The following is a 57,671-nucleotide window of genomic DNA, read 5'->3' on the forward strand; positions in this document are numbered from 1 at the left end:
CCCGGGAAAACAGACACACAATTTGACCGACCCCAAAGTTCAGCCAAACCAACTTTCAACCCGACTTTAAGGCTCTACAACAACAAAAATCCCGGATAAAAAACACACAATTTGTCCTTTAACCCGCCGTTCTGGACGAACTGCGGCGGGCCGAGGACGGGGCTGGCGTGGACGATGAACTGCTGGACACCATTCAGATGATCGCCGCTATCATGGGCGGCATGAAGGAGGATTGATAGATTGATGGATTCCAGAGAAACGAAAAGGACTGTCCCGGTTCCGTCTGTTGGCGCAGACGGGGAACAGCCCATTTCACAAACACCTACCGCAAGTATAACAGAGGAAACGACAGAAAACAATCCCCCTGAAAAAAATTATGCGGAACTGCTGCGGAAAATGCAGCGCATGAACGACCCGGCGTATCTCCCCACGATTTCCATGAACGAGTTGTACGAGAACGTCTATCAGAGCAGACCGCCCGTCATTGACGGTCTGCTCTATCCGGGGACGTACCTCTTTGCGGGAGCGCCCAAGGTAGGCAAGTCGTTTCTGATGGCCCAGCTTGCCTACCACGTCAGCATGGGCCTCCCCCTGTGGGACTATCCCGTTCACAAGGGGACTGTCCTCTATCTGGCGCTGGAGGACGATCACCGTCGCTTGCAGGAGCGGCTTTACCGGATGTTCGGCATGGACGGCACCAACGACCTCCTCTTTTCCATCTGCGCAAAGCAGGTCGGCAACGGGCTGGAGGAACAGCTAAAGCGATTCGTGCAGGAACACCCAGACACCAAACTGATTATCATTGACACCCTTCAGAAGATTCGGGAGGCTGGCGGGGATAAGTACAGCTACGCCAACGATTATGAGGTGGTAGGAAAGCTGAAACGCCTTGCTGACGCTTGCGGCGTCTGCCTCCTACTGGTACATCACACTCGGAAGCAGCAGGCCGACGACAAGTTTGATATGATCTCCGGCACCAACGGCCTGTCGGGGGCAGCAGACGGGGCCTTTCTTCTTCAGAAGGAGAAGCGGACGGACGGCACCGCCACCTTGGATGTGGTAGGACGTGACCAGCAAGACCAGCGGCTCTATCTCATTAAGGACAAGGAACACCTGACATGGACACTGGAGCGGATGGAAACGGAGTTGTGGGTAGAACCCCCCGACCCGGTGCTGGAGGCCGTAGCCGCCTTTATCACGGCGGAGAGGCCGTCCTGGGGCGGTACGGCCACGGAGTTGGCGGCAGCCCTGCAAGTGGATATGAAGCCCAATGCCTTGGCGATGCGGCTGAACGTCCGGGCCGGGAAACTGGCAACGGACTATCATATCCGCTATGAGAACACCCGCACCCACGCCGGGAGAAGTATCAGCCTGACCCTGGATCCTCCCCAAGCGTGACGACCGTGACGGCTGTGACGGCTTTTTTGAGAGCGGGGGCGGTGTCCAAAACATCGTCACGGTCGTCACGGCTGTCACGGGGAGCGGGGTCAAATGTCAAGGGGGCATACCTGTGGGTGGAGATTGCCGCAAGGCAATACAACCCGAACCCCTTGATATTTGGCCCACGGAGGACACTTGCCGGGTGGTGGAAAGGCTGTGCCTTTCCACCTGCCCAACGGCGAGTGGAAAAGTTTAGGCGGGGTGCAGGGCGCCCTTTTCAAAGGGCGGCCCTGCTGGGGGAGGCAACCGCAGTTGCCGGGGGCAAAGCCCCCGCACCCCCTCGGAGAGCCCACGGCACTTTCGCACCAACGGGGCGAAAGTGTCATAGTGGGTTATTACACTTCCCGCAGGAAGTGCCTTCCCCGAACCCCCGTCCATTTTCAACAACCAAACATCTGAAATGGGAGGATTTTTGCCTATGGCGAGAGGCGACGGCATTGACCGCACCAACGCAAGAAATATGAGGATGACCGCTGCTAAAATCGGCAACACCCAGCAGCACAACGAACGCGAGAAGGATTCCTATGTCAACCAGGACATTGTACCAGAGCGGACGTCGCTCAATGTCCATTTCAAGGTCCCATCCGCAGGGTATCAGGAGATGTTCTCCCAAATGGAGGCCGATGGTGTGATCTCCACCCGTGGCATTAAGGCGGACGCATTTCGATACGGTGAGTTGGTCTTTGATGTGAACTCCGCCTACTTCTACAATCACGGCGGCTATGACTTCGCAAAACAATTTTACACCGACGCATACAAATCCGCAATCAAAATCGTAGGTGGAGAGCAGTATATTTTGTCGGCGGTCATGCACGCCGACGAACGCAACCGGGCTATGTCCGAGGCGCTGGGAGAGGACGTGTACCACTACCACCTCCATGTGGTCTATATCCCGGTGGTGGAGAAGGAGATACGATGGACAAAGCGGTGCAAGGACAAATCCCTGGTGGGCAAGGTCAAAGAAACCGTTATGCAGGTCAGCATGAGCAAAAAGTGGGCATCCCAGCCCGCAGTAGACGAGGCCACCGGGGAGCCATTACGAACAGCAAAGGGCAAGCCTGTGCTGAGAAAGTCGTACAGCGTCTTGCAGGATGATTTCTTTCAGCAGATGCGCTCCGCTGGCTACACGGACTTGGAGCGTGGAGAGCGTGGCAGTTCCGAGGAACATCTGACGGTCACGCAGTTCAAGGTGAAGTGTGAACAGGAGCGGCTTGCACAGCTTCAGGAGGCGGCTGTGCTGGCCCAGGCCGAGGTTGACCGAAGGAACAGGGAGGCGGCAGCTGCCGAAAAGGAAGCGGCCCAGGCCAAGGCCAAACTAAACGATGTGGCCCACATGCTGAAAGGCATGGAGAAGCTGGCGGAGGAATTTTCCAGCGACCCGGAACAGGTCTTGCCAGAAGCGGGACCGCTGGAATCGGCCAGGGCCTACCGGGAGAAAAAGGCCAAGCCCTTATGGGCGAAGATCGTCAAGGTGCTGCGGTCTGTCTACCGGGCCTACTGCGACCTCAAATCCAAATTTGAGCGGCTGCAAGCGGACTATGGCCGGGAGGTCAGCAAAAATAGTTCCTTATCAGAAAGGATTTACGAGGTCTGCGCCGAGAGGGACAGTCTAAAGGGAAAGGTCAGGGACTATGAGCGGGTCAGGCGGGCCATTGGCCCGGAACAGGCGGACAGAATATTAGAGGCCGCTTACCAGCAGGAACAGGCTGAAAAGGAACGGAAACGGGACGCAAGGCAAAAAGCAAGATTAGGCGCACGATAATCACCAAAAACGGAGGGTGTTCCAGTGAATGCCCTCCTGATTTATTTGGGGAATCGGGTAAAATAATTTCTTGTTTTTTAGAGTGTACTATGATATACTGCTATTATCCTGATTTGAGGAGTCTACCAAATATGCGGCAAGGTATTCTTAAATAAAATTTGATAATGGGCGCAAAAATGATTGCCCCTTGCAGGGGCTTAGTTTTTGTACCCAATTTAAGAATACTTTTGCCTTTTTAGTAAATATCGTGACGGACAGCGGCTCATGTAAGCCGTCATACTTCTGTTTGTCCGAAGTCATGATCCCCAGCGGTAAAAGTATTAGCCGCTGGGGATTTTTGCGCCCATTTGGGCCTTGTATGGAGGATAGACATGAACATTATCAATATCGGGATTCTTGCCCATGTAGACGCTGGAAAGACAACCTTGACGGAGAGCCTGCTATATGCCAGCGGAGCCATTTCAGAACCGGGGAGCGTCGAAAAAGGGACAACGAGGACGGACACCATGCTTTTGGAGCGGCAGCGTGGGATTACCATTCAAGCGGCAGTCACTTCCTTCCAGTGGCACAGATGTAAAGTCAACATTGTGGATACGCCCGGCCACATGGATTTTTTGGCGGAGGTGTACCGCTCTTTGGCTGTTTTAGATGGGGCCATCTTGGTGATCTCCGCTAAAGATGGTGTGCAGGCCCAGACCCGTATTCTGTTCCATGCCCTGCGGAAAATGGACATTCCCACCGTTATCTTTATCAATAAGATCGACCAGGCTGGCGTTGATTTGCAGGGCGTGTATCAGTCTGTTCGGGATAAGCTCTCCGCTGATATTATCATCAAGCAGACAGTGTCGCTGTCCTCGAAAATAACTCTGACAGAAAACACTAGTGCAGAGGTGTGGGATTCGGTCATCGAAAATAACGATGAGTTATTGGCAAAGTATATCGCAGGAGAACCAATCAGCCGGGAAGAACTTGCGCAGGAGGAACAGCGGCGGGTTCAAGACGCCTCCCTGTTCCCGGTCTATCATGGCAGCGCCAAAAAGGGCCTTGGCATTCAACCGTTGATGGATGCGGTGACAGGGCTGTTCCAACCGATTGGGGAACAGGGGAGCGACGCCCTATGCGGCAGCGTTTTCAAGGTGGAGTATACAGATTGTGGCCAGCGGCTCATCTATTTGCGGCTATACAGCGGAACGCTGCGCCTGCGGGATACGGTGGCTCTGGCCGGGAGAGAAAAGCTGAAAATCACAGAGATGCGTATTCCATCCAAAGGGGAGATTGTTCGGACAGACACCGCCCACAAGGGCGAAATTGTCATTCTTCCCAGCGACAGCGTGAGGTTAAACGATGTATTAGGGGACCCAACCCGGCTCCCTCGTAAAAGGTGGCGTGAGGACCCCCTCCCCATGCTGCGGACGTCGATTGCGCCGAAAACGGCAGCGCAAAGAGAACGGCTGCTGGACGCTCTTACGCAACTTGCGGATACTGACCCGCTTTTGCGCTGCGAGGTGGATTCCATCACCCATGAGATCATTCTTTCTTTTTTGGGCCGGGTGCAGTTGGAGGTTGTTTCCGCTTTGCTGTCGGAAAAATACAAGCTTGAAACAGTGGTAAAGGAACCCACCGTCATTTATATGGAGCGGCCGCTCAAAGCAGCCAGCCACACCATCCATATCGAGGTGCCGCCCAACCCGTTTTGGGCATCCATCGGACTGTCTGTTACACCACTCCCGCTTGGCTCCGGTGTACAATACGAGAGCCGGGTTTCGCTGGGATACTTGAACCAGAGTTTTCAAAACGCTGTCAGGGATGGTATCCGTTACGGGCTGGAGCAGGGCTTGTTCGGCTGGAACGTAACGGACTGTAAGATTTGCTTTGAATACGGGCTTTATTACAGTCCGGTCAGCACGCCGGCGGACTTCCGCTCATTGGCCCCGATTGTATTGGAACAGGCATTGAAGGAATCAGGGACGCAGTTGCTGGAACCTTATCTCTCCTTCACCCTCTATGCACCCCAGGAATACCTTTCCAGGGCTTATCATGATGCGCCGAAATACTGTGCCACCATTGAAACGGCCCAGGTAAAAAAGGATGAAGTTGTCTTTACTGGCGAGATTCCCGCCCGTTGCATACAGGCATACCGTACTGATTTGGCCTTTTACACCAACGGGCGGAGTGTGTGCCTGACGGAACTGAAAGGGTATCAGGCCACTGTCGGCGAGCCAATCATCCAGCCCCGTCGTCCAAACAGCCGTTTGGATAAGGTGCGCCATATGTTCAGTAAGATTCCTTGATACGCCACAGCAAGGATGGTTATTGCATTTCCCTGCCTTTCGTGGTAAAATGTAGTTGTAAACCACCAGAGAAAACAACAACCCTGCTACCCCCCGTTATCACCACCGATAACAATTTGATAACAGCCCATCGTATAGGGCTGGATAATATGGACACATCAAATAATCAAAAAAATGAGGTATCAAATTTATGAAGCAAAATCCGTTAAATATGATGCCCAACAACGAGTGGGAGTAGATGGCTGTTAATCGGCTACGCCGTTTGGGTCAGACCCTTTCTGCTACACTCGCTGCGCTCATTACGCCGAAGAGGTCTGACCCGCTGGCTACGCCGGTGAGGCTCCTGACCCGCCGGCTAGGTTGATGCCGTTTAGTCTTCGACCATCTTGTGAAGAGAACGGGCCGCTTCAGTGATGGTGCCGGAGATTGACGGGTAAATCGTGAAAGTGCCGGCGAACTGGTCGACGGTCAGGCGGTTTTTCACGGCGAGAGTAAGCGGGAAAATGAATTCGCCCGCATATTGAATACAGATAACCGCTCCCGCAATCGTCCGAGTGCGCCGCCTCGCAAAGAGCTTCACAAAGCCTTCATCAATGCCCCGCATCCGCGCCCGCGCGTTGCGGGCAATCGGCAAAATAACGCTGACGCAATCTACCTCTCCGGAATCTACCTGGGCCTGGGTGACCCCGACCGCGGCAATCTCGGGGTTTGTGAAAATGTTGGAGGAAACCTGTGAGAGTTCGAGGGGCTCCACTGCATCACCAAGGGCGTGCGCAATCGCGAGACGCCCTTGCGCCGAGGCCACCGAAGCCAGCAAGAAGACGCCGGTACAGTCCCCTGCGGCATAGATGCGGTTTGCGGTCGTGCGCGAAACCCGATCCGTCTTGATGAACCCGCGCTCGTCGAGCTCCACCCCGGCCTCTTCCAATCCCATCTTGTCCGTGTTCGGAATCGCACCCACAGCCATCAAGACGTGGGATCCCTCGATTTCGCGGCCGTCGTGGAGCGTCACAATAACTTTGTCATCCTCCACGCGAGCCGCTTCCGCGCGGGAATTGGGGAAGATATTGACGCCATTCTTCTTGAAGACTTCCTCAATGAGACGCGCCGCATCGGGGTCGTCATTGGGAAGAACGCGGTCTCGAGAACTCACGAGCGTAACCTTTACGCCCACAGAATTGAAAGCCGAAGCAAATTCGGCGCCGGTCACACCAGAACCGACCACAATGAGGTGTTCCGGGACTTCTTTCAGAGAATAGATTTGTTTCCAAGTCAGGATGCGCTTTCCGTCCGGCATGGCGCGGTCGAGCTTGCGGGGGCGGGCGCCAGTGGCAATGATGACCGCGTTCGCTTCGAAGCGACGCTCGCCCACCTTCACAATCCGCATCCCATTTTCGCCAGTTTCGGGACAGACCTCACCGCGACCGTGAATGATCTCCACCCCATCTTCCGTTAGCCGGTGAGTGATTTCCTCGCTTTGAGCTGCGGCCATTCTTCCTACCCTTTGGAAGATGCCCAAGACATCGGCGGTATAGGAACTGCCTTCTTCGATGATGTTGAGCTCGCCGGCACGCCGGACATTGTCCATCCAGACGGAGGAGGCGATCAGGGTTTTTGAGGGGATAACATCGGTCAAAACAGCAGAGCCACCGGGACCCTGCTCTTCGATCAGAATCGTGCGCGCCCCGTGAACTCGGGCTTGAGCTGCCGCTTCGTAGCCGCCTGGGCCACCGCCAATAATAACCACCGTGATTTCGTTTTTTGCCATGACTCTATTTTGTCAGAGCTTCGGGGTGGGGGTGACGTTTTGGAGTTATTAGAGGAGCCGGTTGGGGAGAGCCGGAACAAAACCCAACCACTTAGTGAATGGACTTTTCAACTTAAAATACTCTCAACCATCCCTGGGGTGGCTGACGGGATTAGCGCCTGGGGTGAGCCTGAACCTTACGCGGTACACGACGGTGCCGTCTCGGTGCGTGATGGGGGTGATGCCTTGCATGATTTTCCCCCTCTGCGTCACGCCCGTGTCACGCTTGGAGCGGCGCAAGACTGGTTTTCGTTGCGGTTCCGCGATTTTAGTGGGGTGGCTGACGGGATTTGAACCCGCGACATCCTGAACCACAATCAGGTGCTCTACCGCTGAACTACAGCCACCATTTATTGCAAAATAAGCAACCAGACTATTTTACAAGATTTTCCGCTGTAGCGAAACTCGGAACCTAACTCTTGAAAGCGGAAGTCTCGGTGACCTGTTTCGCGGTGGCGCTCAACTCGTCAGCACTCGGGCCGTCACCGTTCGGGAACAAGGCCGCACGGTAATAGCGCAGCTCGTTGATGGAATCCTGAATATCCCCAAGCGCCCGATGGTTCCCGAATTTTTCCGGAGCCATACCGTAGACTCGCGGGAACCATCGCGAAGCCAGCTCCTTAATCGACGACACATCCACAATCCGGTAGTGCAACCAGCCCACGAGATCCGGCATCTGCTTTTGCAAAAATGTCTTGTCTGTCCCGACCGAGTTCCCCGCCAGCGGCGCTTTTCCGGCCTCAGGAACGAAACGTTTTACATAGTCAAGCACTTGCTGAGAGGCTTCTTCAATCGACAAACCACTGTCGAGCTCAGCGAGAAGACCCGACTTGGTGTGCATTTCGCGAACGAACTCACCCATGTGGTTCAGCGCCGATTCGCTAGGTTTAATCAACAAATCAATGCCCGAATCAAGTGGTTGTAAATCGAAATCCGTCACAATAACTGCAATTTCAATCAACTCGTCCTTTTCCAAGTCCAGGCCGGTCATCTCGCAATCGACCCACACCAGCGGATCAGTTTTCGCTTTAGTCATCTACCTCACTAGCTTCCTTTATCAGAGTTCTTATTCAAGCCTAACCTGCAAACGCGACTCCCGAAACTCTAGGCATCTTCCAAGAGGAACTTTTGGAGAATCGCGTCGAGATTAGCCATGCTGACGGCTTTCGTCATGGCTCCGCGCAAGGGACCCGCAGATCCGAGTTTGCTCAAGCGAAGCTCCATGTCAGAGGCGCAGTCGGGTAGCGCCACTTCGTTGATGGTTTCCCGAACCTGGTTCAGGTAGAGGCTGCCGGCGTTGGAGAGCACCCCGCCGATGACGATCATCTTTGGATTCAGGATATTGCAGGTCTGGGCCAAAACATATCCCATTGCGGTTGCGGCCTTTTGAACCCGACGGATAACGCGAACATCGCCTTCATCAATCAAGCGGAAAAGATCGGAAAGTGAATGAACCGAAAGACCGATTTCTTGGAGCGAAGAGAGAATCGCGCTTACGGAGGCTACTGTTTCCAGACAACCGGTTCCCCCGCACTTGCACAAAGTGGTGTATCCAGGAACGGGAAGATGACCGATTTCGCCGGAAATGCCACCAGTGCCGTAAAGGATTTGGCCGTTGTTCATGATACCCGCGCCGATACCGAAAGAAGCCTCCACATAGATAAAGTCATCAATATCTCGAGCCTCGCCCCACATGTGTTCCGCCAGCGCCCCGGCATTGGCGTCGTTTTCGGTCAGGATGGGGAAAGGGGCAATAGCCTGGGCTTTTTCTTCGAGATTTACCCCGTTCCATCCCGGAATCATCGAAGTTGAATAAGACAGGGTGCCATCGGAGCGGACCGCATTCGCCACTACCACACAACCAGCGACGACCTGAGAATTCTTTAGTCCGCGCTGAGCCATCATGGCGTCGAAGAGGTCAACCGCCTTTTCTTGGCCTTCCTCTGCGGAAAAACCGCGGGCCATGGGGAGGATTTGGGTGTCCACAATCGTGTGGTCCAGGGTCACGATACCGACCCGAACCTGTTCGCGTTCGATGGAAACCCCCATGGCGTAGCCGATGTCGGGAGCGAAAGCGATGGTATTACCGCGACGTCCCGAAGCAGCTTCTGCCAGTCTCAAAATACCGACATCCGTCAGCTCTCGAACAATATTGGAAACTGTTGCGGGTGCTAGACCCGTACGGCGAGAAATTTCCGCCTGAGAGATGCCGCCAGCGTCAATGATGGCAGCTAATACGCGTTTTTGGTTCGCCATACGCAGTGAAGACGGCGAACCTGGACCGGAGAGATTTTCGATTGCCACTCGGTCATTTTAACAAAAAAGTAGAGATTTGTGTGTTTTTTGTTCGAGGAATGAAGAGGAATTTAGCTAAGTGTGCCAGCCTGTGACTCCCAGTTGGTGGGTTCGCCGATGCTTTGACGGATTCGGTCTATGACTTTGGCGGCGGATAAGTTGTTGGCAGTGAACCGTTGGTGTCCGGCTTCGAGCGCTGGCAGTGTGTCGGTTATCATGCGGGCTTCGGGCAGGGTGAGTTTTCGCTCGAAGCTTTGAATAAATGCTTGCACCGCGCCATCATTTGGGATCCCGTTGTAAAGTAGCTCGCCTTGACGATTGGTGATAGTGACTTCGTCCATAAGGGAATGGCCGTTTTCAGGGGTGAGAATCAGGCGCACCGTATTTACAAGATTCTTTATTGTCTCGTCGTGGGCATTGGGAGGCGTTCACCGCGCGGGCGGTCACGTCTGGCATCCTCAGCGGGTCAGTCTCCATTAGGTACTTGAAATCGGGATGAAATCGACGAAAGTCATCACCAACTATAGAGACAAGGTAGTTATCTCCAAATTGCTGTTGAGCAATTTTGGTAGCTTGCGTTTTACCCGCGCCAGGTTGCCCACCAAGAAAAACAGTCACAGGGTTATGACTTGTCGTAACATCGGCGAATACAAGCGGCTTAACTCTGTTCTCCCAGCGGGAGATAATGGCCTCATCTTCCATTACACGGCAACCGGAATCTTGTTAACGTCAAGTTCGGCTCGGCTAGCTTCCCATTTCTTTATCTTGGCGATTTGCGTGCCCTATCGCGAGCGTAAACCAAATCCCGCTCGCGGACGAGTTCAAGCTGCTCCTGGAACAGCGCAACGGCCAATGATTTATCTCCTTGTGCTTCCGCTCTGTCCTGCGCTTCAGTGAGCCACCCGCCTAGCATTGTTCCCGCCTCGTAGAACACGTCGTAAAGTACCGTGTCTGAATAGTCCTCGTAGTCGTTGCGAATCATATTGACCCCTTCCCTCCGAGCTGGTTTTACCAGTATTGAGCCGGTTCTCAGAGGTTGAGAAACCAGAAGATAAGGTCACTAATGAGGACTCAGACCCGTTGCAGACACGTCTATCCACACTTAGAAAAAATAAAACCCACAGGTCAGACCCTGTTTAATGGCGCCCCCGACAGGACTCGAACCTGCAACCGTCGGATTAGAAGGCCGGTGCTCTATCCATTGAGCTACGGAGGCTAAAACGGCTTGATTTAAAACCGTTAACTAGGCCAGCTTAACGTATTTTCAACGTTTAATCCCCCTGTGGAAAACCCGTTTTCCACATGGTAAAAAATTTCCGCTTGGGGAAGCTCGAAAAATCTTGAAAACTGGGCTCGATACCAACCGGGATCAACCTCAGTTACTGGCGCAAAATGCGCCGAAAGGAGACAATCATGAGTTCGATGAATGTGACCGTCAACGGTCGCCTGGGAAATACCCCACTGTTGCGCGAAGGAGCGAGCGGGACAAAGTGGGTGAAATTTAGCCTCGCCACTTCCTCCAATTACCGAGACCAGGACGGAAAATGGCGAGAAAGTGAAACCATCTGGTTCAACTGCAAAGCATGGGGAGCGCTCGCGCTCAATATTGCTAAGTCGCTGCACAAGGGCGATCCGGTAGTGGCGCAGGGGCGGATCGTGGTAGGGACCTACGACCACACCGATAAAAACACCGGAGTGGTGAGTGAACGCGCCGATATCGCCTTGCACCTGACCCATATCGGCATTGACCTTGTCCACGCTGCGACCTTGAACGTCAAGTATGCCGAGGAGAAGAAACCTGAAGAAACCACCAGTTTCGATCTGGAACCGGGAGAAGCCACCTCCCCAGCCCTCACCGAAGTCACGGAGGTTCCTGATGAACTCGTCGAAGAAATTGACGAAGTCGAAGAATCTTCCCTCGTGGGAGCCGCCGCAGGCGTGCCTTTCTAATTTCAGATAGCATGGGGGGTGGGGCTACTCTATTGCCCCACCCCCGCTTGCTACTCTGGCATCGGGGGAGTCCGCCACGGCTAAAGCCGTCAAGCTGCAAAAGGAAAGCATGAGCGAATACATCTACCAGATGGTCAAAGCCCGTAAGAAAGTTGGCGACAAGCTGATTCTTGATGACGTCACCATGGCCTTTTTGCCGGGAGCAAAAATCGGCATGGTCGGCCCCAACGGCGCCGGAAAGTCCACAATCTTGAAGATTATGGCGGGAATGGATGAGCCCAGTAACGGCGAGGCCATTCTTTCGCCAGGGTATTCAGTCGGCATTTTGCTCCAGGAACCTCCCCTGAACGAAGACAAAGACGTGCTGGGGAATGTGGAAGAAGGCGTGGCGGAAATTAAGGCCAAGCTCGATCGCTTCAACGAGATTTCGGCCCAGATGGCTGATCCGGATGCTGATTTCGACAAACTCATGGAGGAAATGGGCAAACTTCAGGAAGAAATCGATGCTGCTGATGCCTGGGATCTTGATAACCAGTTGGAACAAGCGATGGACGCGTTGCGCTGCCCGCCGGGAGACGCGGATGTGAAGACTCTCTCCGGAGGGGAGCGTCGCCGCGTGGCGCTGTGTAAGCTCTTGTTGCAAGCTCCAGACTTGCTCCTGCTGGACGAACCCACCAACCACCTTGACGCTGAGTCGGTGCTGTGGCTTGAACAGCACCTCAAACAGTATCAAGGCGCGGTAATTGCTGTCACCCACGACCGTTACTTCCTGGATCACGTGGCTGGCTGGATTGCTGAAGTCGATCGGGGACACCTCTATCCCTACGAGGGTAACTACTCGACTTATCTCGAGAAGAAGGAGGAACGTCTCGAGGTCCAGGGACGAAAGGATGCCAAACTGGCGAAGCGCTTGAAAGACGAGCTGGAATGGGTGCGTTCTTCGGCGAAGGGACGTCAGGCCAAGTCAAAGGCGCGTCTGGCAGCGTATGAAGCCATGGCGGCGGAAGCGGAAAAGACTAGGAAACTCGACTTTGAGGAAATCCAGATTCCGCCGGGGCCGCGCTTGGGAACCACCGTGATTGAAGCGAAGAACCTCAAGAAAGGATTCGGGGATCGGGTTCTTATTGAAGACCTGTCCTTTAGTCTTCCACGAAATGGCATTGTCGGGATTATCGGCCCGAACGGGGTTGGCAAAACGACATTGTTCAAGACGATTGTGGGGCTCGAGCCGCTTGACGCTGGGGAGCTGAAAATCGGAGAAACTGTTCAGATTTCTTATGTCGATCAAAACCGTGCGGGAATCGACCCTAATAAGACCTTGTGGGAGGTGGTTTCTGACGGAGCTGACTTTATTGAAGTCGGCAAGGTCCAGATGCCGTCTCGAGCCTATGTTTCCGCCTTCGGGTTCAAGGGAGCCGATCAGCAAAAGCCGGCTGGGGTTCTCTCCGGCGGGGAGAGGAACCGCTTGAACCTGGCTCTGACCTTGAAAGAGGGCGGGAACCTGCTGCTGCTTGACGAGCCGACCAACGACTTGGATGTTGAGACTTTGGGCTCGCTCGAAAATGCCTTGCTGCAATTCCCGGGATGCGCGGTGGTTATCACCCACGACCGCTGGTTCCTGGATCGCGTGGCTACCCATATTTTGGCGTATGAAGGCACCGAGGAGAATCCGGCGAACTGGTATTGGTTTGAAGGCAACTTTGAGGGGTATGAGGCTAACAAGATTAAGCGGCTGGGGGAGGAAGCAGCGAGACCGCACCGGGTGACTTACCGGAAGCTGACGCGGGGGTAGACTCACTAGGCAGCTATGCCACTACGTCGCCGGGTCATACCTTTTTGGCCACACTTCGTTACGTAAAAGAGGTAAGGCCTTGTCGGCTGGGCTCTGAGTAGTCGGCGGCGGAAACCTCGAATGTGAGTTAAGCGTGATACAACGAGCGCTTTTACGGCTAAACTGAATGCAGTAAAAGCCGTCCAAAGGTGTACCTGGATTTTACGAAGGTTCAGGCGCGCCTTGAAGGGACTCAAGAGAAAGACTGTTTGAGGGTCGAACGCAGTGAACGAGACTACGCATTACCTGGAGGGCTATTTTCCCCAGGTTCAAGAGTTGGCCAGGCGCCTGGGAGTGGACACAGACTGGTGGGATTTTGCTGGAAAATACCACCAAGTCACCCAACTGACTTTGATGAAAGTGCTTGATGCGCTCGGATTTTCGCTGCAAGAACCCGGAGACATCGACCGCGCTTTTACGAGGCTGGAAGAAGAATATTGGTTGGCAACCCTGCAGCCCGGCTGGGTGGTCCGCCAATCGACAGGTGCCGAGATACCGGTTCACGTTCCCGACGGTACCGACCTGGAGGTTTTGGTGGAGACAGAAGCCGGTGAAACCATTACTCTGCAACAAATCGACAAGTGGGTTAGCCCTCGGGATTTTGCGGACAAGCGAATCGGGGAAGCCACTTTCTTTCTCCCTCCCGAAATGCCTCTCGGATACCACCGCTTGAAGGCAAAAACGGTCGAAGGAGAATTCGACACGGAAATCGCGGTCGTTCCGGACCGCTTGTCGTTGGGATACCTGGAGAATCAGCGCTCTTGGGGAATGATGACCCAACTCTATTCCCTCACCTCGCGGGGCTCTTGGGGAATGGGCGATTTCTCGGATTTATCAAGTCTCGGGCGAATCTTTGGAAAGTTTGGCGCGGATTTCATCTTGACCAATCCCCTGCACGCGGGGGAGCCGAGCCTGCCGATTACGCCTTCGCCGTACCTGCCGGTTTCGCGCCGGTTCTTGAACCCGCTTTATATTCGTCCCAACGATATTCCCGAGTTCAATGTCTTGGACTCGGAAGGAACCGCCAAAGTCAAGGTGGCCTTTGCACAAGCCGCCAATGACTTGTTTTTCCCCGACCGCGAGAAACAAATCGACCGAGACCGCTCCTGGAAAGCCAAACGCGAGGCGTTGGAACTGATCTTCAAGCTCCCTCGCTCCCGTTCGAGAGAGCTCATCTTCCAAGAGTTCAAGAAAAACCGCGGACAATCCTTGGAAGACTTTGCGCTGTGGTGCGCCATCTATGACAAGCTCGGTAGTGGGCCTTGGCCGGGGGAACTAGCCGATATCGATAGTCCCGAGGTTGCTAAACTCCGCGAAGAGCTCAAAGTGGAAATCGAGTTTTACTGCTGGCTACAGTGGGTTTCTTCCACCCAGCTCCACGAAGCCCAACAAACCGCGCTCCTGGCGGGAATGAAGATAGGGATTATGAATGACCTCGCGGTGGGAGTCCATAAATATGGGGCGGATGCCTGGTCTCTCCCGAGAGCCTATGTTACCTCCATGTCAGTTGGCGCCCCGCCGGATATGTACAACCAACTCGGCCAAGACTGGTCCCAGCCGCCTCTCAACCCGCGTTTCATGCGGCATCACAACTGGGAGCCCCTGCGTAGTATCATCCGCGCCGCCCTTGATGACTGCGGCGCCTTACGCATCGACCACTTGATGGGGCTATTGCGGCTGTGGTGGATTCCCCAAGGGGCGAAACCGAATGAGGGAACCTATGTGCGATACAACCATGAAGCCACGGTGGGAATTCTGCTTCTGGAGGCCTCACGCGCAGGAGCGCTAGTAGTCGGTGAAGACCTCGGCACGGTGGAGGACTGGGTGCGAGACTATATGGAGGAACGAGGGATTTTTGGGACATCCGTGTTGTGGTTTGAAAAGAATCCCGACAATTCTTTCCGACTGCCGGATCAATATCGCGAGATGTGCATGGCCGCAGTGAATACCCACGATCTTCCTCCCACCTTGGGGTATTTGCGAGCCCAACACCTCATTGTTCAAGACCGACTGGAGATTCTTCCCACATCTTTGGAGGAGGCCAAGCGCGGCCTCGCGGAAGATATTGGTGAAGTGGTTGGGGTACTTTACAGTTTGGGCTTTATTGACAACGAGGATCCTACCGAGTGGGAGTTGATTCTCGGGTTGCATCGCTTTATTGGAACCAGTCCCGCGAAATTGGCGGTAGTGTCGTTGGTGGATGCGGTGGGGGACATGCGGATGCAAAACCAGCCGGGAACCAATAACGAATACCCCAATTGGCGGATTCCCCTTGCTGACTCCCTCGGACACCCCCTGAAGGTCGAGGAACTGGAGTATTACGTCGGGGTTACCGAGATTTGCCAGTGCATGAACGAAACGATTCATCCGGGCGCCTCGGAAGAGGAATACGCCTTTGAATAGAAGGATTCAGCAAGGGCTAGCCTGATATTGGGAGCTGGTTGAACCAATTCGGGGACTTTTCGGAAGGGATATTTCTGACGTTTCCACGAAAAATAGTAAAAAAGTCCGTGTTTTGGGGCAAAATAGTATCTAACAATACCTGCCGTAACTGTGAATGAGGGAAGGAAGCGTCAGCGTGCCTTTGAAAAAGAATCCTGCGGGAAAGCCTGGGAAGAACCCGACTAGTGAGGCCACTCCCGCGAAGTTGCGCGCGGAAGCCACTTCATCCGGGGATTCAGCTCTAAAATCAGGCAGCACCGCGAAGAAAGTCTCGGGTGGGAAGACCCGCCCGAGCGCGAAAAACTTGAAACCTCGCCGCGGAGACTCCCATCCTCAGGAGAAGACGGGGGAAAAGCCTCCACGCTCTCGTCTTTTCGACAGGTTTTTTGCTGATGACTGGTACCGGCATTTTTTGGAATATTTCTTCGTGGGAACCTTGATTCTCTGCGTTGGGGTTTTGACGAAGCGGCTCGGACAAGCCGACATTATCGGAGACCAGGGTCTCGGCAGCTCTCTGAAATCTGTGCTCCCGATTGCCGATATCCTCTATTACGTCGGGGCGGCGATGGAGTCCTATTTCCCGCTGATGGTCGCGTTCATGCTGGCTTTTGCTGCCGCCAAACGACCCAATGCTGCGGTCGCTTTAGCGGTTCTGTCCGGGTGGTCGGGATACATCGGGGCAACTACCGCGCTTTCCCAGTATTCCACAGGGGCAACTTCAGGAGCCATTGCCGGAATCGACCTGGGGCTATTCGGTGGAGTTCTAGTCGGTTTCCTTTCGGCAGCTTGCTGGTCCACCTTCAGGTTCCGCCGCGTCACGACTTGGGCGCGCATGGTCAGCGGCATTCCCTTGGTGATTATTATCACCGCCACTGCCGGCGTTATCCTCGGGATCCTCACCGGCGTGGTCTATCAGCTTCTCTACCTAGTTGTGGTGCTGGGATTGGGTGCCCTGTTCAAAACGGCGCCGGAGCCGGTTGCCGCTGCCATCTACGGCTTCCTGCATCCACTGGCGGAAGTGACCGGTTGGGGTAGTTTGCTCGATATTACGCCGTTCAAGCTCTACGGATCTTGCCAAACTCCGAGCGGGGACACTCTAAACGGCTCCTACACTTGTTTCATCTACGGGGGGTCTCAAATCGAAGGCCAGCAGGCTCTGTTCCTGGCCGGTGGATATCCGGTGGTGGGCTTCGGGCTAACCGCGCTGTTCCTGGTGTTGTGGTTCCAACTCAGAGGTGAGAACCGGCAGTACTGGAAGATTCTCTACTGGCTCGTCATCCTGTCGACTTTCTTGGCGGGAGCCGAAAAGGTGGGGATTTTCATGCTGGTCTTCTCTGCGCCCGTGTTGCTCCTGGCTCACATGGTGGCCTCCGCGCTTTCCTACGCGATTACCGCGGTTTTAGCCATTACTGTTGGCTGGGCGGGAGGCCCGGGACTGATCGATTTGCTCCGGTGGCAAAAATCTGGAACTGGCGCGATTCTACTCGTTATTTTGGGGATTTTCTTCGCCGCCATCTACGTCATCATGGGGATGCTGATTATGGGGCGGCGCGGCAAAAAAATCAGCCTACCTGGTTTCGGGGTTCCCTATATCACCAAGCCCTTTATGGGAATTCCCACTCCCGTTGGCAAACACGGGAAGAATGCAGGAAGCGAGGGCGAGAAACCCGCGAAAGATGCCGCGATACATGCTGCGGACAATGAGTCCGATGCGCGCGGAAAGGGATCAGCGGATCTGGACAATGCGGGACCCAACAATGTCTCTAAAGAAATCAGAGGGAGCTATCGGGACGAAATCAAAGCGGAAGAAACTGGTAAAGACGCCGTAGGTGACAAGACCAGTCCGGAGGTCGCCAACGTCTCAGCAGAGCCGGAGCCTAGCGCGGATATACCGGCGCAGCCTGCCACCACAACGGCGACAGAGCAGGAATTCGCTAGTCAGCTGGCGGACGCGCCGCAGATGCCGACTGGGGGCGAGCCTGAGCCAAGCGAGCCTGTGCCTAGCGAGCCCCAGCTGAGCGAGCCTGTCTCTAGCGAGCCCAATCCGGTTTATCCCGAAGTTACCTACCCGGATTATCAGGGAGGATTTGCGGGAGAACCTGCTGATTATTCCGCGGGCTACCAGGCAGATTACTACCCACAGCCGGTTTATCCCCCGCAGTCATACCAGTCCCCGACAACGTATCCACCGGAAGGCTATGGCGCCGACGGGTATTCGCAAGTGGATTACTCACAAAACGGCTATCTACAGCAATACGGGGAGCCTGGGGTGGAACAACCCTACGCCCCGCAGCCATACCAAGAAGCTTCCTCTGCCCCTGACGCTGTCTATCCCGAGGGACCAGAGGCGCAATATCCGGTGGAGGCCCAGAGCACGGAGGAGTCTGCTGCCCAGTACCCGAATGCGGCGCCACGCCCAGGAATGCCAGGTTACCCCGCGGGATATCCGTACCCGCCGCAAGGGTACCCCTACCAGTAGACGATTCTAGCGGGGATGGTTCGGGCTCATTTTGGTAAAACCCTGGAGGGGGATTTACCAATTTGGCCCGTCCCCATTGGTAAAAACCGGCTCGGGAATCAGCCGAGGTCGCGAGCCTGGGCGGTGGCGATGCGCTCGGCGATGGCCTGGTTTTCTTTCATCATCCGCGTCAAGGCTGCCGGAGCATCCGCGTTGGCGGAGAGCCAATCGCGGGTGAGCGCGAGCACGTCCACTCCCGTGTCCTCGAAGCCAACCAGTTCGGAAGGATAGAGCCCTTCAATAATCTGTTCACCGATTTCGTGGGTCTTGTCTCGATAGGTGTCCACAATGGAATCGAAATAGCGCGACGCATAGGGAGCCAACAAGCGCGGGTTTTTTCCTCGATTGAAGCCGGCAATGAGACTGCCGAGCTGGTCATTGGTCAGGCTCGAGTCCGCATAAATCAACTCGAAAGCCGCTGACTTCTGGGCGGTATCGGGCAGTGCTGCCTTGGCTTCCAGGACTCGCTCGCGACCGTTCACGGTGTCATCGCGCCGGAGCTCCGCATTGATTTCTTCTAGAGAGACTTTCCCGGAAGTGGCTAGGGAAGTCAAGAGATTCCAGCGCATTTCCGCATCGAGAGTGAGACCGGTGAGAGATTCTTGGCCTGTGAAGAGATCGGCGGCAGACTGAATATCTTCGGGCGTAGTAGCACACCGAGCGGCAGCGCGCACGAGCTGGAGCTGGGCATCGGATCCGGCCTTGGCAAAGCGAGCTAAACGTTTCAGAGTTTCACCGGTAGTCTTGGCGATATCTGCGCGGTTTGCGGGATGAATATAAGACTCCAGAGCCTGATTTATGCCCCGTAAAGTGACTGAAACGACTGTTGAATTAGTTTCCACCACCAGCGCCCGCAAGGCAACCTCCACGAACTTTCGCGCCGAAACTTCCCCGTCACGCACCATGTCCCACAACACGGTGAGAACCTGGGAACGAGGGAGGGACTGTTCGAAAGCGCCAATATAGTCGCAGGCTTTCCCCAAAGAGTCTTCGTCTAACCGGACTTTGCCGTAGGCCAAATCGCGGTCATTGACCATCAAGACGTCTGCCTTTTGACCCGCGAAACCGGGCAAGTCGACGCCCTCGCCTTCGAGATCAAACTCCTCCTCATGACCGGGGACAAAGACCTTGTGGTCCTCACGTTCCTCGAGGTTATAGGCTCTGACGCTGATGCGCTGGGGACGGAGGCTCGCTCCTTCGGTAAAGACCTCCTGGACAATCCGCAAGGAAGCGATGGTACCGTCCTCGTGACGTTCCAGAGCAGGCTTTATCCAGGTCATACCCGCTTCCTCGAGCCATGCCTTTGACCAAGCCCGCAAGTCCTTCCCGGAGGCCTCTTCGAGCTCGGTGAGCAGGTCAGCAAGGGTAGCGTTACTCCACTCGTGCTTCGCGAAATAGCGCCGGATACCGGTCCGGAAATTGTCCCAACCGACGTAGGTCACTAGCTGGGAAAGCACGCAGGCACCCTTGGCGTAGGTAATTCCGTCGAAGTTCACCTGGACGTCTTCGAGGTCGTTGATAGTCGCGACGACCGGATGGGTGGAGGGGAGCTGGTCTTGACGATAAGCCCAGGTCTTTTCCGAAGCCGAGAAGGTCGTCCAAATGTCGGTCCACTTGGTGGCCTCCGCGGTCGCTTTCGTCGACATAAACTCAGCAAAGGACTCGTTCAGCCACAGGTCATTCCACCATTTCATGGTGACGAGGTCCCCAAACCACATGTGAGCCAGCTCGTGTAAAATCGTCTCGACGCGGCGCTCCACGCGGGTTTCGACGGGACGGGAACGGAAGACGTATTCGTCGCGGAAGGTGATGCAGCCCGCGTTTTCCATCGCTCCCGCGTTATATTCCGGCACGAAAATCTGGTCGTATTTACGGAAAGGATAGGGGCGTTCAAAGGCGTTTTCGTAATAGGCGAAGCCGGCGCGGGTGATGTCCATAATCTCCTCGGCGTCGAGATGCTTCACCATTGAGGCGCGGCAGTAAACCCCGAGCGGGATGGTCCGCCCGTCGATGCTGGTGAGCTCGCCGGTGGAGCCCTCGTAGGGGCCAGCAATAATCGCAGTGATATAGGAAGAGATTTTCTCTGTCGGGGTAAAGCGGTGGATGGCTTTTGACCCGTCCGGGGTAATCTCTGGTTCCGGAGAAGGTGAGTTGGACAACACCTTCCAGTCCGGCGGGGTCGTCACCGTGAAAGTGAAGTCCGCTTTGATGTCGGGCTGCTCGAACACCGTGTAAACGCGTCTGGCGTCTGGCACTTCGAACTGGGTATAAACGTAGGATTTGTTGTCCTCGGGATCAGTGAAGCGGTGCATGCCCTCGCCGGTGTGCATATAGAGGCAGTCGGCCTTTACCCGGAGATGATTGTGTTCCCTGAGGTCGGGGAGGGGAATGCGGGAGTCCTCATAGGTCGCAGGGTCGAGACTTTGGTCGTTCAAGGTGATTTCATGGACCGTGTCGGCGATGAGGTCAATAAAGGTTGACGCTCCTTCACGAGCCTGGAAGTCGACTTCCGTTATGGACTCGAAAATCTTGTCTCCCTTGGTTAGGTCAAGATTGACCCGGTAGTGAGCATCAACGATGATCTCAGAGCGGTTTGCGGCCTCTTCGCGCGTCAAGTTTTGTCCCGGCATGCTGGCTCCTTTGTTTTTTCGCATTCTAGAAATAAATACCTAAGCCATTGTTGCACGTCTTAGCGACTTTAGTCGAAGAATCAGCACGGAGAAGTCTGCATTTGTCCTGCCCTTAGCCTAAACTTGAACTTATCGAAAGGAGGCGCAGATGGGGTTCCCCAGCGTACATGGCCGTGCCGCACAGTTGCTGACGTCTTCCCCGTGCGCCTCACGACTTTCTTGTAGAAGCATTCGGGCGCTGAGTTTGCTCCTCGCGGTGATTCTCGGCGGGCTGCTGCTGAGCGCCTGCGGGGGTCCAACCGATAAACCTGACTCCCAGTGGAACCAGCCGGTTAATGCGGCCCCCGCCCCTGACGGCTGGGTGAACGGCAAAGACGGGGCATTTCGGATTCAAATCCCGCCGAACTATCTGGACGCTTATGACGCGGTTAGTGGACAAAAACTCCCAGATGCGCAGGTGATTTTGTCGCTGCCATCAGATTTGGCCTTGAACGGGTATATTCCCGCGCTGGTGATTGACCACGCGAAAGCGACTTCTGATCCTGACGTGGTGAAGGCAACACTGAAGGAAGACGATATCTATAAGGACTTCACGGAGTTTACCGTCTTGCACCCCACCAAGGTGGAAGGACTTAATGTCCTCTCAATGAGCTGGAAATATCGCTATCAAGAAGTCGAAATGACGGCCTTCATGACGATGGTCTCGGGGAACAATCACGCCTATGCCCTGAAGCAAGATGTGCCTGATTACGCTTTGGAAACCTATAAGCCGATTATCGACACGGTTTTGAAAACCTGGACCTGGAACGAGCCTCAGAAATAGTCATCTCCCCCTCAAATCGGTGACAAACTTGGCTTGACGTGGGACAATTGAGTCATGTCAACGAGGACTTTACAATCACCTGCTCTAGACTTGCTGGCCGCGGATCTCACCTCGGAAGTGAAGCTGAGTTTTCGCCCGCTCACACAGGCCGACACTATTCCTATGGCGAAACTCCACGCGGAGGCCTATCGGGATTCCGGGTCTAGCGCCTCGGGACAGTTGAAGCTGTTTTGGGAAGGAGCCTACGGGCCACTGTTGGATGCGGCGACTCTTGGTGCTTGGCATGATGACCGGCTAGTCGGAGTGGTGATTGTCCTGGAAAGGGCCCCCGACGAGTGGTGTTCTGATGGGGATTGCGACACACCTTTTATCGCCGATTTATTTGTGGATCCCGAATATCGCCGCCAAGGGGTGGCTTCGGCTTTGATTATGAAAGCGTCTGCCGCGGTTTCGCATTTGGGGTGTGAGGCCTTGACCTTGCAGCTGGATATTGCTGCAGCTCCCGAGGCCATGCAACTTTATGACGCTCTGGGTTTCTCGACGAGCTAGGGATTTCAGACGCTGGTAGGGTGGAGACCATGACGAAGAATCCTTTACTGGGCTCGCTGGAGCCCGCCGATTTCGATGAAAATATCCGCCCGCAAGATGACCTGTACCGGTATGTGAACGGGAAGTGGTTGGAGACCCACGAGATTCCTGCCGATCGCGCTTCGGACGGGTCGTTTTATACCTTGGCAGAGACTGCCGAAAAACAGGTGCGGGCGATTATTGAGGACTGCTTGTCCGGTTCGATAGAGGGGGAGCTCGCGAGGAAGGTCGCTTCGCTTTACGGGGCGTTTATGGACGAGGCCGCGGTCGAGAAGGATTCGGGGCCGAGCTTGAAGCGACTGTGGGAGCCGCTGGGGGTGGCAACGTCGAAGGAAGACCTGCGCGATTTGTGGGCGCGCACCTGGAAGTCGGGAACCTATGACGGGTTCTTCGGGATGGGGATTGACATCGATCTGAACAATCCCGAGCGATATGTGAACTACTTCGGGCAAGACGGGCTCGGCCTTCCTGAGCGGGCGTATTACCTGGAAGACAAACACGGCGAGATTTTGGCTCAGTACCGAGACCACGTCGCAAAGATGATGGAGATGGCCGGTTTCGTGGGCGGTGGAGACGCGGCTTCTACGGCAGCCAAGACGATTGTGGATTTTGAAACCGAGATTGCGAAACTCCACTGGGACAACGTGAAAACCCGCGACACGGACGCGACTAATAACCCGATGGATTGGGAGGAGATTTCCGTAAAGATGCCGGCCTTCGGCCTGGATGCCTGGCGAGAGGCTTCGGGATTGCCGGACAAGATGTTCGAAGAGGTCAACGTGGGAATGCCGGACTTTTTCGAGAATATGGACAGCTTGTGGGATTCCACACCGGTGGAGGCCTTGCGCCTCTGGATGGCTTGGCATGCCCTAAACGGCCAGGTGAGTTTGCTGTCCGCGGAACTCGTAGAGGCCGATTTTGATTTCTTTGGGCGCAAGCTTGCCGGCAAAGAACAACTTCGCGACCGTTGGAAGCGCGGGGTTTCCCTAGCGTCCTCGGTGATGGGGGAGGCCCTTGGTGAACTCTACGTGGCGCGCCACTTCCCGCCCGAGGCCAAAGAAAAGATGGGGCGTCTGGTTGATAACCTGATTGCGGCTTACCGCGAATCGATTGGCTCGCTGGATTGGATGGGTCCCGAAACACGCGAAAAGGCGCTCGAGAAGATGAGCCTGTTTACCCCGAAGATTGGCTACCCGGACAAGTGGCGAGACTACTCGAAGCTCGACGTGTCCGCTCCGACCCTGGTTGAAAAGGTCGCCTCGGCTTCGGTGTTCGGTTCGGATTTCTGGATTGAAAAGCTAGGCGGACCGGTCGACCACACGATCTGGCACATGACCCCGCAAACCGTTAATGCCTACTACAACCCGACTGACAACGAGATTGTTTTCCCCGCAGGGATTTTGCAGCCACCTTTCTTTGATGTCAACGCAGATCCGGCCGTGAACTACGGCTCAATTGGGGCAGTGATTGGCCACGAAATCGGTCACGGCTTTGATGACCAGGGCGCGAAGTTCGATGGACACGGCAAGGTGGAAAACTGGTGGACTGAGGCGGATTTGGCGGAGTTTGAGAAGCGCACTCACGCTCTGATTGACCAGTATGACGCGTTTGTTCCCCGCGGACTGCCGGAGGAATTTCACGTCAACGGCGCGCTCACGATCGGCGAGAACATCGGGGACCTCGGCGGGCTCGATATCGCCTGGAAAGCGTATCTGCTCGAGTTGCGCTCGCAGGGAATTGAGGATCCCGCGGACGCGCCGGTTATCGAGGGGCTCAGCGCCGCCGAGCGGTTTTTCCTTTCGTGGGCGCTATCGTGGCAAAACAAGGTGCGCCCCGAGATGGCGAAGCAGTTGATTGCGATTGACCCGCACTCCCCGGCCGAATTCCGGTGTAACGGGGTGGTGGCAAATCTCGATTTGTTTGTTGATACTTTTGGAGTGAAGCCCGGAGATGAGCTCTGGCTTGAACCCGAGAAGCGCGTGCGGATTTGGTAGGTGATATGAGCCTGACACCGCCGAAGTTGCGCAGTACGCTACGCCCGCTCCACCCCGAGACCCGCGGGGGAGCGGTGACGTGGCTGACGGTCGCGGCTTTGATTTGGGCGGGGCTGTATTGGCTGAACGAAAACCTCTGGAACTGGATTTTTGCCGGACTCGGGCTCGATACGAGCGAGCATATTCCCGGCGCGGTGCATTTCTTCTTCTACGATTCAGCAAAAGTGTTGCTTTTGCTGGTGGGGATGATTTTTGTCATCGGGCTGTTCCGGACGGCTTTGAACGCGGAGCGGGTGCGAGATTATTTGCTCGGTAAGCCGCTTGCCTTGGCGCTGGTTTTGGCGGCGGCCCTTGGTGCAGTCACACCTTTTTGTTCCTGTTCCTCAATCCCGCTCTTCATCGGCTTCGTAGCTGCCGGGGTTCCGCTTGGGGTGACTCTGACGTTCCTGTTGGCCTCGCCTTTGGTCAATGAGGTCGCAGTAGTGATGCTGGCGCAATCTTTCGGCTGGCAAGTCACGCTTGCCTACGTGGCTTCGGGTCTTCTGATGGCGATCTTGCTCGGGGCTTTGTTCACGCGCCTGCAACTTGAGAACCAGGTGAAGGACTTCGTTCGAAACACGCCGGTGGCGAAGCTCCAAGCCGAAGGCGGCACGATTACGCTCGCGAGGCGCATTGACGCAGCACAAGGCGAGACTCGTGAGATTGTGGGACGCGTCTGGAAATGGGTCCTGGTTGGTGTCGGGATTGGCGCACTCATTCACGGCTGGGTTCCCGCCGACTGGCTCGCGGCCCACGCCGGGCGGGACAATCCGCTCGCGGTGGTTCTGGTCACGGCGCTTGGTGTGCCGCTTTACTCGAATGCCGCCGGGGTTATCCCAATCGCCGAGGCGCTGTGGGCAAAGGGCATGGCGACCGGGACAGTATTGGCCTTCATGATGGGCACGGTCGCGCTGTCCTTCCCGGAATTCATCCTTTTGAAGCAAGTATTGAAGCCGAAGCTCCTGGCAATTTTCTTCGGCTCGGCCGCGGTTTCAATCATGCTTCTTGGCTTCCTCTTCAACCTGATATTCCCATAAACAAAGGAGAAAACAATGAACATCAAGATCCTCGGATCCGGTTGCCCGCGCTGCCAGGCCCTCGAGCGTGAAACCCGCGAAGCGGTAGACCGGCTCGGCCTCGACGCGCAGATTGAGCACGTCACCGACCTACCGTCCATCATGGGCTACGGCGTCATGTCCACCCCGGGCCTGGTGGTTGACGAAAAGGTAGTCTCCACCGGCAAAGTTTTGAAGTCCCGCGAAATCGAACCTCTGCTCTCCTAGGTCGATAGTGAAACCGGGGAAGTATCGGGCGTTTCTGGTGACGGACTGGGATTGGTCGCGCCGATAAGCGTACCCGAATAGCCACAAGGCGTACCCGAATAACCCACCTGGGAGGGTTCTACCTTGGTGGAAAAAAGGGGTAAATGTGTCTGAACTGGGCATTCAGAATTTGAATCTCGGAAAATATGGCTCCGCTTGGGTTATTCGGGTACATAGGTGGGTTATTCGGGTACGCCTCGACGCTGAAGGGCTGCGAAGCCAGCTCTAATCGGGGGGAAACTACTCCTGGGCAATCGCATCGAGGACATCGACGCGAGAAGCCGCCCTTGCGGGCCAGAGACCGGCAAAAACCCCGATCAGAACCGCGAGAACCAAGGTAATCCCCAGGCTCGCCCAAGGAATCGCCAGCTCTTCGAGCCCGGAACTTCTCATAATCGAGGACACGGCTACCCCGAGAACCACCCCGAGGATAATCCCCAAAATCGAGCCCAACAGCGAGATAATCACCGACTCGTCGCGAATCATGCGTCTCACGTCGCGGCGCAACATCCCCACGACCCGAAGCATCCCAATTTCCCCGACACGCTCTAAAATCGACAAAGACAGCGTGTTCACAATCCCGAGGGTCGCAATAATCACCGCGAGGGCTAAAAGCGCAAACATCTGCGCGAGGAGCATATCCACCGAAGACGAGACCTGTTTCAAAATGTCATCAACAGTTTGCACCCCAATCAAAGGCGAATCTTTCGTGACCTCATTAATCTTGTCGACTACCGGATCCACTTTGTCTGGGGACTCTGCGTTTACAAAGAGGACGTCCGGTTTGCTCGGCGCCACCCCATTGAGCCACTCAGCGGGAACGAAAACATCCCCGAAGTTAATCATTATTTCGCTCTTTGGTTTGTAGATCCCGACCACTTCCAAATCCTGCGGGCTTGCCCCCAGCATGTCTGTCAAGTGCATGGTGGACCCGACCTGGAGCTTTTTCTCAGTGGCAAATTTCTCGGAAATCACGGCTTCGTTCCCCGACTTATAGGTTCGCCCCTGGACCATGACCGTTTTCAAAACGGTATTGAACTCGCCGGGGTCGAAAGCGTAGGCTCCGATTATCTTCTTGTTCATGAGGAAAGATCCCTCGCGAAGTACCGAAACGGACTTCACCGACTCGAGGTTACTGATTTTTTCTAAAGTCTCCTCGGGAACACTGACCGGAGCGCTGTAGGGATTGGTGTTGGCCAAAACCATCATGTCCGCCCCGAATGTCTCCTCCATCGCGGGAATCGTCGAAGCCTTTGCGGAAGCCCCGAAAATCCCGAGGGTTGTCACGAGAGCCATCCCGATGATGAGCGCAGTGGCGGTGGCGGCGGTGCGTTGGGGATGGCGCAAAGCGTTCAAGCGCGCGAGACGCCCGGGAGTGCCGTGCAGTTTGGTGAATATCCAGCCAATTCCGTTCACCAAAGGACTCCCGAAGAGGGGCGAACCCAGGGAGAGGCCAATCAGCAAAGCGACCGCCCCACTCCCGAGCCAGAGCTCGACCGGATCCACTCCCGCGAAAGTCAGACCCAGGAAAACCGCACCCAGCACGACCATAATCGTCGCCACAATCAGACGGATCTGTAAAGATTTCCGAGTCGTCGATTCGTGGCCACTCAAAGCCACAATCGGATCTACCCGCGAAGCGCGGATGCTCGGCATCAGCGACGAGAGAGTCGTTACCCCCAAGCCCACGGCAAAAGAAGCCACGATGGCTTCAACCGTGGGACGGGGCACGATAGAACCAAGATCCATCACGGTCTGGTTCAAAATCCAGACAATCAGAGAGCTAATCCCCATACCGGCAAACAGTCCGATAACCGAACCGATAAGACCCAAAAACAGCGCCTCGCCCACAATCAGCAGCCGCACCTGCCGCTGGTAGGCTCCGAGAATGCGGTAAAGTGCCAGTTCACGAGACTGTTGAGTGACGATAATTGAAAACGTGTTGATAATCAGGATAGATCCGACCAACAAGGCGATGGCGGCGAAAACGAGGAAGAAAATCGTCATGAATCCCAAGGATTCATCGGTGATTTTCATAATCTCTTTCGAGTCCTCCTCTCCGGTGGAGATTTTGAAATCCTGCGGCAACAGCGGCTTTAAATCCTTGACAACTTGGTCAACCTGGTTGTAATCCTCGAGGGAAATCCAGGCTCCCATGTAGCCGTCACCCACTCCCGGCATCATGAGTTCGCGGGCAGTTTTGTCGTTGAAGAAGTTGTAGAGCGCCCCGGAAGTCCCGCCGGTGCCCCATTTCAGGGTTCCCACCAGGGTTTTCGTCCAGGTGTGTGCTCCGTCAGTGAAACGAATCTGGTCACCAAGTTTCAATCCGGATCGTCGCAAAGTTTCCGGATCAACCCCGGCCTCATTATCTGCCGCAGGGGCACGCCCGTCGAGGACAGTGATACCGGGTTGGTTTTTCCACGCGGGGAGGTCATAGTAGTTAGAAGAGACCGTGGGCGGGCCAAAGGTAGTGATGACTTTTCCGTCTTTGTCGATGGTGTAAATGCTACCGACGATGGTGCCGGCGGCCTTGGTGACTCCATCGACCTGGCGGATTTTCTCCAAGTCGGCTTCCTTAAGCCGCGGCGAGTCGGTCGGGTCAACGTAGTAGTAGGCCATCAAGTCATCAGTCTTCATATCGAGAGTGACCGAAACATCTGAGACCGTTCCGGAAGCGATATTTTCGAAGGATCTCCGCATCATGTCGGTAAACGTAAATGACCCGGCTACAAATGCCACCCCGAGAATGATGGCTAAGAGACTGAATATCAGCCGTGCCTTGTGACTGAAGAGGCTTTTCAAAGTGACTTTGAACATGGCAGCCTCCTATTTGGCCTGCGGGTCAGCAAGAGGCTCGCCCTGGTTTGGCTTCGGGGAAGTCCCTGCCATTTGCAAAGCCGTGAGTTCACCCATAATCTCGAGAACCGATTGACGAGAAGGCTTATCCAGAGTTTTCACGACCTTCCCGTCCGCCAAGAAAATCGCCTGGTCAGCGTAGGCTGTGGCTGCTGGATCGTGAGTGACCATTACGACGGTGGCACCCAAATCATCAACCACGTGGCGCAGCAGACCGAGGACTTCCGCCGAGGAATTCGAGTCCAGATTTCCGGTGGGCTCGTCAGCGAAAATAATGTTCGGTTTCGAGACCAGCGCGCGGGCAATCGCGACGCGCTGTTGCTGACCCCCCGAGAGTTCCGCGGGCTTGTGGGTCAAACGTCCCTCGAGACCCACCACCTGCAAGACACGCCGGTACCACTCAGCCTCGGGCTTTCTCCCCGCAATGTCCAGGGGGAGGAGAATGTTTTCCTCGGCGGTGAGGGTTGCGACGAGGTTGAAAGCCTGGAAGATGAAACCGATTGTGTCGCGACGCATCCTGGTTTTATCGTTGTCATTCAACTTGGAGATGTCTTTGTCGCCAATCGTGACGGTTCCGGAAGTGGGAGTGGCGAGTCCCGCTAGGCAGTGCATGAGAGTAGATTTACCCGAACCGGAAGGCCCCATGATGGCGGTGAAAAGTCCCGCGGGAAATTCCTGGGTGACGCCGTTTAGCGCGAAAACTTGTGCCTCTTTTTCGCCGTAAATCTTCGGAGATTTTCGCAGGTGGCTGCGCTAGTCATGGTTAACCGCCTTCTTAGATGTAGTGGGTGAGGGCTCGTGACCGTCCACGTTATTTAGGAAACGCCCTCATTGTCGCAGACCAATGTAAAGTTCAGAGGCTCGCAATGTTAAAAGAGCGTTAAATCTTCGTGGTCGGGGAGGAGTCGTGCCTTATCGACCCGAAAGTGGGACGGTGAAGCACGCCCCCATCGTTTCACGCGGGGGCGGGTTAGGATATGGGGGTGGAAAAAGACTGGAAAAAAGAGTTGAACGAAGATATGCGCGAGCGCTTGCCGGAAGACCTGCAGGTAGATCCGGAGCTGATACCGTACCTGCTGGCCGCGAAGGCTCCCAGTGAGTCCCTTGGCGAAGCCGCTGACAACCGAGATGATGCCGCGACAGACGGCGAGAACAACCAGAAAAACCCCACCGACAAAGACGGCTTGGAACTAACCGACGCACAGCTCGAACTTGTTGAGCAAATGCGCTCCCGCCAGCGTCCCGCCTCCACCTTGGGACCTTCCACCTTGGAAAACCCCAAAGCCAAGGCCATCTATGAATCCTTGCTGACCCGCCGCGCCGAGCATCAAATCGAACCGACCCTCGAGAGAGTCCAAGGGGTTCTCGATTACCTCGGCAACCCCCAGGAGCTGTTCCATTCCATCCACGTTACCGGCACTAACGGCAAGACCTCCATGGCGCGGATGATTGAGGCGCTGACAGACGAACTCGGATACCGCACGGGACGTTTCACCTCCCCGCATCTGGTGGATGTGCGCGAAAGAATCTCCATCGACCGCGAGCCCATCACCACAGACCAGTTCATTGCGGCCTACGAAGACATCGAGGCCCAGCTCGCGATGTGGGAAAACGATAATCCCGGATCGAAGTTGTCTTTCTTTGAGGTTTTGACGGTGATGGCATACGCGCTGTTCGCAGACGTGCCGGTGCATCTGGCGGTCGTGGAGGTCGGCATGGGTGGGCGCTGGGATGCCACAAATGTCATCGATGCGGACACGGCGGTCATCGGCCCGATAAGCCTCGAACACGAACAGTGGCTCGGGAAGGGACTTGCCAATATTGCCAAGGAAAAATCCGGCATCATCAAGCACGCCGCGAACGTCGTCGTGGCTCACCAGCCAGACGAAGCCCTCGAAGTCATCAAGGCCGCCGCCCACGCCATGGATGCGACGCTTCGCTATGAAGGCCGAGATTTCGAAGTGATACAACGCGTGCCGGCAGTCGGGGGCCAGATGCTCACGATTCGAACCTCCGCGGCGACCTACCAAGATATTTTCCTGCCGTTGTTTGGCGAGTTCCAGGCCGAAAACGCCGCTGTTGCCTTGACGGCGGTGGAAGCCCAACTCGGAGGTTTGGCTCTTGACGGGGATTCAGTGGCTCGCGCTTTTGCCTCCGTGACCTCGCCCGGGCGCCTCGAAGTTCTCCACGCCTCGCCGATGATTGTCGCGGATGCGGGTCACAATCCCGGGGCGGCTCTGGCTCTAGCGCGGGCCATCGAGGACGATCTCAGATGGACCCACACGGTAGGAATCTATTCAGCAATGGATGACAAGGATATCGAGACCGTGTTGGGGGTCATGGAGCCGGTTATGGGCGAGATTATCGTGACCACCATGCCGGGGGAACGTCCCGCGAAACTCGAGAAGCTCCAAGAGATCGCCGAAGAGGTATTCGGCGAAGACCGCGTTTATGCCCTCGATTGCCTCACAGAGGCGATTGGGAAAGCCGGGGAACTAGATGACCTACAGGAGGCCCCTCCCGGATCGACAGGAGTCATGATTTTCGGATCGGTGGTTTTAGCGGGAATGGCTCGAAAGGTGTTAAACCAGGGATAACGAGACTATTCCCTCGTAGAATAAAAACACCCGACAAAGCCGCTGGGTGGAGGCGCCGAGAAAGGAGACAACATTGGGTCTGCGCACTGAATGGGTTCTCCGCTGGATCGACGCTACTTCCCGCGCCTTGGAGGACAACAAGCCCTTGTTGACCGAGTTGGACAGCGTGATTGGGGACGGGGATCACGGCGAAAACCTAGCGCGCGGTTTTGCGGCCGTAGACCAAAAACTCTCCAGCCTGATTGTCGAAACGCCCCGTCAGGCTTTGCGAACCACGGGAGTCATTTTGCTGGCCTCGGTAGGCGGCGCAGCCGGGCCGCTCTACGGAACGGCTTTTTTGCGGGCCGCCAAGGCGATTCCAAAAGATGCCTTGGAACTTGGTCCGCAAGACGTGGCGATGATGCTCGTGAAAGCCGCGGAGGGAATAGCCGAGCGCGGGGGATGCCAGCCGGGAGACAAAACCATGCTGGACGCCTGGTATCCAGCGGCTACGAACGCGGCCGCGGCGGTGGCGAAAGGAGCGGGGGCTGCGGAAGTTTTGCAAATTGCTGCCAAGGCCGCGTTGAGCGGAGCGGACGGCACCTTGTCGATGTCGGCGGCAAAGGGGCGCGCCTCGCTTCTGGGGGAGCGCTCTATCGGACACAAGGATCCCGGGGCAATTTCTACCGCAATGATTCTCTCCGCGGCTGCCACCAGTGCGGTTGGTCTAGACGGTGGGAGTAATTTCGGGGAATCCCGCGCGACAGGGTCACCGAATGTTTGGGGTGCCTCCGCTTTCGGAGGGAAGCCTAAAGGAATGGAAGTCAACCTTGATGAGTCCCCGACCGATACAGGTGCTGTGGTTCCGGAGGTTTCCTCACCGTCGCCGACAAGTCCCGCGACCGCGACGCCGCCGGATTTTGGTCTCTACCAGGACCAGGCGCACTCTTTCCAAACCGCCGCCATGCGGCTACTGGCTGATGACGAGCCGGAACCGGAAGCGGTGAGTGGGGCGGAACCGGAGACTGCCGAGACGGTCGCAAGTGATATTTCTGCCGGCGATGATATTGCAGCGGCGTTGGGGATTGGAACCGCCATGGATGAGAGCCAGGAGACCGCCTCCTGAATGGAAGATTCCCTTTGACGGGCAAAAATGGTTAAACTGAACTCAAAGCTTCGGTTGCCTTATGGTGACCGCCAGATATCAATGATGAAAGGGCTTTTCCATGGCTGACAGCAATATCCCCTATAATCCAAAAGAAGAACACACTTTAGTCCTCATCAAGCCGGACGGCTACGCGCGCGGGCTCATCGGAGAGGTCATTAGCCGCATCGAAAAGCGTGGCTTCAAGATTATTGGGTTGAAGATTACGATTCCGACCCAAGAAGAACTCGAAGAACACTACTTTGAGCATAAAGACAAGCACTTCTTCAATAGCCTTTGCGAATACATGTCTTCCGGCCCGATTGTGGCCATGGTGGTGGAGGGATCGCGCGTGGTGCAATCTTTCCGCAACATGATGGGCGACACGAATCCGGCGTTGGCTTTGCCGGGAACTATCCGCGGGGATTTGGCTCGCGACTGGGGTCCGGATCGCGGGGTCGAGAATATCGTCCACGGCTCGGATTCTCCGCAGTCCGCGGACCGCGAGATTGCCTTGTGGTTCCCGGAAATGGTTGATTAATTCAGACGCGTTTCCCACGAGAGCGTTGAGTAATTGGTTCTTGAACCTGGGTTCCGAGCTTTGCTCGGGGCCCAGGTTTTTGCCGAGGGTGTACACGAATGTACGATGAGACTCTCTGATTTTGGTTTTGGCGACATCGAAATTTGCAAAGGCGCTGTTCAGGGAGTTTTGCGGATTTGCCAGATTATGGGTGTCTGGATTACGCCGTACATTCGTGTGCGCTTCTCCTTTGCTAAACCTCACCCCACCGTCCGCCACAGTCGCAGAAATAGGGACATATAATTCAGGCATGGATAATCCCAGCAGTTTTTCGCTTGGTCTGGTTCTAAAAACGTTCTTTTTCGGCTCAATCCTTCCCGTCGTTATCCTGGTCTCGTGGATGTTATGCACCGGAGCCCTCAAAGCCAGCAACACGGTGATTATGCTCGGAGTGCCGCTCTTCGCCCTCGCCTCCGCGCTCGGACTGTGGTGGCTACTCGGGAAACGGCACCACCTGACCTGGGCGGATCTTGGGTTTGTCCGCCCGCGACGTAGCCTGTGGCATTTGCTGTGGGGTATTCCCGTGGCAATGATTCTGTCGGTGACCATTGTCGGCCTGGTGTCAACAGGTCTGGGATTGAAACCAGCGGGGGGAGAACAGACTAAGCAAATCATCGAGTCCGGTATCAGCCTGCCAGTGCTGTTGATTATTGCCGTGGTAGCGGATTTAGTGATTCCGTTCCTCGAAGAAGTGATGTTTCGCGGAGTGCTGTTCGGCTTCTTCAGAACACGCATTGGCGCGGTAAAAGCAGTCCTTGTTGCAGGGGTTATTTTTGCGCTATTCCACGTTCAACCCACGATTATGCTCTATGTGCTCCCGTGGGGACTAGCGGTAACCGCAATGCGAGCCTGGCTGGACTCAACCGGGGCGAGCTGCATCATGCATGTGTTTAATAACACGGCAGTAACCGCTATTGCGGTTGTCTCTTTGCAGTAAAGCAGATTTTCGTCCTTTCAGGCAGTCGGTGAGGAAGCGGTTTTTTCGGGTTTGAGGTGGCTGGTAGGGTAATTCCGTGTATTTGAAAACCCTGACCTTGAAAGGCTTCAAGTCTTTCGCCAACACGGTTCACATGTCCCTTGAACCGGGTGTGACGTGTGTAGTTGGCCCGAACGGGTCGGGAAAATCCAATGTCGTGGATGCGCTGGCCTGGGTGATGGGCGAGCAGGGCGCGAAGAACCTTCGCGGCGGGTCGATGGCTGACGTCATCTTTGCCGGAACCAAGACCAAGGCGCCTTTGGGGCGCGCCGAAGTCGAGCTGACCATTGATAACACCGACGGAGCGCTCCCAATCGAATACTCCGAGGTGACAATTTCGCGAACCATGTTCCGCTCGGGTGGTTCCGAATACGCCATCAACGGCACGCCGGTGCGCTTGCTCGACATCCAAGAACTCCTCTCTGACACCGGCATGGGTCGGCAAATGCACGTTATCGTGGGCCAAGGACAGCTAGACGCCATTTTGAGCGCCTCCGAAACCGAGCGGCGCGCGTTTATCGAAGAAGCGGCGGGCGTGCTTAAACACCGCCAACGCAAGGATCGCGCGCTGAAAAAGCTGGAAAACCTGGCGGTGAACCTTTCCCGAGTCCAAGACCTCACCAATGATGTCGGGAAACGTCTGGGGCCACTGGGGAAACAGGCCGAGGCGGCGCGGAAAGCCGCTAGAGTCCAGGCGGAACTCGTGGATGCGACGGCGCGGCTTCTTGCTGATTCGGTTACCCAGAACCAGAACAAGCTCGAAACCCAAACTGCATCGAAAGCCCAACTCACCTCCCAGATTCACGAGCTGGAAGAAAAGATCGCCAACCTCAACTCCAGGCTCGCCGTGGCCAAGACCTCTTTTGATGAAGTCTCTCCTGGATTGGAAACTCTCACCCAGACTTGGGCAGAGTTGAACCAGATTGCGGAACGGCTCGATTCCTTGGCAAACCAGGCCCGAGAAAGAACCCAAGCTTTATCTGAGATTTCAGGAGAAAACCAACAGGCAGACACGAGTGAGTTGGAAGTGAGACTCGAAAAAACGCTCACTGAGATCGAGGCGGGACATGGGCGTGTCGATGAAACCGCGCGTGCGGTGCAAGACGCCACCGAGAAAGAGACCGCCGCGAAGGCACGTGAACTCGAAGTTCGCCAAGACATTGAGAAAATCCAGCGTGCCCAGGCCGATCGGCGCGAAACCTTGGAGCGGCTGCGCGGGGCAGTCCAGACCGCCGCTTCTTTGGCTGAGGAATCCACCCAGAACCTGACTCGACTCGAGGAAGTTCTACGACAAGCTAGGGAGCGGGAAGCCCAGTTCGCCCAGGAACTCTCGGAACTACACGCGACACTTCCCGGTGGAGGAGACAGCGAAAGCCCCTTGGTGGCCCAGGAACAAGAACTTGCCGGAGTGCTTGCGGATCTGAAATCGAAAGTTGAGGCCCGAAACTCCGAGTTGACGACGGCGAAGGCGGACGCGGCGAGCTGGGAGGCGCGCCGCGACGTCTTGGCAAAAACGTTGAAACCCCAAGACGGCGGTGAAACCGTGGTTTCGGCGGGTCTTTCCGGGATCTCGGGGACGCTTCCGGAAACCCTTGTGATTCGAGACGGTTGGGAAGAAGCCATCGGAGCCGTATTCGGGCCGTGGGCGGGAGCGCTACTCGCCGGTGGGGTCGAGTCGGCCGTGGATGCGATTCGGTTTGTGAAGGATCAAGATGCTGGCCAGGTGCATTTACTGGTGGAAGGGGGCAACAAAAAGGCGACTTCAACAAAGGCCAGCGGGAAAACCGCGAAACTCCCCGAGGGCTGCGTCTGGGCCCGGGACCTCGTTTCGGCTCATGGCGGGGGAAACCTCCCCTCTGTCGTTGCGGAGCTGCTCCAAGGGGTGGCGGCGACCGAAGACCTTGCCGCTGCGCGTGACCTAATCGCAGAGGGGACTGTTTCGGTAGCAGTCACCAAGGCTGGTGACTATATTTCCCCAACCCGCACTTTGGGCGGGGGAGACTCCGAGTCGAGCATCCTGCGGCGCGCCACGGAATTCAACGAGGCCAGCGAAGAAGCGGAAGTCGCCTTGAAAGAGGTCGATAAGCTCAATGCCGCCTTGGAAAAATTGCGGGCGGAACTGAAGGAAAAACAGGAAACACACCGCTCCCTGGTTGAAGAACTCAAAGCCGAGGACGCGAAAGCGGCGGCAGTGGCGGCGGATTTAGCCGCCGCGAAAGCCCGTCAAGCCTCTGCGGCCTCGGAAGTGAAACGTGCCGAAGAAGACCTCGCTAAGGCGAAAGAGGAGACGCGGGCTCGCGAAGAAAAGCTGGCCAGCGCCAAGGCCTCGTTGGAAACCGGTCAAGACACGGATGATCCGCTTGATGAAAACCGCATCCAAGAGCTAGACGCGGCGCTTAGTGAGGCTCTTGCCGAAGTTTCCGCGGCGCAAACGGCTAAATCAGATGCGCGAATCGAAGCCGGACGAGCCGCTGACTCGCTGAAATCCTTGGAATCCCGAGCAGAGTCCCTGAAACACAATATTGCTAAAGAAAAAGCCGCCGCCGAAGCCGCGGCGAGTCGGGCTCGCTTGCGGGCGAGACGCCGGCATCGCGCCGAATATGTCCTTATTCAGGCCGAGGCGGCCAGCAGGCTCGCCCATTCGGCAGCTACGCGCGCTGCAACCCAGCGGGAGGCGAGCCAGGCAAACCGCGAAAATCTGGATCAAGAGATTGCCACTTTGCGGGCGAACCTTGATGACCTGAATCGGCAGCGCACCGATTTGAACGATGCCTCGCTCCAAGACCAGTTGGCTCTGGCGGAGGTGAAATCCAAGCTCGAGGCGTTGCTTGAAAAGGCCCAGAGCGAGTGCGGGCTGGATGAGGGAACCTTGCTGGCTGATTTTGGGCCGCACAATTTGGTGCCCGTTTTTGATGAATCCGGTGAGGCCGTGGAACACGTGCCCTATGTGCGAGAAGAACAGGTGGAGCGCAAAACAAAGGCTGAAGGGGAGCTGAAGCGAATCGGGAAGGTGAATCCGCTGGCTTTGGAGGAACACGCGGCCCTCGTCTCCCGCCACCAATTCCTCGCTGACCAGTTGACTGACCTCAAGAAATCTCGCAATGACCTGCTGGACGTGGTTGATGAAGTCGACCGTCAGGTTCAGAGCGTGTTTGGGGCGGCTTTTGCTGACGTGGCCGAGGCCTTCGAGAAGATTTTCCAGGTGTTGTTCCCCGGGGGTGAAGGCAAGCTGGAGCTCACCGACCCGAAGGATCTCCTGAATACCGGCATCGACATTCACGCCCGTCCCGCAGGGAAAAACGTCAAAAGAATGAGCCTGTTGTCGGGCGGAGAACGTTCGCTGGCAGCCCTCGCATTCCTGTTTGCGATTTTTCAGGCTAGGCCCTCGCCGTTCTATGTCTTGGACGAGGTAGAGGCTGCTTTGGACGATATGAACCTGTCTCGGCTCCTCGGGGTGTTCGATATTTTGCGCCAAAACTCCCAGCTCATCATCATCACGCACCACAAGCGGACGATGGAGATTGCTGATGCGCTCTACGGGGTGACGATGCGGGAGGGCACCACTTCGGTGATTTCGCAGCGTCTGGCGAAGACGGATGAAACTGAATAGCCAGGTGGGAAGTAGTGGCTTCGCAATCGCGGGGACAAAGTTGCCAGAAACTTAGTGAAGAAGCTCACAACAAGCTATTATTGACAAAGAGTTTAGGTCTTGGAAAAGTCGCTACCACCTCGACCCTATTCTGAAGACAACGGAATGGCAGGCATAAAATATGGGAATCACAAGCGCAATAGTCACAAACATTGAAGGTATCGGTGGCTACACTGACCCCCTGATTTTCGCTATTCCTATTGCCATTGTCGTCATTGTGATTGTCATCGTGGTCAGCGCTTCAAAAATTGATTCCCAGCAGCGCCGCATCCGCAACGAAGACCGACTGCTCGACACTTTGGAGCGGATTCGCCAAGAAAATGCGCTTCCGGCTGCCACGGAGGAGCTAGTGGGGTCGGAGGCCAAAGAGCTTCCCGCAGATGACCAGTCGGCGGCTTTGGGGAGAATGCTGGGGGATTCTGTTCCGTTTAGCAATAATCCGATGGGTCTGGTCGCTTCCTCTCCGGAGAAAGTGCCGGTCTCGGGCGAGGGCTTTGTGGGGGTCAACAAAGAGGAAACTCCAGCTGAAGCCTTTGCGGAAAGGGAAGAGGCTTTCTTCGAGGATATCGATGACGATGACTTTGAAGAGGAAGATGACGAACCACAGAAACCCGTGGGAGCATACTGCGATCCGGACGGGCTCTGTTTCTTCCCTCTACCCGGGCAGACGCTCGGAGAGGCTCGCTATATCGCCCAGGCTAAACGCGATGGCACCTATGAGGAGGGGGTGACCGAGGCCGAAGCAACGGAGAAGTTCGGGGAGGGAACCCCGGGAGCAGCCGAGGTCGAGGCCCTGCTTCGCGAATATAACGAGGGAGAGCGTGAGGAGCCCTCGTTTGATGAGCCGGAAGCGGATGAAGCCGCGGCGGACGAAGAGTTCCTTGCTGAGGGGGAGTCGGAAGAACCGCAGGAAGACACCGAAGTAGACGAGGCATCCTTGGAATCGGAAGAAACTGAGGAATCTGAACCCGCGGAGGAGACCGAAGACGTAGCAGTAACCGAGGAATCCCTTGTTGAAACCGAAACTGAATCGGAGGAGTCGGAAGAAGCCGCGGACGGCGAGGAGTCTTTAGAGGAAACGTCTGAAGACCAGGCAGATCTTGATGAGAGTGAAGAAGAAGAACTTGTTGAGGCGGACGAAACCGAGGAAACCGAAGCGGCCGAGGACATCGAGGAAACTGAGGAAATCGAAAAGCCCGAGTCGAAAACTTCTCGCTTGCGTCGCTTGAAAGAACGCCTCGCGGGGAAGGGCAAATTTGGGCGCGCGATTTTGGGAGTGCTGTCCCACGCTGACCTGGAAGAAACCGACTGGGAAGCCATCGAAGACGAGCTTTTGGCCGCTGACTTCGGAGTCGAGGCCACGACTGAAATTATCGATAAGTTGAAGACGAAACAGAAGGTCGCAGGAACCAAGAACGCCAAAGAAGTAAGGCGCATGGCCAAGCGGATGATTGGCGACTTCCTGGATCGCCACGCGGATCGTGAGATTCACCTCGAGGTGCCCGAGGACACCGAGGGCTCCACTGCGGGCATTTTGATGGTCGGCGTCAACGGCGGCGGGAAGACCACTACGGTCGGGAAACTCGCGCGACTGCTCGTGGCCGAACACAAGTCTGTGGTTCTCGGGGCTGCCGACACCTTCCGGGCTGCCGCTGGAGAGCAGCTCGAGACTTGGGGCAAGCGCGTCGGAGTGCCGGTGATACGCTCCGAGAAAGACAAGGCAGATCCCGCCTCGGTGGCTTTCGATGCCGCCAAGGAGGCCCGCGAAATGGGCGCAGATGTGGTTTTGATAGACACCGCAGGGAGGCTCCAGAACAAATCCGGACTGATGGATGAGCTCGGCAAGATTAAGCGCGTCGCCGAGAAACAGGTCCCGATCACGGAAGTGCTCTTGGTGATTGACGCGACTACCGGCCAAAATGCTTTGAGTCAGGCGAAGATTTTCACCGAAGCAGTTGGCGTGACCGGAATCGTGTTGACGAAACTCGATGGTTCAGCAAAGGGCGGAGTGATTGTCCCGCTGCAGCGTGAGCTCGGGATTCCGGTGAAACTCGTCGGTCTCGGGGAGGGGCCGGATGACTTAGCGCCCTTTGTGCCCGCAGATTTTGCCGACGCCTTGCTTGACGCCTGAGCATAGCTATTTGGGGAAGAGACTTGATGGCGTAGCGGCTTGGGCAATCGCGAAGTTTTGCCTCAAACACAGCGTGGCTTATAAAATCGAGCCGTGTTTAATAAACTGCAAGACCGAATTTCCGAATCCTTTAAGCATCTTCGTAAGAAGGGCAAACTTAGCGAGGCCGATGTTGATGAAACCGTCGGTGAGATTCGTCGCGCGCTCATTGAAGCCGATGTTGCCCTCGAAGTAGTCAAAGATTTTTCGGCGCGGGTCAAGGAAAAGGCCTATGGGGCGGCGCGCTCGGAGGCGCTCAATCCTGCCCAACAAATCGTCAAAATTGTCAATGACGAGTTAATCGAGATTCTCGGCGGAGAAGACCGCGAGTTGCATTTTGCACGCCCCGGCAAGGGTCCTACCGTGTTTATGCTCGCGGGTCTGCAAGGCGCCGGTAAGACGACTCTCGCTGGTAAACTCGGGCGCTGGCTCGGAAAACAGGACAAGAAAGTCTTGCTGGTAGCGGCCGACTTACAGCGCCCGAACGCTGTCACTCAGTTGGAGATTGTGGGTGAACAGGCCGGTGTGACCGTGTTTGCTCCCGAACCCGGAAATGGGGTCGGTGATCCGGTGGATGTCGCGCGGCGCGGGCTCGCTTTGGCTAGCGGGTCTGGCTATGACGTCATGATTGTTGACACCGCGGGGCGGCTCGGCGTGGACGAGGAACTAATGGCGCAGGCCCGCGCGATCCGCGACGAGGTTCAGCCCGAGGAAGTCCTGTTTGTATTGGACGCGATGATAGGTCAGGACGCGGTAAGGACGGCGCGCGCTTTCCAAGAAGGCGTTGATTTTACCGGCGTCGTGTTGACGAAGCTGGATGGTGACGCCCGCGGTGGCGCGGCATTGTCGGTTCGTGGCGTGACCGGTGTGCCGGTGTTGTTTGCCTCAACCGGTGAAGGTCTGGATGACTTTGAACGTTTCCACGCCGACCGCATGGCTTCGCGGATCTTGGACATGGGCGACATGCTTTCTCTAATCGAGAAAGCCCAGGAAACTTTCGATATGGAGCAGGCCGAGAAGCTCGCCGGTAAAATCCAGCAAGGCCAGCTCACTTTGGAAGATTTCTTGAATCAGTTGCAACAGATTAAGAAACTCGGCTCGATGAAGAAACTCCTCGGGATGATGCCGGGAGCGGGGAAAATTCGCGAGCAATTGGATCAATTCGACGAGCGCGAGGTCGACCGGATTGAGGCGATTGTGCGCTCCATGACCCCGGCGGAGCGGCGGGACGTGAAGATTTTGAACGGTTCGCGCCGTGCTCGGATTGCCGCGGGTTCCGGAACGACTGTGGCCGATGTGAATGGCCTCGTGGACCGTTTCGAGATGGCCCAAAAGATGATGGGCGGCATGGCGGGGATGGCTGGTGCCGGAGCGGACGGCATGGGCATGATGCCCGGATTCGGGCGGATGCCGGGGATGGGTAAACATTCCAAAGCCAAGATGGCGGCGAAGTCGGGCAAGAAATCGAAGGCGCAGCGCAAGGCCAAATCTGGGAATCCCGCCAAGGCGGCTCGGCAGGCGCGGGAGGCGTTGGAAGGCGGTTCTTTGGCGGGTGCGTTCGGCGGCGGCCAGGCGACCGGTTTGCCTGCGGGCGCCGGTGGCTTCGGTGGGCTGGGCTCTGGCGGGCTCGGCGGACTGCCGGGGATGGGTCTTGGCGGAGGCCAGGTTGCCGGCGCTGGGCAAGGACTCGGGCAAGGTGGCGCTGGCCAGCCCGCTTTGACCACAGACGATTTGCCGGACGACATCAAGCGTATGCTTGGCGGGCTGTGATACTCCGGGTTGTATACGTAACTTAGGAGATTTTGGGCATGAGTGGCAATAGTGGCAGTAACGGTTGTAATCGCACGGGTTAGGTAACTATGGTCGGGTATAAAACCTTAAAACGGGAGGATTATATGGGCGAGAACCTGAAGCTTAGAGGGAGTTTCCAGTGGCGCGATGGCGACGCGGGCGCGGCCCCGACCTGGGTCGAAGGCGAGCTCTTTGTCCATGATGGCGTGGTTTCCCGCAGGCCGAAGCAGGGAGCGGTTTATCGAGAGCTGTCCGGATTTGCGATTCCTGGGCTAACTGATGTGCACTGTCACGTGGGGGTGAGTTCAGCCGGAGCGGTAGACCGTGAAACCCAACGGGAGCAGGCCTCCGCCGACCGAGATGCTGGCATTTTGCTGATTCGTGATTGTGGCGCACCCACCGACACCCACTGGATTGACGAGGAACTGAGCCTTCCAAAAATTATTCGCTGCGGGCAGCATTTGGCTCGCCCGAAGCGCTATATGCGCCATTACGGTCTTGAGCTGGAGTCACAGGAGGAGTTACCCGAAGAGGTTGCTCGCCAGGCCAAGTTTGGTGATGGCTGGGTGAAGATTGTCGGGGACTGGATTGACCGCTCGGAGGGGGCGGCTTCGGATTTGAAACCCTTGTGGGGCGGTGACGTGATGCGCGACGCGATTGCGGCGGCGCACGAAAACGGGGCGCGGGTCACTGTCCACACCTTTGCTCACGACACGATTGATACCTTGTTGGACGCGGGAGTGGACTGTATCGAGCACGGCACTGGCATGGATTCGGACCAGATCGCGGAGGCAGCGCGCCGTGGGATTCCGGTCACGCCGACGCTGTTGCAGATTGAGCGTTTTGGAGATTTTGCCGACCAAGCGGGGGAGAAGTACCCCGTCTATGCCGCCACTATGGCGCGGATGGATGCGCGCAACGTGGAGCATCAAGCCGAACTTGCCGCCGCGGGGGTGCAGTTGCTTCCGGGAACAGATGCGGGTGGCTACCAACATCACGGGTCTTTGCCCGTGGAGCTAGCGCGGTGGACGGAACTCGGGCTTAGCGCCAGGGAGATTCTAGATTTTGCGACTTGGAGGGTGCGCGATTACCTGGGGGCGCCGGTTCTGAGTGAGGGCGCGCCGGCGGATGTGGTGGTCTACGGGTCCGATCCGCGCGCGGATATCACCGTACTGCAGCGTCCCGAGACAGTGATCCTTCGCGGAGCCGTGGTGTAGAGAGAGGAGCGGTAAATGCCGGAGGGACACTCGATCTTTCGGTTAGCCGAGCAATTTCGAGCGGTGCTTGGCGGGGAAATCGTGCGAGCCTCTTCTCCGCAAGGGCGGTTTACCGACGGCGCCCGAGAACTTGACGGGAAACGTCTTATAGGCGTGCGAACACACGGCAAGCACCTATTCTTGCAGTTCGCGCCGACGCTTGTCCGGTCAGAGGCGGATTCTATAGAGACACTTCAGTTGACTCAGGCTGAAGGGAACCACTCGGGAGAATACTCAGCGGAAACGAAGAGTCAAAAAGCCCGATCCCATGACTCAATTTGGTTACACGTTCACCTCGGAATCTACGGGTCGTGGCGATTCACGGGGGACGAACAGTTCGTGGCCCCGATTCGGGGGGATTCTGAGGCCACCGGTCCAGAGATTGAAGTTACGCTCACAGAATCCAAGAAAACCGAGATAATCCACGAGATTCCAGCTCATTTTCAAGTAGATGATTCTGCATGGGCTCCCCACGAACACTTTGCTGACCGGTGGTTTTTGATGCCGGGGGACTTCGATGCCTTCGAACCCATCGGAACGGTGCGACTGCGTTTGCTGACCTCTCACGGCGCGGCTGATTTGACCGGACCCAACCGTTGCGAACTCATGACCTGGGAAGAAGTGCAAGCCACCGAGGCCCGTCTTGGCCCCGACCCCCTAGCCGCTGACGATGATTTCGAAGCCTTCGTTCAGCGGGCCGCAACTCGAAAGAAGGGAATCGGTGAGGCTTTGATGGACCAAGCCGTTATCGCCGGAGTCGGCAATATCTACCGCGCTGAGGTGTTGTATGCGGCTCGACTTAATCCCTTCAAACCTGCGAAAGAAGTCTCGGTGAAGAAACTTCGACAAATCTGGGACTGGCTGAGGCGGTTCATGCCTCTCGGGGTGGAATCGGGGCGAGTCACGACGATTGACCGCGAGGATTTTGCGGAATTTGTGGAACGGGAAACCGCCGCCGACCGAGAAATAAAGCCGATTGACGAGCGCTATTACGTCTACCAGCGTGACGGGCGCCCCTGCCTCCGTTGCGCTGCGACCATCCGCCTCGAAATCGTCGCCACCCGCAAACTCTACTGGTGCCCGCGATGCCAACGCTAGACTTTCCGAGAAGGAAATACCACGAGTTTATAGAGCACGTAGCGTAGCGCGGTTCCCAAGACCAGCCCGATAACATTGGCAGAAATATTGTCCGCTAGGGGAGACGTGAATCCCATCAGGTAGTGGGAAACCCACAGGCAGGCCAGCGGAGGAAGCGCCCCGATAACGTTGACCAAAATGAACAGCGCTGCCTCTTTGAAAACCCCGTGGCCTCCGCGCCCGCGGAAAGTCCAAGAACGGTTTGCAATCCAAGAAAAAGTCGTCGCGACCGCGACAGCCACGCACTTGTCGAATAGCGGCCACTGCGGGGCAATCACGAGCAAAAACAGGTTGAAAACTGCGAGGTCAACTAGGTAGTTAGCCCCGCCGACGGTCAAAAATTTCCCGATTTCTGCCCAGTTGTTGCGAAGATATCCCCAACCCCAGGTCCATAACCGCGCCACGGGATTTCTGGACTTCTCGCTGTTTTCTGGATTACTCACCGTCTCATCTTACGCGGTGGCGCCCGAACTCACCGAGTCCCCGACAGAAGTCGCCGATGGTGACGCCGCGACTTAAACTAGAGACCATGAGCGGAGCAAAATTTTGGGACAACAAGTTTCAAGACGAGGAAGGGAAAGGTCAGTCTCAGTTCGGAGGCGAACCGAATCCCACAGTGGCAAGCATTATCGACCGGATCGGCCAGGTCTATGGCCTCACCGGAGAGTCCAATCTCGGCTTCGATTTTGCGAGAAAATCAGCAATGGCGAGCGCCGGTATCGCCCTTGATGAAACCCAGTTGCTCCCCGCACCGACGGGAACTTTCCGCTACCCGCCGCGGGCACTCGACCTCGGGAGTGGCCGTGGAAGACATTTGGTTTGGTTGGCTTCCCAAGGGTGGGATGCTACCGGCCTGGACTTTTCGGCAGTGGGGCTGGCTCACACCGAGAAGGCCCTCACTGCTACTGGTTTGCGGGCGAATCTTCTCCAATCCGACTTCACGAGCTGGCATCCTGAGCCGAGTTCCTACGAACTCGTCTTGGCGGCTTTTATTCACCAGAACCGTCCCGAACAGTCAGCCTTATGGAAAGCCGTGGAAATGGCGATTACTCCCGGAGGATTCTTTGTTTCGGTGTCTCACCATCCGGAAAACCAGTCTCACGGACCGAAAGATCCCGAACGGCTCTACACTCCCGAAGAGGTAGTTACGGCTTTCGGGGCTGGTTTTGCGCCGTTGATTTCAACCCGACTTGATGGCGCGGACGGGAGTGTGGATGCGGTGGTAGTTTTGCGGAAAAATCCGGGTTGAGCGGGCGCGGCGGGGGATTCAGCAAGGGATTGCTCCGCGCGGCTAGCCCTGAATTTCAAATCAGGCTGAGAATCTGGCATAATCAAAGGTTGTACAAAGGCACTTGCACCCCCTCTCTGTGTAAGATGCTGAAGTTCCAGAGCAGAACCAGCCGTAGTGTTTCCCTGCCTGCGGTCGACGCGCTCGAAAATTGATTACAAGGAGAGTCACTAAAGTGGCAGTACGTATTCGTTTGAAGCGAATTGGGAAAATCCATCACCCGATTTACCGCGTGGTGGTGGTCGATAGTCGCAAGAAGCGCGATGGTCGCGTCATCGAAGAGGTCGGCAAGTACGATCCCAACCAGGAACCGTCTTTGATTGAGCTCAACTCCGAGCGCATCCAGTACTGGTTGAGTGTCGGCGCCCAGCCTTCCGATGCGGTGCATCGCTTCCTGGTTTTGAGCGGCGACTGGGCAACCTTCAAGGGTGCCAAGGTGGTTGAGAACCGCATCAAGACCAAGGATACCGGTGAGGATGTCGAGGCTGCGATTAAGGCAGCCGATGATGCCGCGGAAAAGGCGAAGGCGAAGCGAGCCGAAGCGGAAGCCAAGGCGAAGCAGGAAGCCGAGAAGGCCGCTGCGGAAGAGGCTAAGGCCGCCGAGGCGGAGCAGGCTAGCGAAGATGCTCCGGCGGAGGATACCGCAGAGGAGAAGTCTGCGGACGCCCCGGCGGAAGAAAAGCCCGCCGCTGAGGCTCCAGCCGAAGAGGAAAAGCCTACTGAAGAAGAGAAGGCCGAATAATGTCGATGCTCTCGGAATCCCTTGAACACCTCGTTAGTGGCATTGTTGACGAGCCAGAAGCCGTGCGGGTAAACGAAAAGTCGTTGCGCCGCGGGAAACTGCTGGAAGTCCGAGTGGCTCCTGGTGACTTGGGACGGGTCATTGGCCGCAACGGACGCACCGCAAAAGCCCTGCGTTCCGTGGCTTCGGCGCTTTCCACCAACGGATCGGTGCGGGTTGATGTGATTGACCAAGATCGGCACTGATTGAATCTAGAAGTTTAGCCCTCGCTCTCGCGGGGGCTAAACTTTTTAAAGCCTCTATCTTGCGTTGGAAAGGAAAAACAGTGAAACTCACGGTAGGAGTGCTCGGTCGGGCTAGCGGAGTCCGCGGAGAGATTCGCGTGGCGATGCGGACAGATGAACCCGAGCGCCGCTTTGCCCCGGGGGCGGTGCTGTTGACCGATCGGGTGGAGTTTCCGGAACTTACCGTCAGCAAAGCGAGGCTGAGCGGGAAGCATTTTGTAGTGAGTTTTGATGAAATCCCCGATCGGAATACGGCGGAGGCTCTGTCTGGGGCGAAGCTACTGGTGGAGACGGATGCGGCGCAAACCCGTTCGGCTGCGGGCGGCGCTGACGCCGACAGGGTCTCAGAGTTAGAGTCCGCTTTTGTGGGGGGAGATACCTCGGGGGAGGATTCACCAAGCGGGTGGGAGGAAACCGAGGCTGAAGACGGGTTTTACCGCCACGAATTGGTTGGACTGACGGCTGTCGCTTTGAACGGTGAGACGCTGGGGGAAGTGAGTGATCTCCTTCTCGGCGCGGCCCAGGATCTCCTCGAAGTCACGACCCCTAAAGGCGAGAAAGTCCTGGTTCCCTTCGTTTATGAGATTGTTCCGGAAGTTGATCTCGAGGCCGGTCGGGTTACTATGAATCCCCCCGGTGGCCTGTTTCCCTCCTCATGAGATTGGTGAATAAACTAAACCTATGAAGTTCCAGCTGATTTCCATATTTCCCGAATTCTTCGAGGTGCTGAAGCTCTCTTTGCTCGGTAAAGCGGTCGAAAATGGGGTACTGTCCTGGGAAGCGACCAATCTTCGCGACTTCACTACCGACCCGCATCGCTCGGTGGACGACACCCCCTACGGTGGGGGAGCCGGCATGGTGATGCGCGCAGATATCTGGGGAAAAGCCATCGACGCGGCGCTTGAGGAATGTGAGAATTCGGCAAAGGTGATCCTTGCCATCCCGACTCCTTCGGGGGAGCCCCTGACCCAGGCGAAAGTCCGAGAAATCGCCGCGAGCGCCGACAACGTCATCGTGGCCTGCGGGAGATACGAAGGCATCGACTCGCGGGTGGCCACCCACTACCGAGACGCGGAAACCTATCCTCACCTGGAAGTTTTCGAGTTTACTTTAGGGGACTACGTCTTGAACGGCGGAGAAATCGCTGCGGTGGCTCTGGTTGAAGCTGTGGGCCGGCTGCTTGACGGCACGGTGGGCAATCCTAATTCCCTGGTGGAGGAGTCTTTTGAGGGCTCTGGCCTGCTGGAATATCCCGCTTTTACCCGTCCGGAGATTTGGCGGGGACTGGACGTGCCCGAGGTCTTAACAGGGGGAAACCACAAGGATATCGACCATTGGCGCCGCGCCCGCGCGATTGAGAGAACCGCACGGATTCGCCCCGAACTTCTAGGCAACCTCAATGCCAACAATCTTACGAAGCGGGATCGCGAACAGCTTGCGGGACTCGGCTGGGTTTACCTCCCAAGTAGCGAGGGCTTCGATGCGAAGCAGGTGACAATTCGTAAGCCCGATCGCGGCGAGGCGATGGCGCTGTCTGCTCTGGGATCGGAAACTTTCCAGCTGGCCTGTCCGAGTTTCGTCACGCGAGAGGAAATCGAGCGATTTACGGCGGAAGAATTTGACCTCGAGGCAGTGAAGGCTCGCTTAGAAGATCCCGAGCACCACCGGTACCTGGTGGCGGAAATCGACGGAGAACTTGTCGGATACACCTACGTCATTGTGGGAATGGATTCCGCCCACGCTGCCGAGGCCGGGATAAGCTCGGGGGATGCCTACCTTTCGAAGTGTTATGTGCGCGAAGCCATGCACGGTACGGGATTGGCCGGGGCGCTGCTGGAGGCGGCGTTAGCGGAGTTGGATGAAGCGCCGGTCAGCCTCGGAACTTCGATTTTCAACAAGCGTGCCCAAAAATTCTACAAGCGACGCGGCTTCAAAAAGGCTGGGACAAGGACTTTCATGGTGGGAGGCCGAGAAAACCAGGACGTCGTCATGCGGCGGGTCGAGGACTAGGACTCGGGCGAGGCGCGCCGAAAGTGCAGTCATACTAAGAGCACTGCCATATATTCAGGTGCTCGGAACCTAGCCACGTTTTAGACGGAGAACCTTCCGGCGGGGGAGCCTTTCCGGCCCCAATTAGCGCCCGCGCCCCGGTTTGTGGCACAATATATGAGCTTTTGACCGGTTCAACCTGCCACAGGGGGAAACCGAAAGGTCGGAGCAAACCAAGGATCGGCACGCGTTGTCGGCTTACGAGCCGAGGTCGCGGGGATAGCGGTGATAGATTCACTAAAACTCCGGCGGATCAGACGCAAAGTGCCCGGAAGAGACGTTTTTGACCTGTGGCAGGAGCGTCAAGGAGAAAACATGCAGAAGCCTCAAATCGAGGAATTCAATAAAGCCTCTCTGCGCGAAGAAATCCCGAGTTTCCGCGCCGGTGACACCGTAAAGGTTCACGTGAAAGTTATCGAAGGCAACCGTTCTCGTATCCAGATTTTCCAAGGCATCGTCATTGCGCGCCGCGGCGAGGGTGTGGGCGAGACCTTTACGGTTCGTAAGGTTTCCTTCGGGACCGGCGTGGAGCGTACCTTCCCGCTGCACGCCCCGACCGTCGACAAGATCGAGGTAGTTTCTCGCGGTGATGTTCGCCGCGCCAAGCTCTACTACCTGCGTGATCGCCACGGGAAAGCCGCCAAGGTTGCTGAAAAGCGTGACACCAAGGCGACGGCCTAAGGTCGGAATCTATTCCTAACCGGCTTCCCTTCAAACGGGGAAAGCCCGTGACGGTAGACCAAAAAGCGGGATTGGATCGAGCCCTGATCCAGTCCCGCTTACTATTTGGGTTATCATTTGAGAAAGAATCTAAATCCTCGGGTTCCACGGTGGCAACTTGGGGAAGAAACTCGGGGAGCCCCTTTGAATCCTAAAACCAGCCCTGCCGCAGGGGAGACCGTTCCCCCGCGTAGCACCGCACCCCAAACTCCACCCGAGTCGGGTCTCGGAACTCCTCCCCTCGGCACGCCAGGGGGGTCAGGCGCCTCAGGTAGCGCTGGGACGGCTGGGACACTGGGGACAGCGGGTGCCTCGGGAGGCTATCACGACCTAGGCTTTCCCCCGGCAAATCCCCCATTTGGCGGATATCCCCCCAGGTATCCGTATCCTCCCCAAATGTCTGGAGATTTCCCCCAGACCGATCCGACCCGCTGGCCTCCCCAAGGGATAATTCCAGGTCCGGGGATGCTTCCCAAACCCGAACCGGATCCGAAAGGTCACGGTAAAAAAGACTCTCCTTGGGACGAATTTGATGACTTCGCCACCGGCGAGATTCCGGACGAAAATCGTGAGAGCGTCAAGGAATTCCACGCTTCGCGGGTGATGCGCCCCCAGGCTTACCCCAACCCCAACGAGCTCATGACCCGCCAGCCAGGCGCTTACGGTAAACCCCAGCTCATGTTGGATTTCCCCTGGTACTTCGAGCTCATCGCGGTCGTCATCACGGCGCTGGCCATTTCCTCCCTGGTACGAACCTTTCTCCTGCAGCCTTTCTATATCCCCTCCGGTTCGATGCAAGACACCTTGATGATTAATGACTCGGTTCTGGTCACCAAGATGGCTCCCCGATATAGCGAGCTAAACCGCGGAGATATTGTGGTTTTCCGCGATACCGAGAACTGGCTACAGTCAGACCGCGAGGGGGCAGTGAAACGGAAACAACAGAATCCGGTTATGAACGCGGTAAAGCGTTTCCTTATTTTCGTTGGTCTCGCGCCGGAAGACGCGGACGGGTATCTCATCAAACGGGTAATCGGTCTCGGGGGAGACAACGTGTCTTGCTGCGACGAGGACGGGTTGATGAACATTAATGGTAAAGCCATTGATGAGGACTATATCCCTCAGACTGGTGTGTCTTCCGAGGTGGAATTCAGCGTGGTGGTTCCGAAAGGCGCACTGTGGGTGATGGGAGATAACCGCAACCATTCCGCGGACTCCCGCTACCACATGGATAAACCTTCCGGAGGTTTCGTCAAGACGAAAGACGTGGTGGGACGCGCTTTCGTCGTAATTTGGCCCATGGAACACATGCGTTTTATCTCCCCGAGCTGTGCGTTCTACAACATTCCGAAGCCGGCTCTGGAGGAGAAAGACGCTTTTTCCTCGCAGTCTCAAGAAGTCCCCTCCAAGACGGGCTAGTCGCGCCAGTGGTTGATTTATCTTGGGAGACCGCGGCCTTGGAGGCTTTAAACGCCTGGGGAGAGCGCGGAGAGGTGCGTGAGTCGGTGACTCAGCTCGAAGGTTTGGATTCAACAAGGGCCCAGAGGATTTCCTCGAAGTCCCACGATTTCTCCGAGCCTCTCATCGGAGGGATGGACGAAGTCGGACGCGGCGCCATAGCCGGACCAGTTTGCGTCGGGGTCACGGTTATCGGCGCTGCGGAAACGGCGTCAGGATTTCCCGCGGGGATAAACGATTCCAAGAAACTCACCGCTAAACGTCGTCTCGCTTTGCAAGACCCCATTCATGAATGGGTGCGGGATTTCGCTATCGGAGAAGCCACAAATTCGGAGATCGACGAGTTCGGGATTATGCCTGCGCTGCAACTCGCAGGATGGCGGGCGCTAAACCAGCTTGATGCTCGCGGACACCTTCCGGTAAGGCTTTTGCTGGACGGCAATATCGACTATCTCACCTATCGCAGCGCGCCGGATCTTTTCAACCCCGACGGGCGCTTGGTGACAACTAGAGAGATGCAGGTGGAAACCCTGGTGAAAGGCGATGCGAAGTCGGCAACTATTGCGGCCGCGGCAATTCTCGCGAAGGTCTACCGTGACGAATTCATGCGAAGTTTGGAGGATCCCGGCTATGGATGGAGCCACAACGTCGGTTACGGGACGAAAGCACACCTGGAGGCCATCAAGAATCGAGGCGTCAGCAAGTGGCATCGACAGACCTGGATTCGGTGACCGTTACGCCCGCGGGGTTATTAATCGCTAGGATATGAGTCGAAGGCAAAAGTTGGAGAAGGCATTTTGATGATTAATAACGAAGACATTGAATCCTATGAAAACGGTCTGGAACTGGACTTATATCGGGAATATCGGGACGTGATTTCCCTGTTCAGTTACGTGGTTGAGACCGACCGCCGCTTCTATCTTGCCAACAAGGTCAATGTCACCACCCACAACAATTCCGGTGGAGACGTGTTTTTCGAGATCGAACTCGAAGACGCCTGGGTGTGGGACGTTTATCGTTCCTCGCGATTTGTCCAGACCGTTAGGGTACTATCTTTCAAGGATGTCAACGTGGAAGAACTCGCTAAACCCGAGATCGAAATTCCTTGAGCTGAGCTAAGATTTAGCGGCTTTAAAAAACCGTTAACTGGGGGTGTTTAACGGAATCATGCGGTTTCATGCCCTGTGGAAAACCCTGAATTCACATGGTAAATAATTTCGGATTGGCGCAATTTTGCGGTCGCGTCATGCTGGGGGCATGAAAACTAAAGTTCAACCAGGACGAGCCGCGGGCCGAAAGCCTGCGGGCGAAAACCGCCCGTCTCAGGGCCACTACCGCGACCAGCTCAAGATACAGCGCCGAGCCCAAAAACGGTTTTCGCGGGGAAACTCTTCTCCGCGGAAAAACCCGCACAATCGGGAACTCGGCTTAGCCGGAGAAGATATGGCGGTGTGGTTTTTGGAGGCGTCCGGCTATGAAATCGTGGACCGGAACTGGCGCTGTCGCATTGGTGAAGTGGATATTGTGGCGCTCACACCCGAGATGCAGTTGGCGTTTGTGGAAGTGAAAACCCGCTCCAGCCACCGTCACGGCACTCCCGGGGAAGCCATTACCTACCCGAAACTCTCCAGGATGCGCCGAGTCATGGGAGCGTGGTTTTCGGCTCACGAGGCTCCGCCACACCGCGGAGTGCGACTCGATCTCGTGAGTGTGGATTGGGACGGTCAGGGAACGCCCACCATCAGCCACCGGAAGGGGTTGAAATGAGCGCGGGATATACCTGGTCAGTGTGCCTGCTGGCGATGGAAGCGAAGTTGGTTCGAGTAGAGGCACATATCTCGGATGGGTTGGCCGCCTATAACCTGGTGGGGCTGCCGGATGCGGCGGTGCGGGAAGCTAGAGATCGGGTGCGATCGGCGGTCTCAAGTTGCTTCATCGAATGGCCCGATGTCCGCGTGGTCTTGAATCTCTCTCCGGCTTCTTTGCCGAAAACTGGTTCCGGCTATGACCTGGCGATGGCGGTGGCGATGCTGGCCGCAATGCAAGTCATTCCCAAGGCGGCGGGAGATAGCTATGTGGTTATCGGGGAGCTCGGTTTGGACGGGCGTATCATCCCCGTTCGTGGGATTCTTCCGAGCGTCTTGGGCGGAATCAAACAGGGGAAAACGAAGTTCCTGGTTCCTGAAGCCAATGTGGATGAAGCCGAGCTGGTTCCCGGCGCCAAGGTTACCGGAGTGCGACACCTCGGTCAGGTTATTGAGTTGTTGGGCGGGGAGCTCCTAGTGGAGATCCCGCCTCCGGAAGAGCCGGTGAACGTGGCCGAGGACGAGCCACGGTCGGGGCTCACCGTCGGAGATTTTTCGGATATTCGCGGTCAAGCAGCGGCCTGTCATGCCATGGAAGTCGCCGCTGCGGGAGGACACCACTTGCTGATGGTGGGAACCCCGGGATCAGGGAAGACCATGTTGGCGTCTAGACTGCCGGGGATTTTGCCACCCCTGAGTGACCTAGAAGCGGTAGCGGTTACGGCGATCCATTCTCTAGCAGGAAAATTCTCGTCCTCCGAGGGACTGATTCGCCGTCCCCCCTTCCAAGCTCCGCATCATTCCGCCACTCTAGCGGCGATGGTGGGAGGAGGCTCGGGGATTCCGCGTCCGGGGGCAGCCTCGCTAGCGCACTGTGGAGTGCTGTTTTTAGATGAGGCCCCTGAGTTCGGGATGCGGGTCCTGGATTCGCTGCGGGAGCCCTTGGAGAGCGGGGAAATCACTTTGCACCGCGCTGCGGGAGCCGCCGTCTATCCGGCGAGTTTCCAGCTCATCATGGCAGCCAACCCCTGCCCTTGCGGGAATGCGGGGTCGAGACGTTTGACCTGTAACTGCACACCATTTGCGCGAAAACGCTATCTGGAAAGGCTCAGCGGACCCTTGTTGGACCGGATGGATATTCAAATCCAGGTGGAAACCCCGGGCCGTGGAGCCTTGTCTACCGCCCAGCCCGCTGATACGACCGAAGTAGTGGCTCGCCGCGTGGCGCAGGCCCGCGGAGCTCAACAAGAGCGCTGGAAAGAAGCTGGCTGGGAGATTAACCGCCAGATTCCAGGGCCTTTCTTGCGCTCTCGGCGAGGCGGATTTACTCCAGAAATTCTGGGAAAACTCGATGGGGTAGTGGAAAAGGGCTTGTTGAGTATGCGCGGAGCCCAGCGGGTATTGCGCCTGGCGTGGACCGTGGCTGATTTGGAAGGAAAAACCATTCCCGGGATGGAACATTTGGGGGCGGCTATGTCACTGAGAAGACAAGGAGCAGAAATTGGAAACCATGGAGATTGAGAACGTTAATCCGAAGCCTACCGTTGGTGCTCAAGGGGAGAATGCCGCCTCCCGCGAGACTGAAGTCCAGGCCAGAGCCGCCTGGACGGCGCTGGCGGATCCGGGAGATGTGACAGCGGGGAAACTCGTGGAGTTCTTCGGACCCGTTTCAGCGCTTGACCGGCTAGCGGAGCTGGCAAAAACCGCAACAGAACCGGATGACGTGAAGATTCGAAGCTGTTTTCGGCCATTCGTTTTGCCGCCGAGCCTCGGAAAAATCTCGGGGTGGATTTTGAGATTCCAGCATCTCGAGCTGTCTCGAGAACTCGATTTACTGGCGGAAGCCGGGGGCACTTTGCTGATCCCGGGAGATGCGAACTGGCCAGAAACCTTGGATACGCTCGGGGCGGATAAACCTCTCGCCTTGTGGGTGCGGGGAAATCCGGAGACCGTGAAAGAAACCGAAGTCGAGGGGGCGGTGGCTTTAGTCGGGGCGCGGTCCGCCACCCGCTATGGGGTGAGTGTCGCCGGAGAACTGGGATACGGCTTGGCCGAGAAAGGCATTTGGGTCGTGAGCGGGGGAGCCTACGGTATAGATGCTGCTGGCCACCGCGGAGCCCTGGCAGGAGGCGGGAAAACCCTTAGCGTCCAAGCGGGTGGCTTGGGGGAACTCTATCCGGCAATGAATGCCTCGCTATTTGCCCAAATCCTCGAAACCGGGGCGATAATCTCGGAAATGCCTTGGTCCCAGACCCCCCAGAGACGCTATTTCCTGAGTCGAAATCGGCTAATCTCTGCGCTTTCCCAAGTTGTGGTGGTGGTGGAAGCGGGGGCTCGATCCGGTGCAATCTCTACCGCGAACCACGGGGTGGAACAGGGGCGGGCGGTAGCGGCCGTCCCCGGGCAGGTCACCTCCTGCGCCTCCGTTGGCTGCCATGAGCTCATTCGCCAGGGGGCAACTTTGGTGACTTCCCCCGACGACGTCGTGGAACTGATGCAACCGCTTACCGCCTCCGCGCGGCCAAGAAATGGGGGCCCAGATACGAGTCAAAACGCGGAAGGAGTCGTGTCGCGTTCACTGTTCAGTGGGTTGATGAAGCCGGAAACGAGTAAAGTGCTAGATTCTTTGCCGAAGCGAGTCTGGGCTCAGCCCGAGAAGATCGCGCAAAAAGCGGGGCTCGGAATCAGTGCTACTTTGAGCGAACTCGGTTTGTTGGAACTCGAGGGGCGGGTCGAAGCTTGGGAGGGGCGCTACCGGCTCGCTCAGGTGCCACTTTCTAGCGCGTGAGTCTCGGTCGGTCGGTCGCGCGGCCTTAAGCTGGGGAGGTGAACGAAGAGACAACCGCGGCGTGGGTGGAGGAGATAATCTCTGATTTTGGAGAATATCTCAAAGCAAACCGCGGTTTTTCTCCCCATTCCCTGCGGGCTTATCTCGGAGACTTGCGGGAGTTGCTGGACTTCCTGGACCCGCAAAGTCTGGAGTCGCCTCAAACAGTGAGCGAGTCCCTAAGCGACCCGCGGACCATTCGCTCCTGGCTGGGACAGCTGTCTCGCCAGGGCGCATCCAGAGCGACTTTGGCGAGAAGAATCGCCTCCTTTCGCACCTTTTCCGCTTGGGCCCAAAAACACGGGGTTCTGACTCGCGATTCCGGAGCGAAACTGCGGTCCCCGAAACCAGATAATGCCTTGCCGACCGTCTTGAGTGAAGCCGATGCCGCCAAGCTCCTAGACGCGGCCCGAAAACAAGCCCACGGAGAATCAACCGCGGACGATGCTGAAAACCAGGCGGGAAAAGCTGGGACCCCGAGTAAGTCTCGAGCAGTCGCCCTGCGAGATTGGGCTCTTCTCGAGATGCTCTACGCCACCGGAGTCCGAGTCAGCGAACTAACCGGTTTGAAACTCGGAGATGTGAACCGCTCGGAGGCCACCATTCGGGTTCTCGGTAAAGGCAACAAGGAGCGGATTGCTCCCTACGGGATTCCGGCGGGCCTGGCTCTGGAAGAATACTTGGAGCAGGGGCGCCCTGAGCTGATTTCCGCGGAAAAGCCCCAGCCTGATTGGGTGTTTCTCGGGGTCAAAGGCGGGAGGCTTGACTCGAGGCTAGTGCGGGGGATGCTGCACCGCATGACCGCTATCGCGGGAGTTCCGGATCTGGGTCCCCACGGTTTACGCCACACAGCGGCCACCCACTTGTTGAATGGGGGAGCCGACTTGCGCAGCGTTCAGGAGATTCTCGGACACGCCTCCCTGGCTACCACCCAGCGCTACACCCATCTTTCGGTCGACCGTCTGCGTCAGGTCTACCTGCAGGCTCATCCGCGGGCTTGATAAAAGTCCTAACAAACTGAAAAAAACTTAGAAACAGGCTTAATAAAAGCTGGAAGTCGGGGCTATAATGCTCTCAAAGGATGTCTCTATCGAGTCCTCGACATGGAGGTTCCGGTGCAAGGGTTAGGACGTGTGATTCGCGCTGTTGCCGTGGCTGCAATAACTGCCACGGTGCTGACAGCTTGCGGTCCTGGGGGTAACACCGGTAGCGACACCATGACCGCCCGCGAAATGATGACAGTGGACGTGACCTTGCGTCAGCCGGCAGGACCCGATTCTGGGGAATATCCCGCGCCGGAGGATTCCGCTCCCATTGCCACGCCTCTCGAAACCCCCAGTGATTCCACGACTTCCGGTGTCGCCACTATTGCTCCGGAAAAAGCGATGCGGGTGCCACCCTTTGATGAGCCCAAACGCTTCAAGGAATTCTCCCGACAGGGAGCCGCCAATGTGGTGGCCTACTACACCTACGCTGCCTATTACGGTCTCGTTGCAGGCAAGACTGACTACATGCGGAAAGTGTTTTCCCCCGAGTGCTCGAAATGCAATGAGATGGCTTCCTGGGTGGAGAAGTTTGTAGGAGAAAACCAGCGGGTAGAGACGGGGGTTCCGCGAACCACCATTATTGACGTCTACAGTGAAAAAAGCAGCGGCAAGTTCTTCTTCTGGGTGGTGGCCGAAAACCTCGAGCCTCCCATCATCGGCTACGACGCCCAGAGTTCTATGACTGGTTACGATCCGGCCTCAACGAGCAAGTCGCTCTATCGAGTGGAATTCATAGAAGGCAAAAACGTCATCACCGGTATCTTTAAGGTTCCTGCCCGCTACGAATAGCACCGCCCGAGATGGCGCCGCAGTTAGTCTTTTTCAACTAACGAAACCGCCCGCGAGTGGCCTATTTTATTGGCCAGAGCCGGATTCGGCCCCCCAGCAGTTTGAGCGGATCCACGTAGCCTTCGGGGCCGTCTTTCACTCCGAAGTGGAGCCGATCGTCTCCCGCAAAATGTCCCCCGAGCGCCGTTCCGATCGCATCTGCTCGAAACACTTCATCCCCGACCTTGACGCTTGGCTCCACCGGCTCGTAGGTATAGCGCCGCCCGCTGGAGTCCTGAAGAGAAACCAGCGGGCGCCCCGCGAGTTCACCGGCAAACAACACGGTGGCATCTGTTGCAGCATATACCGTTTCACCAGGAGTGACCCGAATATCAATGCCGCGGTGACCCGGCAGCCATTTCTGGGCTGGCGGGTCGAAACGGCGCGGAACCGCGACCGGACGACCTGTCGGCCAGTAGAGGAAATCCCGAAGTCCGGCTTTCGCCCCAATCTCGAGGTTGGCTCGGGAAGAAAGGCTTGCGGTGGCGGAAAATGAGTCGAAAAGCACGTCCCCATGACTCAGTTCCTGTCCTGCGCACGACACTGCGAGGGCCGGAGAAAAGAGCACGAAAAATGCCAGTAAGGCAGTGAATAATTTTCTCATGACTCGAGCTTTTCCCTGGAAACAGGGCTAAGCAAACGAAACATTTTTACCATGTGAATTCGGGCAATTTATTGCAGCTGTGGAAAACTCTGCTTTTGGCGGTCTCAAGCCAAGAATTGGCGAAAGTAGGGGGAGTTTTGTTACACTTGCTAC

Annotated in this window: 47 protein-coding genes and 2 tRNA genes; 36 read left to right on the forward strand and 13 right to left on the reverse strand. The window is 56.5% G+C overall.

Annotated elements, in window-relative coordinates; genetic code table 11:
• Window positions 1-243 precede the first annotated feature (243 nt).
• From FYJ63_RS08270 to tet(W), 3 genes are all read left to right on the forward strand, one after another.
• Window positions 244-1,398, forward strand: coding sequence for a helicase RepA family protein (locus FYJ63_RS08270; protein ID WP_052792089.1), 1,155 nt, complete (start codon window positions 244-246; stop codon window positions 1,396-1,398).
• Window positions 1,399-1,900: 502 nt separating this feature from the next.
• The gene (locus FYJ63_RS08275; protein WP_441539838.1) at window positions 1,901-3,202 is read left to right on the forward strand and encodes a plasmid recombination protein; all 1,302 of its coding nucleotides are present in this window, start codon (window positions 1,901-1,903) and stop codon (window positions 3,200-3,202) included.
• A gap of 371 nt (window positions 3,203-3,573) precedes the next feature.
• Complete coding sequence (tet(W), locus tag FYJ63_RS08280) at window positions 3,574-5,493, forward strand: tetracycline resistance ribosomal protection protein Tet(W) (RefSeq protein ID WP_154545655.1); 1,920 nt, start codon at window positions 3,574-3,576, stop codon at window positions 5,491-5,493.
• Window positions 5,494-5,863: 370 nt separating this feature from the next.
• Here the strand turns inward: tet(W) and FYJ63_RS08285 are convergent, their stop codons facing one another.
• A complete protein-coding gene (locus FYJ63_RS08285; protein WP_154545657.1) occupies window positions 5,864-7,261 on the reverse strand; it encodes an NAD(P)H-quinone dehydrogenase in 1,398 nt (465 codons plus the stop codon).
• Window positions 7,262-7,399: 138 nt separating this feature from the next.
• Between FYJ63_RS08285 and FYJ63_RS08290 the strand changes: the two genes are divergently transcribed.
• The gene (locus FYJ63_RS08290; RefSeq protein ID WP_154545659.1) at window positions 7,400-7,594 is read left to right on the forward strand and encodes a hypothetical protein; all 195 of its coding nucleotides are present in this window, start codon (window positions 7,400-7,402) and stop codon (window positions 7,592-7,594) included.
• Here FYJ63_RS08290 and FYJ63_RS08295 read toward each other — a convergent pair.
• The 7 genes from FYJ63_RS08295 to FYJ63_RS08325 form a co-directional block, all read right to left on the reverse strand.
• Window positions 7,573-7,647 (reverse strand) — tRNA-His (locus FYJ63_RS08295). The genes FYJ63_RS08290 and FYJ63_RS08295 overlap by 22 nt on opposite strands.
• A gap of 65 nt (window positions 7,648-7,712) precedes the next feature.
• Window positions 7,713-8,336, reverse strand: a complete 624-nt coding sequence (gene orn / locus FYJ63_RS08300; RefSeq protein WP_154545661.1) for an oligoribonuclease — start codon at window positions 8,334-8,336, stop codon at window positions 7,713-7,715.
• Window positions 8,337-8,404: 68 nt separating this feature from the next.
• On the reverse strand, window positions 8,405-9,604 hold the full coding sequence (locus FYJ63_RS08305) for an ROK family transcriptional regulator (RefSeq protein ID WP_338106888.1): 1,200 nt from the start codon (window positions 9,602-9,604) through the stop codon (window positions 8,405-8,407).
• Window positions 9,605-9,666: 62 nt separating this feature from the next.
• Window positions 9,667-9,975 (reverse strand): hypothetical protein, encoded by a 309-nt coding sequence (locus tag FYJ63_RS08310; protein WP_154545663.1) that lies wholly within the window; start codon window positions 9,973-9,975, stop codon window positions 9,667-9,669.
• Window positions 9,953-10,297, reverse strand: a complete 345-nt coding sequence (locus FYJ63_RS11520) for a zeta toxin family protein (protein ID WP_154545665.1) — start codon at window positions 10,295-10,297, stop codon at window positions 9,953-9,955. The genes FYJ63_RS08310 and FYJ63_RS11520 overlap by 23 nt, the downstream gene beginning before the upstream one ends.
• Window positions 10,298-10,355: 58 nt before the next feature.
• A complete protein-coding gene (locus FYJ63_RS08320; RefSeq protein WP_229770081.1) occupies window positions 10,356-10,577 on the reverse strand; it encodes a hypothetical protein in 222 nt (73 codons plus the stop codon).
• A 158-nt stretch (window positions 10,578-10,735) separates the two neighbouring features.
• Window positions 10,736-10,811: transfer RNA gene (locus FYJ63_RS08325), tRNA-Arg, on the reverse strand.
• A 197-nt stretch (window positions 10,812-11,008) separates the two neighbouring features.
• Between FYJ63_RS08325 and ssb the strand changes: the two genes are divergently transcribed.
• The 4 genes from ssb to FYJ63_RS11220 all read left to right on the forward strand — a co-directional run bounded on the left by ssb (window position 11,009) and on the right by FYJ63_RS11220 (window position 18,297).
• On the forward strand, window positions 11,009-11,545 hold the full coding sequence (gene ssb / locus FYJ63_RS08330) for a single-stranded DNA-binding protein (protein WP_154545667.1): 537 nt from the start codon (window positions 11,009-11,011) through the stop codon (window positions 11,543-11,545).
• Between the two features lie 109 nt (window positions 11,546-11,654).
• Window positions 11,655-13,337, forward strand: a complete 1,683-nt coding sequence (ettA, locus tag FYJ63_RS08335; RefSeq protein WP_154545669.1) for an energy-dependent translational throttle protein EttA — start codon at window positions 11,655-11,657, stop codon at window positions 13,335-13,337.
• A gap of 264 nt (window positions 13,338-13,601) precedes the next feature.
• Window positions 13,602-15,779, forward strand: a complete 2,178-nt coding sequence (malQ, locus tag FYJ63_RS08340; RefSeq protein ID WP_338106889.1) for a 4-alpha-glucanotransferase — start codon at window positions 13,602-13,604, stop codon at window positions 15,777-15,779.
• A 175-nt stretch (window positions 15,780-15,954) separates the two neighbouring features.
• Complete coding sequence (locus FYJ63_RS11220; protein WP_338106890.1) at window positions 15,955-18,297, forward strand: PTS glucose transporter subunit IIBC; 2,343 nt, start codon at window positions 15,955-15,957, stop codon at window positions 18,295-18,297.
• A gap of 98 nt (window positions 18,298-18,395) precedes the next feature.
• On the opposite strand, the gene pepN is transcribed toward FYJ63_RS11220, so the two are convergent.
• The gene (pepN, locus tag FYJ63_RS08350; protein ID WP_154545671.1) at window positions 18,396-20,966 is read right to left on the reverse strand and encodes an aminopeptidase N; all 2,571 of its coding nucleotides are present in this window, start codon (window positions 20,964-20,966) and stop codon (window positions 18,396-18,398) included.
• 148 nt (window positions 20,967-21,114) lie between these two features.
• Between pepN and FYJ63_RS08355 the strand changes: the two genes are divergently transcribed.
• From FYJ63_RS08355 to FYJ63_RS08375, 5 genes are read left to right on the forward strand one after another with little or no spacing between them, the layout of a single operon-like run.
• Window positions 21,115-21,789 carry a hypothetical protein gene (locus FYJ63_RS08355; RefSeq protein ID WP_229770082.1) on the forward strand — a complete coding sequence of 225 codons (675 nt, stop codon included), beginning with the start codon at window positions 21,115-21,117 and terminating at the stop codon, window positions 21,787-21,789.
• Window positions 21,790-21,843: 54 nt separating this feature from the next.
• Complete coding sequence (locus FYJ63_RS08360) at window positions 21,844-22,338, forward strand: GNAT family N-acetyltransferase (protein WP_154545673.1); 495 nt, start codon at window positions 21,844-21,846, stop codon at window positions 22,336-22,338.
• Between the two features lie 29 nt (window positions 22,339-22,367).
• Window positions 22,368-24,371 (forward strand): M13 family metallopeptidase, encoded by a 2,004-nt coding sequence (locus FYJ63_RS08365; RefSeq protein WP_154545675.1) that lies wholly within the window; start codon window positions 22,368-22,370, stop codon window positions 24,369-24,371.
• Between the two features lie 5 nt (window positions 24,372-24,376).
• Window positions 24,377-25,447 carry a permease gene (locus FYJ63_RS08370; RefSeq protein ID WP_154545678.1) on the forward strand — a complete coding sequence of 357 codons (1,071 nt, stop codon included), beginning with the start codon at window positions 24,377-24,379 and terminating at the stop codon, window positions 25,445-25,447.
• 15 nt (window positions 25,448-25,462) lie between these two features.
• Window positions 25,463-25,693: a thioredoxin family protein gene (locus FYJ63_RS08375; RefSeq protein WP_154545680.1), complete on the forward strand. Its 231-nt coding sequence runs from the start codon at window positions 25,463-25,465 to the stop codon at window positions 25,691-25,693.
• Window positions 25,694-25,972: 279 nt separating this feature from the next.
• Here the strand turns inward: FYJ63_RS08375 and FYJ63_RS08380 are convergent, their stop codons facing one another.
• Both FYJ63_RS08380 and FYJ63_RS08385 read right to left on the reverse strand, forming a co-directional pair.
• Window positions 25,973-28,549, reverse strand: a complete 2,577-nt coding sequence (locus FYJ63_RS08380) for an ABC transporter permease (protein ID WP_154545682.1) — start codon at window positions 28,547-28,549, stop codon at window positions 25,973-25,975.
• A 9-nt stretch (window positions 28,550-28,558) separates the two neighbouring features.
• Window positions 28,559-29,332, reverse strand: a complete 774-nt coding sequence (locus FYJ63_RS08385) for an ABC transporter ATP-binding protein (protein ID WP_154545684.1) — start codon at window positions 29,330-29,332, stop codon at window positions 28,559-28,561.
• Window positions 29,333-29,571: 239 nt separating this feature from the next.
• On the opposite strand from FYJ63_RS08385, the gene FYJ63_RS08390 reads away from it, so the two are divergent.
• The 9 genes from FYJ63_RS08390 (at window position 29,572) to FYJ63_RS08430 (ending at window position 43,828) form a co-directional block, all read left to right on the forward strand.
• Window positions 29,572-31,185, forward strand: coding sequence for a bifunctional folylpolyglutamate synthase/dihydrofolate synthase (locus FYJ63_RS08390; protein WP_338106891.1), 1,614 nt, complete (start codon window positions 29,572-29,574; stop codon window positions 31,183-31,185).
• A 73-nt stretch (window positions 31,186-31,258) separates the two neighbouring features.
• Window positions 31,259-32,290 (forward strand): dihydroxyacetone kinase subunit DhaL, encoded by a 1,032-nt coding sequence (gene dhaL / locus FYJ63_RS08395; protein ID WP_154545686.1) that lies wholly within the window; start codon window positions 31,259-31,261, stop codon window positions 32,288-32,290.
• Window positions 32,291-32,390: 100 nt separating this feature from the next.
• On the forward strand, window positions 32,391-32,849 hold the full coding sequence (gene ndk, locus FYJ63_RS08400; protein ID WP_154545688.1) for a nucleoside-diphosphate kinase: 459 nt from the start codon (window positions 32,391-32,393) through the stop codon (window positions 32,847-32,849).
• 289 nt (window positions 32,850-33,138) lie between these two features.
• Window positions 33,139-33,825 (forward strand): CPBP family intramembrane glutamic endopeptidase, encoded by a 687-nt coding sequence (locus FYJ63_RS08405; protein WP_154545690.1) that lies wholly within the window; start codon window positions 33,139-33,141, stop codon window positions 33,823-33,825.
• Window positions 33,826-33,901: 76 nt separating this feature from the next.
• On the forward strand, window positions 33,902-37,474 hold the full coding sequence (gene smc, locus FYJ63_RS08410; protein ID WP_338106892.1) for a chromosome segregation protein SMC: 3,573 nt from the start codon (window positions 33,902-33,904) through the stop codon (window positions 37,472-37,474).
• 160 nt (window positions 37,475-37,634) lie between these two features.
• Window positions 37,635-39,644, forward strand: coding sequence for a signal recognition particle-docking protein FtsY (gene ftsY / locus FYJ63_RS11445; RefSeq protein WP_154545692.1), 2,010 nt, complete (start codon window positions 37,635-37,637; stop codon window positions 39,642-39,644).
• Window positions 39,645-39,737: 93 nt separating this feature from the next.
• Complete coding sequence (ffh, locus tag FYJ63_RS08420; RefSeq protein WP_277026775.1) at window positions 39,738-41,453, forward strand: signal recognition particle protein; 1,716 nt, start codon at window positions 39,738-39,740, stop codon at window positions 41,451-41,453.
• Between the two features lie 125 nt (window positions 41,454-41,578).
• Window positions 41,579-42,691: an amidohydrolase family protein gene (locus FYJ63_RS08425; protein ID WP_229770083.1), complete on the forward strand. Its 1,113-nt coding sequence runs from the start codon at window positions 41,579-41,581 to the stop codon at window positions 42,689-42,691.
• A 15-nt stretch (window positions 42,692-42,706) separates the two neighbouring features.
• Window positions 42,707-43,828: an Fpg/Nei family DNA glycosylase gene (locus FYJ63_RS08430; RefSeq protein WP_154545696.1), complete on the forward strand. Its 1,122-nt coding sequence runs from the start codon at window positions 42,707-42,709 to the stop codon at window positions 43,826-43,828.
• Here the strand turns inward: FYJ63_RS08430 and FYJ63_RS08435 are convergent.
• Window positions 43,825-44,310 (reverse strand): GtrA family protein, encoded by a 486-nt coding sequence (locus tag FYJ63_RS08435; RefSeq protein WP_277026769.1) that lies wholly within the window; start codon window positions 44,308-44,310, stop codon window positions 43,825-43,827. The genes FYJ63_RS08430 and FYJ63_RS08435 overlap by 4 nt on opposite strands.
• A gap of 86 nt (window positions 44,311-44,396) precedes the next feature.
• On the opposite strand from FYJ63_RS08435, the gene FYJ63_RS08440 reads away from it, so the two are divergent.
• The 14 genes from FYJ63_RS08440 to FYJ63_RS08505 all read left to right on the forward strand — a co-directional run bounded on the left by FYJ63_RS08440 (window position 44,397) and on the right by FYJ63_RS08505 (window position 56,875).
• The gene (locus FYJ63_RS08440; RefSeq protein WP_195839371.1) at window positions 44,397-45,116 is read left to right on the forward strand and encodes a class I SAM-dependent methyltransferase; all 720 of its coding nucleotides are present in this window, start codon (window positions 44,397-44,399) and stop codon (window positions 45,114-45,116) included.
• 214 nt (window positions 45,117-45,330) lie between these two features.
• The gene (gene rpsP, locus FYJ63_RS08445; protein WP_338106893.1) at window positions 45,331-45,897 is read left to right on the forward strand and encodes a 30S ribosomal protein S16; all 567 of its coding nucleotides are present in this window, start codon (window positions 45,331-45,333) and stop codon (window positions 45,895-45,897) included.
• Window positions 45,898-45,902: 5 nt separating this feature from the next.
• The gene (locus FYJ63_RS08450) at window positions 45,903-46,142 is read left to right on the forward strand and encodes an RNA-binding protein (RefSeq protein WP_154545744.1); all 240 of its coding nucleotides are present in this window, start codon (window positions 45,903-45,905) and stop codon (window positions 46,140-46,142) included.
• 80 nt (window positions 46,143-46,222) lie between these two features.
• Window positions 46,223-46,840 (forward strand): ribosome maturation factor RimM, encoded by a 618-nt coding sequence (locus tag FYJ63_RS08455; RefSeq protein ID WP_338106894.1) that lies wholly within the window; start codon window positions 46,223-46,225, stop codon window positions 46,838-46,840.
• A 22-nt stretch (window positions 46,841-46,862) separates the two neighbouring features.
• Window positions 46,863-48,191, forward strand: a complete 1,329-nt coding sequence (gene trmD, locus FYJ63_RS08460; protein ID WP_154545704.1) for a tRNA (guanosine(37)-N1)-methyltransferase TrmD — start codon at window positions 46,863-46,865, stop codon at window positions 48,189-48,191.
• Between the two features lie 354 nt (window positions 48,192-48,545).
• The gene (gene rplS, locus FYJ63_RS08465) at window positions 48,546-48,911 is read left to right on the forward strand and encodes a 50S ribosomal protein L19 (RefSeq protein WP_154545706.1); all 366 of its coding nucleotides are present in this window, start codon (window positions 48,546-48,548) and stop codon (window positions 48,909-48,911) included.
• Between the two features lie 435 nt (window positions 48,912-49,346).
• Window positions 49,347-50,369 carry a signal peptidase I gene (lepB, locus tag FYJ63_RS08470; RefSeq protein WP_154545708.1) on the forward strand — a complete coding sequence of 341 codons (1,023 nt, stop codon included), beginning with the start codon at window positions 49,347-49,349 and terminating at the stop codon, window positions 50,367-50,369.
• A gap of 8 nt (window positions 50,370-50,377) precedes the next feature.
• A complete protein-coding gene (locus FYJ63_RS08475) occupies window positions 50,378-51,139 on the forward strand; it encodes a ribonuclease HII (RefSeq protein ID WP_407717205.1) in 762 nt (253 codons plus the stop codon).
• A gap of 69 nt (window positions 51,140-51,208) precedes the next feature.
• On the forward strand, window positions 51,209-51,517 hold the full coding sequence (locus FYJ63_RS08480) for a DUF2469 domain-containing protein (protein WP_154545710.1): 309 nt from the start codon (window positions 51,209-51,211) through the stop codon (window positions 51,515-51,517).
• A gap of 148 nt (window positions 51,518-51,665) precedes the next feature.
• Window positions 51,666-52,175 (forward strand): YraN family protein, encoded by a 510-nt coding sequence (locus FYJ63_RS08485; RefSeq protein WP_154545712.1) that lies wholly within the window; start codon window positions 51,666-51,668, stop codon window positions 52,173-52,175.
• Window positions 52,172-53,734 (forward strand): YifB family Mg chelatase-like AAA ATPase, encoded by a 1,563-nt coding sequence (locus tag FYJ63_RS08490; protein WP_154545714.1) that lies wholly within the window; start codon window positions 52,172-52,174, stop codon window positions 53,732-53,734. The genes FYJ63_RS08485 and FYJ63_RS08490 overlap by 4 nt, the downstream gene beginning before the upstream one ends.
• Window positions 53,724-55,001: a DNA-processing protein DprA gene (gene dprA / locus FYJ63_RS08495; protein ID WP_154545748.1), complete on the forward strand. Its 1,278-nt coding sequence runs from the start codon at window positions 53,724-53,726 to the stop codon at window positions 54,999-55,001. The genes FYJ63_RS08490 and dprA overlap by 11 nt, the downstream gene beginning before the upstream one ends.
• A gap of 38 nt (window positions 55,002-55,039) precedes the next feature.
• Window positions 55,040-56,041 (forward strand): tyrosine recombinase XerC, encoded by a 1,002-nt coding sequence (locus FYJ63_RS08500; RefSeq protein WP_338106895.1) that lies wholly within the window; start codon window positions 55,040-55,042, stop codon window positions 56,039-56,041.
• A 132-nt stretch (window positions 56,042-56,173) separates the two neighbouring features.
• The gene (locus FYJ63_RS08505; protein WP_287847132.1) at window positions 56,174-56,875 is read left to right on the forward strand and encodes a DUF6318 family protein; all 702 of its coding nucleotides are present in this window, start codon (window positions 56,174-56,176) and stop codon (window positions 56,873-56,875) included.
• A gap of 61 nt (window positions 56,876-56,936) precedes the next feature.
• On the opposite strand, the gene FYJ63_RS11230 is transcribed toward FYJ63_RS08505, so the two are convergent.
• Entirely contained in the window at window positions 56,937-57,518 is a 582-nt protein-coding gene (locus tag FYJ63_RS11230; protein ID WP_229770084.1) for a M23 family metallopeptidase, read from the reverse strand.
• Window positions 57,519-57,671 lie beyond the last annotated feature (153 nt).

Origin of the sequence: Mobiluncus porci (genome assembly GCF_009695935.1) — a bacterium.
GTDB classification, from domain to species: domain Bacteria; phylum Actinomycetota; class Actinomycetes; order Actinomycetales; family Actinomycetaceae; genus Mobiluncus; species Mobiluncus porci.

Coding starts and splice junctions, on each gene's coding strand:
- FYJ63_RS08320 (WP_229770081.1), bottom strand. CDS start 10,577: ATGATTCGCAACGACTACGAGGACTATTCAGACACGGTACTTTACGAC.
- FYJ63_RS08380 (WP_154545682.1), bottom strand. CDS start 28,549: ATGTTCAAAGTCACTTTGAAAAGCCTCTTCAGTCACAAGGCACGGCTG.
- FYJ63_RS08360 (WP_154545673.1), top strand. CDS start 21,844: ATGTCAACGAGGACTTTACAATCACCTGCTCTAGACTTGCTGGCCGCG.
- FYJ63_RS08355 (WP_229770082.1), top strand. CDS start 21,115: ATGGGGTTCCCCAGCGTACATGGCCGTGCCGCACAGTTGCTGACGTCT.
- FYJ63_RS08480 (WP_154545710.1), top strand. CDS start 51,209: ATGATTAATAACGAAGACATTGAATCCTATGAAAACGGTCTGGAACTG.
- FYJ63_RS08450 (WP_154545744.1), top strand. CDS start 45,903: ATGCTCTCGGAATCCCTTGAACACCTCGTTAGTGGCATTGTTGACGAG.
- FYJ63_RS08275 (WP_441539838.1), top strand. CDS start 1,901: ATGAGGATGACCGCTGCTAAAATCGGCAACACCCAGCAGCACAACGAA.
- rplS (WP_154545706.1), top strand. CDS start 48,546: ATGCAGAAGCCTCAAATCGAGGAATTCAATAAAGCCTCTCTGCGCGAA.
- ndk (WP_154545688.1), top strand. CDS start 32,391: ATGGCTGACAGCAATATCCCCTATAATCCAAAAGAAGAACACACTTTA.
- FYJ63_RS08365 (WP_154545675.1), top strand. CDS start 22,368: ATGACGAAGAATCCTTTACTGGGCTCGCTGGAGCCCGCCGATTTCGAT.
- FYJ63_RS08425 (WP_229770083.1), top strand. CDS start 41,579: ATGGGCGAGAACCTGAAGCTTAGAGGGAGTTTCCAGTGGCGCGATGGC.
- FYJ63_RS08430 (WP_154545696.1), top strand. CDS start 42,707: ATGCCGGAGGGACACTCGATCTTTCGGTTAGCCGAGCAATTTCGAGCG.
- FYJ63_RS08490 (WP_154545714.1), top strand. CDS start 52,172: ATGAGCGCGGGATATACCTGGTCAGTGTGCCTGCTGGCGATGGAAGCG.
- FYJ63_RS11520 (WP_154545665.1), bottom strand. CDS start 10,297: ATGGAAGATGAGGCCATTATCTCCCGCTGGGAGAACAGAGTTAAGCCG.
- trmD (WP_154545704.1), top strand. CDS start 46,863: ATGAAGTTCCAGCTGATTTCCATATTTCCCGAATTCTTCGAGGTGCTG.
- FYJ63_RS08440 (WP_195839371.1), top strand. CDS start 44,397: ATGAGCGGAGCAAAATTTTGGGACAACAAGTTTCAAGACGAGGAAGGG.
- pepN (WP_154545671.1), bottom strand. CDS start 20,966: ATGCCGGGACAAAACTTGACGCGCGAAGAGGCCGCAAACCGCTCTGAG.
- FYJ63_RS08370 (WP_154545678.1), top strand. CDS start 24,377: ATGAGCCTGACACCGCCGAAGTTGCGCAGTACGCTACGCCCGCTCCAC.
- dprA (WP_154545748.1), top strand. CDS start 53,724: ATGGAGATTGAGAACGTTAATCCGAAGCCTACCGTTGGTGCTCAAGGG.
- FYJ63_RS08375 (WP_154545680.1), top strand. CDS start 25,463: ATGAACATCAAGATCCTCGGATCCGGTTGCCCGCGCTGCCAGGCCCTC.
- FYJ63_RS08270 (WP_052792089.1), top strand. CDS start 244: ATGGATTCCAGAGAAACGAAAAGGACTGTCCCGGTTCCGTCTGTTGGC.
- FYJ63_RS08485 (WP_154545712.1), top strand. CDS start 51,666: ATGAAAACTAAAGTTCAACCAGGACGAGCCGCGGGCCGAAAGCCTGCG.
- FYJ63_RS11230 (WP_229770084.1), bottom strand. CDS start 57,518: ATGAGAAAATTATTCACTGCCTTACTGGCATTTTTCGTGCTCTTTTCT.
- orn (WP_154545661.1), bottom strand. CDS start 8,336: ATGACTAAAGCGAAAACTGATCCGCTGGTGTGGGTCGATTGCGAGATG.
- lepB (WP_154545708.1), top strand. CDS start 49,347: ATGTCTGGAGATTTCCCCCAGACCGATCCGACCCGCTGGCCTCCCCAA.
- ftsY (WP_154545692.1), top strand. CDS start 37,635: ATGGGAATCACAAGCGCAATAGTCACAAACATTGAAGGTATCGGTGGC.
- FYJ63_RS08405 (WP_154545690.1), top strand. CDS start 33,139: ATGGATAATCCCAGCAGTTTTTCGCTTGGTCTGGTTCTAAAAACGTTC.
- ssb (WP_154545667.1), top strand. CDS start 11,009: ATGAGTTCGATGAATGTGACCGTCAACGGTCGCCTGGGAAATACCCCA.
- ettA (WP_154545669.1), top strand. CDS start 11,655: ATGAGCGAATACATCTACCAGATGGTCAAAGCCCGTAAGAAAGTTGGC.
- FYJ63_RS08285 (WP_154545657.1), bottom strand. CDS start 7,261: ATGGCAAAAAACGAAATCACGGTGGTTATTATTGGCGGTGGCCCAGGC.